Genomic DNA, 55685 nt, shown 5'->3' on the forward strand with positions numbered 1-55685 from the left:
CGATCCGGTTGTCCTCGAGGCGGTTGTCCTCGACCACGGTGCCCTCGGTGTCCGCGGCGCCTTCCTCGGCCTTGACGGTGTTGGCGAGGAAGATGCCGGCGTCGCCGTTCCCGCGGACGGTGTTGTCCCGGAAGGTGCCGTGGATCGACTGCTCCTGGGCGATGCCCCAGACGCCGTTCTTCTCCGCCGTGACGTTCCGTACGGTCAGTCCGTCGGTGGCCGTGGCGGACACCCCGGCGCGGGTGAAGCCGGTGACCGTCAGGCCGGCGACGGTGACGCCCTTGACCTTGGCGTCCTTCGTCCCGGTCACGCAGATCCCGTTGCCGTCCTTGGCGCAGGTGTCGTCCTCGGCGGCCTTCTCCGTGCTCGGCCTGATCACCGTGGCGCGGCCCACGCCGCGCAGGGTGAGGCCGGGCGTGCTCACCGTCACGCTCTCGCGGTAGGTGCCGGGCGTGACGAGCACGGTGTCGCCCGACCCGGCGGCGTCCACCGCCTTCTGGATCGACTCCCCACTGTGGACCACGTGGGTCATGTGGCCGGCGGACGCCGGAGCCGCACCGAGCCCCGTGCCGATCATCGCTGCGGTGCACACCAGGTACACGACATGGCATTTCTTCATATTCCGCACGTTATGCCCGAAAGATTTGCACGCTGGCGGGATGAGCCATCCGACGGCGTGTCACGAACCGCCGGTGAACCGGTGGTTCGCGGGCAGACGGCGTGAGTGATCTTGATGTCAGCCGCAGGGAGGAACGACACCGTGACCGTGCCCGCACGCCGCACTCGTCCGATACGTCCCGGGCGCCGCTTCGACCTCCGGGCGACGGCCATGTTCTTCGGGCTGGCCGCCCTCGTCCTGTGCGTCGTGGGCTGGGCCCTGCGCATGGCGGTCGACGTCGCGGAGCGGCGTCCCGCCTGGGCCCTCGTCCTGGTGTTCGGGCTGGTGCTGGCCGTCGTCCTGCACCGACGCGGGCGCTCCGGGTTCACCGCGCGGAGGCTGGCACGTCGCACCACGGGTGCCTTGCGGGAGGCCACCGCGACGGCCATGGAGGTGCTGGAGGAGGACCGGGCCCCGGTCGTGCCGACGGCACCGGCGCCCGGCGCCGAGGAGGCGGCGGTCACGGTGGTGGTCGTCGATCACGGGGAACTCAGTCCCGACGAGTTCGAGCACGCGATAGCCGACCTGTGCGTGCGGGACGGTTGCGCCGACGTGGAGGTGGTGGGCGGGGCGGGCGACCTCGGCGCCGACGTGACGGCGACCGCCCCGGACGGCCGGCGCGTCGTGATCCAGTGCAAGCGCTACGGCGACGACAACAAGGTCGGTTCCCAGGATCTCCAGCGCTTCGGCGGCACCTGCTACACCGTCCACGAGGCCGATGTCGCCGTCCTCGTCACCACCAGCGACTTCACCGAACCGGCCACGGACTACGCCGCCCAGTGCGGCATAGTCTGCGTGAACGAGGGGCGGCTGCGCGAGTGGAGCGAGGGCCGGGCGCCGGCGCCCTGGGCGGGGGTCCCCTTCGCGGGGGAGGACGTGGCGCCGCTCCCGGACCGGGTCGTCCGGTGACCTCCGCGCCCACTGCGCCCCGCCGCCGTCGGGAAAAAGGATTCTCCCTCGTCACAGTGGCAACCTGGATTGCATGAGCAAGACCGCGCTGATCGTCATCGACATGATCAACACCTACGACCACGAGGACGCGGAGTCGCTGATTCCGGCCGTCGAGTTCGTGCTGCCGCAGGTGACCGGCCTGCTGGAGCGGGCGCGGCGGCAGGGCGTGCCCGTGATCTACGTCAACGACAACTTCGGCGAGTGGCGTTCGCACCACGGAGAGATCCTCGACAAGGCCCTCTCGGGACCGCACGCACGGCTCGTCGAGCCCTTGCAGCCCGACGAGTCGTCCCTCTTCGTGGTCAAGGCGCGCCACTCGGTTTTCTTCGAGACGCCGCTGACGTACCTGCTGCACCAGCAGGGGATCGACCGACTGGTGATGTGCGGCCAGGTGACCGAGCAGTGCGTCCTGTACTCGGCGCTCGACGCCCACATCCGCCACCTGGACGTCATCGTGCCGCGGGACGCGGTCGCCCACATCCACGCCGACCTCGCGGACGCCGCCCTGCGCATGATGGAGCGGAACATGGGTGCCCGGGTGTGCGACAGCGGTGAACTGTGGACGTGAGGCGCCCCGCCGCGAAACGGCACCCCGCCGACCGGGGTGCGCGCGCCGCCGCCCGCCCCGTCAGCTGCGCAGGCTGCGCACCGGGAGGATGAGCTGCGCCGCGCCGGAGAGCGTGGCCTCGTCGTTGGCGAAGGCGGCGACCGCCTCGCCGTCGCCGGGCTCGCCCCCGGACCAGGGGCGGGTGGCGAAGATCAGGCAGGCGTACCCGCGCTCGTCGACCGCCTTGCGCCACTCGGGCGTGGGAACGAACTGGGCGTTGACGCCCCGCATGGTGAGCGCCGCGGCGCCCGGCACGACCAGCAGGGTGACGGGCAGGCCGGTCAGGCGGGTGGCGTCGAGGACGCCCTCGCCCACGGAGATCCCGGAGTGGCGCAGCAGCCGTTCGACGGCGTCCGGGACCGCCTCCGGGCCGCCCTCGCCGTCGCCCAGGGAGCAGGCGAGGAGGAAGGGGACGTCGCCGTCGGGGGTCTCGCGGCTCCAGGACATGATGACGAGCGTGCCGAGGTCGGCCGTCCGCAGGGGGCGTGTGTCAGGTGAGATCGAGGTCACCGCGAAACCGTAAGGGCGCGCCGGGAGGTGTCCGCGCGCCGCTCACCCGACCGGGGGACGTCCTCGCCCTTCTTCACACGAACGAGGGGGCCGGCTCGGCGCCGGGACGGCGGCCGCGCCGAGGAGGAATCGTCTGCTCCGACCGGCGTAGGGACGTGACGGACGGGGCGACGGCCCCGTGTCACGTGGTGTAACAGTCTCAGTATGATCTGTAGACGAAATGCTCATACGAGCGAGACGCGCAGTTCGTACGGCCGTGGTGCCCGGACCGCGCTGGTGGTCCTGTTCACCGCGACCGCACTGGCCACGACCGGTCAGGCGGCCGCGTCGCCCGCGGCCGGCCTGCGCACCGACTGGGACGCCATCGCGGCCTGCGAATCCGGCGGCAACTGGCAGGCGAACACCGGCAACGGCTACTACGGCGGACTGCAGTTCGCGCCGTCGAGCTGGGCCGCGGCGGGCGGCCTCGAGTACGCGGCCCGCGCGGACCTCGCCACCCGCGGGGAGCAGATCGCCGTCGCCAAGCGCCTCGCCCGGTTGCAGGGGATGTCGGCCTGGGGCTGCGCCTGATGTTCCCGCGCCCCGGACCCGGGCAGACGTAGTCATGTGAGCCGCCCGGCCGCAGTGGGCGAAGGAGGGCTCGGCAGCCATGAGACTTTTCACCGGCGATCACCGCCCCGCCCCCCGCGCCCGGATCGGCGAAATGATCTTCTCCCGGGTGGCGGGGCCCGAGGGACCGGGCAACCGGGCCCGCATCCACGACACACCGGGCCCACGCTGGTTCGGGCCGGAGCGGCCGATCAGGCGGGTGCACGGGGATGCCTCCATGTTCATCGGAGGCCTGTCCGCCCTGCTGCTCCAGTCGCTGCACCCCCTGGCCATGGCCGCGGTGGCCGCGCACTCCGGCTTCCGCGGCGACCCGTGGGGGCGGCTCCAGCGGACCAGCACCTTCCTGGCCGTCACCACCTACGGCCCCGCCGACCGCGCACAGGAGGCGTGCGAGCGGGTACGCGCCGTGCACGACACCGTGCGCGGCACCACCGCCGAGGGGCAGGCGTACGCCGCCGCCGATCCGCACCTGCTGTGCTGGGTGCACGTCGCCGAGGTCGACAGCTTCCTGCGCGCCCACCAGCGCTACGGCGCCCGCCCCCTGGACGAGGAGGGATGCGACGCCTACGTGGCCGACATGGCGCGCATCGCCACCGCACTCGGCGTTCCGGACCCTCCGGTGGACCGCGCCGGTCTCGCGGAGCGCCTCGCCGCCTACCGCGGCGAACTGCGCGCGACCGCCGAGGCGCGGAACACCGCGCGGTTCCTGCTGCTCGATCCGCCCCTGCCGCTGCTCGCCCGCCTCCCCTACGGAGCCATCGCCGCCAACGCGGTCTCGCTGTTGCCCCTCTGGGCCTCGCGGGCCCTGCGGCTGCCGCGTCTGCCTCCGGCGGAGGGCGTGTGCGTACGCCCGCTCGGGATGGCGGTGACCGCCGGGATCCGCTGGGCACTGACTCCGCCCCGCGACGCGGCCTAGGTCAGGCGCCCGGTCCGGGGTCCGGCTCCACCGGCGTACGGATGCCCGCCCGGGCCGCCTCCAGCTGGGCCGCGAACGCGATGCCGAGGAAGAGCGCCACGGCGGTCAGGTTGGCCCACAGCAGCAGGGCGATGAAGGCCGTGAGCGGACCGTACACGGCGCCGAAGGCCCCGCTCCGTCCGACGTACAGCGCGAGCAGCCAGGTCGCCGAGATCCACAGCACCAGGTGGACCGCCGAGCCGAAGGCCAGCCAGGTGTAGCCGGGCTGGTCGCGGCGGGGTGACCAGCGCAGGATCACCGCCGACGCGACCCAGGCCAGCAGCAGCCCGGCCGGTACGTCCAGCACGGCCCACCACGCGGCCCCGCCCGTCCCGTGGCCGAGGGTGCGGGCCACGGCGTCGCCGACCGTCTCACCCGCGACGAGCACGAGGAACCCCAGGACCATCGGCAGGCCGGCCGTGAAGGCGAGCGCCAGCGCCCGGCCGTACTTGCGGACGAAGGGGCGGTCGCGCTCGATGCCGTAGATGCGGTTGGCGCCCCGCTCGATCTGCGCCATGGCAGAGGAGAGGTTCAGCACCGCGAACCCGAGGCCCAGCCAGAGCGCGACGGTGCTCCACACGTCGCTGCCGGCGCTGCGCCGGGTGCCCTCGAAGGCCTTCTCCACGACGTCCGCGCTGGCGCCCGGCACGATCCGGCCGAGGGTCAGCTCGATGACCCGGCCCACGCTCTCCGTGTGCACCGACGTGGCGAGACCCACGAGCACGACGGTGAAGGGGACCAGGCCGAGCACGACCTGGAAGGCGAGGGCCCGGGCGTTGGTGAAGCCGTCCGCGTAGCGGAACCGGGTGAAGGAGTCGGCCAGCAGCCTGAGGCCCCCGTACCGCCGCAGGGCGGTGAGGGCTTCGTCGCCGGAGAGTTCGTCTCCGAGCATGTCCCGGGTCTGCGGAACGTGGACGGCGGTTCCCACGATGCGGCTGCTCCTCGTGTCGGGGCGGGCGAGGACGGAGTCCTCCACCCGTGCGCATGCCCCGTCAACGAGACCGCAGCGCGCAGGGGACGGCTTTCGGTGTGGAGACGGTGCTGTCGGCGTGCGGGGCCTGCCGGGATCCGGGTCCGAACCCGCGTGCGCCGCCGCCGTGTTGACCGGGGTAACCCGTGGGTGTGGACCTGCGCCCGGGCGTCGTTCCGCTCGTTTTCCGCGGGAGGCGGGTGGGCAGTCCCCTGGGCGGGGGAGCCGGGGGGCGGCCCCGGACGGTCCGTTCGCCGACCCGTCCGGGGCCGCCCCTCGCACCGCGTCCTCCGGGCCTACGTCGTCGCCTGTCCCCGGTCCCGGGCGGCGAGTTCGTGCAGACGGGCCAGTTCGGCGGCGTGCTCGCTGACCCGCACGCCCAGGAGTCCGTAGGTGAGGAGCGCAGCGCCCGCCACGGACACCGGGACCGAGAGACCGAGCAGGGCCAGAGCCTCGGGCCAGTCCCGTGCGTCACCGCACGGGTCCTTCGACGGGCCCTCGTTCGCGGTCCCGTCATCGGTGGACAACCGGGGCTCGCACTCCACCGCACGGGCGAAGTGCGCCCGGTCGACCTCGTAGGGGGTGGTCAGCAGGACCGCGCACCACCCCCACAGGAGGGCCGCGACGGCCAGCAGGCCGAAGCCCCAGCTCATCGTCCGGCGGCCACGCTCACGGAACCGGGTGTCGAACACGTGTGGATGCACGGGAGCCGAACCTAGCAGCAGGAGCGGGACCGGTCCCCCCGGCCGGCCGGACCGCGGCCGGCCGGGGCAGACCGTAGTGCTCGCGCAGCGTGCCGCCCTCGTACGCGGTGCGGAACAGGCCCCTGGCCCGCAGGAGGGGCACCACCTGGTCGGCGAAGAGGTCGAATCCGCCGGTCAGCCAGGGCGGCATGATGTTGAACCCGTCGGCCGCGCCGTGTTCGAACCACTCCTGGATACGGTCGGCGACCTGCTCGGGCGTGCCGGCCACGACACGGTGACCGCGGGCGCCCGCGAGACGGTGCAACAGCTCCCGGACCGTCGGCTGTTCGCGGTCGATGATGTCCAGGACGAGTCGGAAGCGGCTCCCGTTGCCGCGCTCGCCCCTGGTCTCGATGAGCCGGCGGGGCACGGGACCGTCCAGCTCGTCGGCGCTCAGCTCCAGTCCCAGCAGGCGCTGGAGCAGGTGGAGCGAGTACTCGGGCTGGGTGAGTTCGTCGAACTCTCGGTGCAGGGCGCGTGCCTCCGCCTCGGTCGAGCCGATGAAGGGGCTGATGCCCGGCAGGACGAGGAGCCGGTCCGGGTCGCGGCCCAGCGCAGCGGCCCGCGTCTTGAGGTCGGCGTAGAACTCCTGGGCGCTGCCCAGGGTCTGGTGCGCGGTGAAGACGGCCTCGGCGTACGCGGCGGCGAAGGCGCGGCCGTCCTCGGACGATCCGGCCTGGACGTGGACGGGGCGGCCCTGCGGGGAGCGCGGGAGGTTCAACGGGCCGCGCACCTTCAGGTGGCGGCCCGCGTGATGGATCTCGTGGATGCGGTCGGTGTCCGCGAACACGCCGGCCCGCTGGTCGACGACGAGTGCCTCGTCCTCCCAGCTGTCCCAGAGCTTGTTCACGACGTCGACGAACTCGTGGGCGCGGTCGTACCGCTCGGCGTGCACCGGGTGCTCGTCGAGACCGAAGTTCCCGGCCGCCTGGGGGGCGCCGGTGGTGACGATGTTCCAGCCGGCCCGGCCTCCGCTGAGGTGGTCCAGCGAGGCGAAGAGGCGGGCGAGGTTGTACGGCTCGGTGTAGGTGGTCGAGGCGGTCGCGATCAGGCCGATGCGTTCGGTGGCCGCGGCGATGGCGGACAGCCAGGTGAAGGGCTCGAGCCGGAAGCGGCTGGCGTAGCGGACGTTGTCCGCGAGGGAGGGGCCGTCGGCGAAGAACACGGCGTCGAAGGCGGCCGCCTCCGCCCGGCGGGCGAGATCCTGGTAAAAGCGGATGTCCAGGAGCCGACCGGGGTCGGTGTGGGGGTGGCGCCATGCCGCTTCGTGGTGGCCGCCCGGGTACACGAACAGGTTCAGGTGCAGTTTCCGAGTGCTCATGCCGCCTTCTCCTCGCCGGTGATCAGGGGACCCCGTTCGGTGGTGGTGGTCCCGGCGATGCCGGGGGTCCCGGGGGTCCCGGGGGTCTCCGGGGTCGCGTCGGAGTCCACCCCCAGCCGGGCGAGCAGGCGGCCGCGCAGCGCCGAGTACGCGGTGCCGCCCTGGCGGCGCGGTGCCGGCACGTCCACGGGCAGGTCGGCCGCGATCCGGCCCCGGTCCAGCACGACGACCCGGTCGGCCAGCGCGATGGCCTCGTCGACGTCGTGCGTGACCAGCAGCACGGCGGGCCGGTGCCGCTCGCAGAGCCGCCGCAGCAGGGCATGCATCCGGAGCCGGGTCAGCGCGTCCAGCGCGCCGAACGGCTCGTCCGCCAGCAGCAGTTGTGGTTCGCGTACGAGGGACCGGGCGAGCGACACGCGCTGCTGCTCGCCGCCCGACAGCTCCACCGGCCACCCCCGCTCGCGCCCCGCGAGGCCGACCTCGGCGAGCGCGGCCCGGCCCCGCTCCTCGGCGAAGGGGCCGGACAGCCCGAGGACGACATTGTCGAGCAGTCGCTTCCAGGGGAGCAGCCGTGCGTCCTGGAAGACGACGGACACGTGGTCGGGGGCGGTCAGGTCGCCGCTGCCCGCCACCTCGTGGTCGAGTCCGGCGAGCGCCCGCAGCAGCGTGCTCTTTCCCGAGCCGCTGCGCCCCAGCAGCGCCACGAACTCGCCCGGCGCGATCGACAGGTCCAGCCCGTCCAGCACCGTGCGCCCGTCGAAGGAGCGCACCAGGTTCTCGATGCGGACCGCCGTGCGGTCCTCGGTCGTGTTCAGCCCGCCAGAGTGCGTCGCCATGACAGGGCCCTCCTCTCCACGAGTCGTACCAGGGCGTCGGAGACGAGTCCGAGCAGGCCGTACACGACCAGGCCGACGATGATGACGTCGGTCTGCCCGTAGGTCCGCGCGAGCTCCATCATGTAGCCGATGCCGCTGGTGGCGTTGACCTGTTCCACGACGACCAGGGCGAGCCAGGCGCCGGTGACCGCGAAGCGCATGCCCAGCAGGAAGCCGGGAAGCGCCCCGGGGAGGACGACGTGCCGGACGAAGGCCAGCCGGCTGAGGCGTACCGTCTCGGCGAGTTCCGCGTAGCGGCTGTCGATGGCGCGCAGTCCGTTGTGCGTGTGGATGTAGACCGGCACGAAGACCCCGAGCGCGATCGTGATGACCTTCATGGTCTCGCCGATGCCGAACCAGAGGATCAGCAGCGGGATCAACGCCAGCGAGGGAATGGCCCGTTTGATCTGCACCGGACCGTCGATCACCGCCTCGCCGACGCGGCTCAGCCCGGCGACGAGCGCGAGGAGCAGTCCGCCCGCGACGCCGAACAGCAGGCCGAGCGCCGCGCGTTGGGCGGAGGTGGCCAGATGGGACGGGAGCTTGCCGTTGTCGATCAGTCCGCCCGCGGTGTCGGCGATGGTCCACGGTGCGGGCAGACTGCGGACGTCGATCAGGCCGAGCCCGGTGCCCGCCGTCCAGAGCACGAGGAGCAGCACCGGGCCGATCGCCCAGCCGTAGGGGACGGGCTGGCCGGGACCCAGGCGCCTGCGGCGCGGCCGGGTGGGGCGGGCCGTGACGGGCCGGGGCTTCGCCGCTGTCGCCGCGGACGTCTGTTCGTCGAAGACGGTGGTGCTCATGAGGACGTCCCTTCGCCGGCCACGGCCTCGGCGGCCACGGTCTCGTAGCGGCGGTCGAAGAGCAGATCCGCCTCGAACGGCTCCCGGTCCTGCTCCCGGGCAAGCAGGTCGATGGTGGCCTGCTGGCGGCGGATGGCGTCGGTCCAGTCCGCCGGCAGGTCCGGGTGGCCCGTGCGCCGGACGAGGTACTCGCCGTCCGCCCGGCTGAGTCCCTGGTCCTTGACGTAATAGCCCGCGACCCATTCCTTCGGGTGTTGGTCGATCCATATCTGGGCCCGCGCCCAGAACTTCACGAGCTCCCGGAGAGCGGACGACTTTCCCGCGTCGGCGACGCTTTCCGTCAGCGCCCACAGATGCGCGGGATCGTCCCGGAGACCGTGTTTGACGGTGGCGCCGCCCTCCTTTCCGTAACGCGCGAGATAACGCTTGATGTTGACGTCCGCGATGGGGGCGGCGTCGACCTGCCGATTCCCGAGCGCCGTGGGATAGACGTCTCCGGTGCTCGCGAGTTCCACGAGTTCGACGTCCTGCTGGGTGAGGCCGGCCTTCTCGAGGATGCGCAGGACCAGCGCGCCCTGGGCCTGGCCCGGGCTGTAGGCGATCTTCTTGCCCCGCAGGTCGGCCAGCGTACGGATGCCGGAGCCGGGGGCGGTGCCCAGCTCGTAGATGGGGTTGCCGAGGGGGTTCGAGCGGAACTTCACCGCCACGAGCTTCGTGTCCAGCCCCGTCCAGTGCGCGTTGATCGACGGGATGTCGGCGGCCGAGCAGACGTCGAGGGCGTCGGCACGGAAGGCCTCGGAGCACTGCGGGCCGCCGCTGATGTTGGCCCACTTCACCTTGAAGGGCAGGTCGTCAATCTGCCCCGAGAGCTCCAGGGCGACCTTGAGGTCCGGTGCGCCGACGGTGAGCGTCGTGTCGGCGGAGACGGCGGCCGGGATCTTCTCGCCGGAGACGTCCTTGCTGCTCGCGGTGGACTGCGGTGGGGCCACGCAGGCGGTGAGGAGGAGGGGGAGGGCCATGACGGCCGACACGGCCGACAGGGAAATGCTGCGGAGTCCGGACATGCGTGTGCGAGGGGTCATTGCGACCTTCACGGGAAGGGGGAGGAAAGGGCAGTGGGGCGGTGGAGTCTTAGCTACACACCGCGGTGGCGACGCGCATCAGATCGATGGCCCGCCTCTTGGTGAACTGCCGGAATTTCCGCATGCCGTGGACGCTATCCAGGGGTCAAATGGAGGGTCAAGGCCCGTCGGTGGGCAGCGACGGTGCTGCAACGGCGCATTCGTCGGGTGTCACGTTGCGGAAACACGTCCGGTTCCGCAACGGACGGCCCCGGGCGCGTCCCGGCCGGGCTAGCCGCGGCCGCGGAGTCCCGAGTAGGCCGACCAGCGGCCGTCGCGCCGTACCACCGTGATGTCCCTGCCGAAGCAGGCGGTCAGGAGGGGGTCGGTGAGGACGCCGTCCACGGCACCGCGGGACAGGACCCGGCCCTTGCGCAGCAGCAGGGCGTGGCTGACGGCGGGGAACAACTCCTCCAGGTGATGGGTGACCGTCACCGTGGCCAACCGCGGCCGGTTGCCGGCCAGGTGGTTCATGGCCTCGAGGAGGTCCTCGCGGGACGGCAGGTCCAGGGCGTTGAACGGCTCGTCCAGGAGCAGCAGGGCCGGATCGGCCATCAGCGCCCTGGCGATGAGCACGCGGGCCCGCTGTCCGCCCGAGCAGACGCCGTAGGGCCGGTCGGCCAGTTCCTTGACGCCGAGTTCCGTCAGGAGGTCGCGGGCCCGGAGCCGGACCTCGGCGCCGTACGTCCGCCACAGGGGCTGCAAGGTGCCGCTGTGGCCGGTGAGCACGACCGCGTGGGCCGTCAGTTCCGGCGGTACGCGCTGGGCGGAGGTGACGTGGCCGATGCGCGCCCTCAGCTCGCGCACGTCCACCCGGCCGAGCCGGCTGCCGAGGATCTCCACCGTGCCGCTCGTGGGGTGCATGAGGGCGCCGAGCAGCCGCAGCACGGTCGTCTTCCCCGCGCCGTTGGCCCCCAGCAGGGCCCAGTGCTCGCCCGGTCGGACCGTCCAGTCGATCCCGTCGAGGATCAGCTGGTCCGTCGTGTGGCGGCGGACGGTCGCGTCCCGGAGCCGGAGAACGGCCGTCTCGCATCCGTTCTCCGGTTGCTCGGCTGTCTGCCCGGTCATACCGGACCTCCTTCGCGTGGGTCGCCGTCCGTTTCCGGTGAACGGTAGATGCATGCACCACGCGCTTGCCGGACGGTCCGGGTCGTGGACGGTGGCCCGCCCTGTCCCCGAGGCCCGCGTACGTCCGGTCCCGCGTACGTCCGTCTCCGCGGGGAAGTGACGGACGCGCGCGGGACCGGTGCGCGGGGCGGTCGCGGGGAAGAGGGATCAGACGCCCGCGACCGACTGGATCCAGGAGCGATAGGCGGTCACGTTCGTGTAAGCCGTGGTGGTCTGGCGGTCGCTGGTGGAGGCCACGCCCACCTGGACGCCGCCGGCCATCATCGGGCCGCCGGAGTCGCCGCCCGCCGTGATGCCGTCCACGGCGCGGGCACAGATCGCCGAGCCGTTGTAGGCGTCGCGGCACCCCTGGGTCACGCTGACGTTCGCGACCTTCAGGTAGCGGGACTGGCAGTTGATCTCCGAACCGCACCGGGAGGTGGCGCCCCAGCCGTAGACCTGCACGGTCTGGCCGACCCGTACCGTGCCCGGTTGTCCGAGGGGTGCGTAGGTGGCGGAGACGGAGCGGTCGAGCCGGACCAGCGCGAGGTCCGAGGACGAGTGGGTGACGGTCTGGACGCCGCTCGCCACGGTGCCGCCGGACTGCTGGTCGAGACTGCCGACGCGGAAGGACAGCCCTCCTCCGGTCACGCAGTGCTTCGCGGTCAGGATCCAGGTGGGGGAGATGATGGTCGAGCTGCAGGTCTGGGTGCCGTTGGAGAACAGTCGTGCGGCCCAGGGGGCGTTCTGCGCGTAGCCGCCGCCGATGATCGGCTGGGGGCCGCCGCCACCGGGCCGGGGTTCAGCCGCGGAGGCGCTCGGTGCCAGCGCGAGGGCGGACAGCAGGGCGGCCATGAGGGCGGCCGCCAGGGTGGGGACGAGTCTGGATATGCGCAAGGCTCCTCGATTCCGACGACGCGCGTCGCGGCGCGTGCGGGTGTGGGGGCGCTCAGCATGTCCGGCGGCGGGACGCCGCCACCAGTCCCGCTCGGGCATAACACGCCGTTATGCCCGACGGCCCGGGCCGGCCGTACGGTCCACCGCCGGCCCGGCACGTCGGCTCAACCGGTGGACGGGTTCCGCGGCTCGGTCCTGTCGCGCACGGTCATCCGCAGGGTCCGGGGGCGGACCGTGGCCGCGGCGACGGGACGCACCGTCCGGCCGGGGGCGAGCTCCAGTCGCACCCGCCGGGTGATCGTGGCGATGGCGGTGAGGAGTTCGGTGAGGGCGTACCGGTCACCGATGCACTTGTGCTTGCCCGCGCCGAAGGGCAGGAAGGCGTGGGTGGGCCGGGGCCGGTCGCCGTCCAGCCAGCGGTCGGGGTCGAAGGCCAGGGGGTCGGGGAACAGCGCGGGGTCGCGGTGCAGAGCGTGCTGGCAGTAGGCGAGTTCAGTGCCGGCGGGCACGGTCCAGGGGCCCAGCCGGGTCTCGGTGACGGTACGGCGGGTGACGAGCCACCCGGTGTGGTGCAGCCGCAGCGTCTCGTCGATCACCCGCCTCAGGTACGGGAGCCGGCCGAGGTCGTCGAACGTCACCGGACGGTCGCCGAGGGCCTCGTCGAGCTCGGCCAGCATCCGGGCCCGGACCTCCGGGTTCCGGGCGAGTTCGTAGAGCACCCAGGACAGTACCGAGGCGGTGGTCTCGGTGCCGGCCACGGCCAGGGTGAGGATCTCGGAGGAGATCTGGTGCCCGGTCAGCGGCCGGCCGGTCTCCTCGTCGGTGGTGCGCAGGAGCAGGGACAGCATGTCGCCGGTGTCGTGGCCGGAGACCCGCAGGTCGGTCACGGCCCGGTCGATGGTCGCCCGTACGGCGTCGCGTGCCGCGGTGAAGCGGCGGTTGACGGGCAGCGGCAGCCGCTCGACCCAGTCGGGCAGCATGACACGGGCGCCGACGCCGTTCATCACCACCGACAGGTCCGCGCGCAGCCGGCGGAAGGTGGCCTCGTCGAGGCTGCCGGAGAACACGGTCTTGGCCAGCATGTTCAGACTGAGCCCCACCATGGCCTCGCGGACGTCGATCTCCCGGCCCCGGGTCCAGCCGTCGACGGCCGTCTCGGTCTCGCCGCGCATGGTGTCGACGTAGCGGGCGATCTCCTCGCGGCCGAAGGCCGGCTGGAGCTGGCGGCGCTTGCGGACGTGGGTCTGGCCGGCGGCGGTGACGACGGAGTCGCCCAGCAACTGGCCCATCTTCTCGAAGAACCGGCCCTTGTCGAGGCTCGGCCCCAGTTCGGTCAGCATGGTGCGGATGAGGTCCGGGTCCTGCACGACGAGGGTGCGGGTGCCGGGCTGGAGGGTGATCTCGACGAGCGGTCCGTAGTGGGCGCGGAGCGAGGCGATGAAGCCGAGGTTGTCGCGCAGGAGCTGTACCGCGTGACCCAGCAGCGGCAGCGAGCCCGCTGCCCTGGGTATGGGGGGAGGCGCTACGAGCGTCACGAGGGCGGTTCCCTTCGATTCGATCTTGGGCGCCTCCATGGCTTCCCTGATCACGCCCGCCGACAATCCGGGCGGGAGCGTGGCGTATCCCACGTGCGCCCTCGGCACGGACCGGTGTGGAAGAAGGAGCGGCGGGGCAGATTCCGCTTCCGTCGCGCCTTGAACCCGGGCTCAGCGCAGCAGCAGTTGCACCAGGGCGACCGTCCCCACGGCCACCACCAGTGTCCGCAGCACCGCGGGGCTGAAGCGGCGGCCCACCTTGGCCCCCGCGTAACCGCCGAGCGCCGAACCGGCCGCGATGAGGGCGACGGCCGTCCAGTCGAAGTCCGCGGCGAAGAGGAAGAAGAGCGCGGCGACGGTGTTGACGAGGGCGGAGAGGACGTTCTTCACGGCGTTCAGGCGTTGCAGCGGTTCGTCGAGCAGCATGCCCATGAGGGAGAGGTAGATGATGCCCTGCGCGGCGGCGAAGTAGCCGCCGTAGACGCTGGCGAGGGTGAGGCCGGTGAACAGCAGCGGGCCGCCGTCGTGACGCGGGGAGGTGCCGGTGCGTTCGCGGCGCCGCTGCACCAGCCGGTTGATGCGGGGCTGGAAGGCGACCAGGACCAGGGCGAGGCCCACCAGGACGGGCACGATCGTCTCGAAGGCGTCGGCCGGCAGGGACAGCAGCAGGGTGGCGCCCGTGAGGCCGCCCAGCAGCGCGCCGACGCTCAGCCTGAGCACCCGCCGGCGCTGGCCGCGCAGTTCCTTCCGGTAGCCGACGGCCCCGCTGACGGACCCGGGAATGAGCCCGAGCGCGTTGGAGACGGTGGCGGTGACGGGGGGCAGCCCGGTCGCCAGCAGCACCGGGAAGGTGATCAGCGTCCCGGAGCCGACGACGCTGTTGATGGCACCGGCCCCGAACCCCGCGGTGAACACCGCCGCCATGGCCTCGGGCGTCACACCGAGCCGTCCCGGGCCGGCCGCGCACCCGGCGGGAAGGTGTCTTGTGCATCGTTCACGGGGCCGACTGTACCCACCGGCGTAGCGTGTCCCGACTCCGGTCTCAACCGGTCCTGTATGAACGCTTCTTGACGTCAATTCACCTGATCATGCGGTGATACGATCACCGCGTTTGCGGAGCGGGCGGATGGGCGAAAGACGGCATCCCCGACTTCAGGGACAGCCCGGGCAGCAACCCCGGTGCGGGCGGTCCACCGGACCGCCCGCGTAGACGGACATGCGGCACGCCGGCCGTCAGTCGCCTGAAGAGAGTCTTATGACGGAATACTTGGGGAACCCACTGCTCTGGGTCCTTGTCGTCGCCCTGGTCGCCGCCGCCGCGCTCATCGGGCGCCAGCGCCGGGCGGCACGATCCCTGCGGCAGGAGATCAAGGGGCTCAGGGACCACTACACGGAGCTGGAGAACGACTACGGGAAGTCCGTGCTGGCCGCTCAGGAACGGGCCGAGGACGAGACGAAGACCGTTCTGAAGTCCGCCATGCGAACCCTGCAGGGCCTCGCCGCCGAACAGCAGCTGGTGCTGACCCGGCTGCAGACCAAGTACGGCGACTCCGCCCTCCTGCAGGACCTGCTGGAGATCGACCACACCAACTCGCAGTTCGGGCGCCGGGCCCAGTCCATCGCGGTGCTGTGCGACGGCTGGCTGGGCGGCCGGCGCGACACCGCCTCGGTGTACGACGTGGTCCGCAGCGCCCAGGGCCGCATCCGGCACTTCCGCCGGGTGGAGATCCTCTCCCAGGTCGACTTCGGCATCACCAGCCGCGCCGTCGAACCCGTCGCCCTGGCCCTCGCCGAACTCCTCGACAACGCCACCAGCTACTCCAGCCCGGACACCGTCGTCGAGATCAACATCCGGACCGTGCCGAAGGGCATCTGCGTCGTCGTCGACGACGCCGGTGTCGGCATGAGCGACGAGGAGCGCGCCCGCGCCGACCGGCTGCTCGCCACCGAGCGCGCCTCGGGCGTGGCGGGTCTCGGCAACCCACCGCAGTTCGGCTTCGCGGTCATCGGGCTGCTGTGCGAGCGCTTCGGCTTCGAGGTGTCGGTGGACTCCTCCTCCCCCTACGGAGGTGTGCGCGCGGTGGTCCTCCTTCCGCACGAACTGCTCACCGCCATGCCGGAGCGGAAGGCACCCTCCCCGGCCGGCCACACCGCGGCCCGCCCGGCCCCGGACGGAGGGCCGGAGGCGTCGCCCGCCCCGTCCCGGACCGGCGACGGCCTGCCCCGGCGGCGCCGCAAGCGGCCGATGGCCATCGTGCCCGGCAGTGCCTCCGTCCCGCGCTCCGCCGGCCGCTCCGACTCCGAGCAGGCCCAGATCATGGCCGCCTTCCAACGGGGCACGCAGACCGGCCGCGTCACCCGGCCGGAGGACTCGGACCGGACGAGCAGAACACCCGGTGCAAGCAGAGAAGGACATGAGGACTCGTGAACGACGATCTGTCATGGATGCTCGACAGCGCCCTGGAGATTCCCGGGGCCCTGCACGCGGTCCTGATTTCGGCCGACGGACTGCTGATGGCCCGGACGCAGGACTTCGACAAGGACGACGCGGACCGCGTCGCGGCCGCGATGAGCGGCGTGCAGTCACTCAGCCGCACCCTCGCCTTCTTCTGTGAGGACCCGCACCAGGCGTGGCGGCAGACCCTGGTCGAGTTCGACGGCGGCTGGGTCTTCCTGATCTCCGCCGGCGAGGGCGCCTACCTCGGTGTCTCCGCCTCCCCGGAGGTCGACATGGCGGACATCACCTTCCGGATGCAGCAGCTCGTCGCCCAGCTCGGCAAGCGGCTGACGACGCCGCCGCGCGAGAACCTCGGCACCCGCTCATGACCGGCCACGACGGCTGGGAGCCGGAGACCGCCGAGTTAGTACGGCCGTACGTCATCACCAAGGGCCGCGGCCTGCCCGACGAGGAGCACCTGTCCCTCATCACCCTGGTCACCGCGGCCGCCGGGCACACGCAGCGGCCGCCCCGGCTGTCCCCCGAGGAACAGAGCCTGCTGGACCTCTGCTCCGCCGGCTACCTCTCGGTCGCCGAGATCGCCGGACACACCCACTTCCCGCTGGGCGTGGTGCGGATCCTGCTGGCCTCCCTCATGGAAGGCGGGCACCTCATGACCCGCCCGCCGGTGGCCCGCGCCCGCCTCGCGGACAAGGAGATCCTGGAGGAGGTGCTCAATGGTCTCCGCGCCAAGTTTGGATGAGCAGGACTACGTACGCGGTGGAGCGACCCAGACCGCGGTGAAGATCCTCGTCGTCGGGCACTTCGCGGTGGGCAAGACCACCCTCATCGGCTCCATCTCGGAGATCGAGCCGCTGTCCACCGAGGAGACGATGACGCAGGCCGCCGAGTCGGTCGACGACCTCAAGGGGGTCCAGGGCAAGACCACCACCACGGTCGCCATGGACTTCGGGCGCCTGACCATCAGCGACCGCGTCGTGCTCTACCTGTTCGGGACTCCCGGTCAGCAGCGCTTCGTCCAGATGTGGGAGGACATGGCCCGCGGCGCGCTCGGCGCCCTGGTACTGGTCGACCCCGAGCGGCTGGCCGACTCCTTCCCCGTCATCGACCTCATCGAGCAGTACGGCCTCGACTACGCCATCGCGGTCAACCACTTCGACGGGGCACCGCTGCGCGACGCGCGGGCGCTGCGCGAGGCACTGGACCTGCTCGACGACACGCCCGTCGTCACCTGCGACGCCCGCGACGAGAAGTCGTCGGCCGCCGCACTGACCACCCTCGTCCGCTACTTGCTGGACCGCACCCGCTAGGAGCTGGGAGCAGACATGAACCCCCACGACACCTTCCCGGTGCCGCCACCCGGGTGCCCCGCCCACGGCTCCGGCGCCCGAGTGCCCCTGCACGGACCGGAGTTCGCCGCCGACCCGCAGGCCTACTACGAGTACCTGCGCCACTACGGGGCGGCCGCCCCGGTCGAGCTGGCCCCGGGCGTCGAGGCGACGCTGGTGACGGACTACTCGGCGGCCCTCCAACTGCTCCAGGACTCCGGTACGTTCCGCAAGGACGCGCGTCGGTGGCGGGCCTTCAACGAGGGCAAGGTGGGGCCGGACAGCCCGGTCGCACCGCTGCTGGCCTACCGGCCCAACTGCATGTTCGCCGACGGCGCCGACCACCTCAGGCTGCGGCAGGCGGTCACCGACAGCATGGCGCGGGTGGACACCCGCCGGCTGACCCGGAGCACCGAGCAGATCTCCGGCTACCTCATCTCGCAGTTCAGCGGACGGGGTTCGGCCGACCTGCTGAGCGACTACGCACGGCAGTTGCCGCTGTTCGTGTTCAACGAGCTCTTCGGCTGCCCCGCCGACATCGGCGACCGGGTGCTCTTCGGGATCTCCGGGATGTTCGACGGGATCAACGCCGACAAGGCCACCGCCGTGCTGTTCCAGGCGGTGGGGGAGCTGGTCGCGCTCAAGCGCAGCAAGCCCGGCGACGACGTCACCTCCTGGCTGATGCGGCACGAGGCGGACCTCAGCGACGAGGAGATGGTCCACCAGCTGGCCCTGCTGCTGGGCGCGGGCGCCGAACCGCTGCGCAACCTCATCGGCAACACCCTGCACCGGCTCCTCACCCACGAGCGGTACGCCCGGGAGGGCGGCCTGATCGACGAGGCGCTCGACGACACGCTGTGGGAGAACCCGCCCATGGCCAACTACGCGCCGCACTACCCGGCCGCCGACACCGAACTCGCCGGGCAGCAGCTGCACTCCGGTGACCTGGTCCTGGTCAGCTTCGCCGCCGCCAACACCGGGCCGGCCCTCAAGGCCTCCCGCCAGGCCGGCAGCAACCGCGCGCACCTCGCCTGGAGCGCGGGCCCGCACGCCTGCCCCTCCAAGGAACCGGCCCGGCACATCACCGTCACCGCCATCGAGCACCTGTTCAACGAACTGCCCGACGTCGCGTTGGCCGTCCCCGAGGACAGCCTGACCTGGCGGCCCGGCCCCTTCAACCGGGCCCTGGCCACGCTGCCCGCCCGCTTCACGCCCGCGCGCACCGGACGCCGCTCCACGGCTCAGCCGGACGCCGCGGCACCCGAGCGGGAACAGGCGCCGAACCCGGCCCGCCCGGCCGAACGAGGAGGCATGTGGAGCCAGTTCCTCAACTGGCTCACACGGTGACCTGCGCAACATCCGCCCAACCTGCCCCTTTCGCATGAAGGATCAACGGCACGGGTAGTGAGCAACGCGGCATCCAAGTTGCTCACGAGGAGAAGGAGGTGTCGTGGACCACATATCCACGAACGCCGCTCTGCCGCCGCCGATCCCGCCGATACCCGCCTCCCCAGGCGGGTATCTCTCTGTGCGGCCCGGGCGAGGGACCGGCCGGTGACCGCAGTACGGATCGGCGCGGAACCGGGGGGCACACCGACCCTCGGCGCCCATACCGGCGGTCAGTTGCGAAGACTCGGCGCGGTCGCCGGTCTCCGCGAAGCCGACATCGAGACCTACGCCCGTGTCCTGACCGACGCACTGGGCCCGGTGGCCGCGCGCCCGCTGCACCTGCCGCCCCCCAGCCGGTCCTTCCTGTCCGACGACCACACCCCCGTCGAGTTCTCGTTCTCCTTTCAGGCCGACGCGGCCCCCGCCCTGCGGGTGCTCCTGGAACCGGGCTGCGGCGCAGACAGCCTGGCTCTCGACGGGCGTGCGGGACTCGAGACGATCCGGGAGATGGCGCGTCGCTGGGACTTCACCACCGGTGCGCTCGACGCGGTCGAGGACCTCTTCCTGCCGCCCGCTCCGCAGGGCCCCCTGGCCCTGTGGTGCGCCCTGGAGCTGAGGCCCGGCGGCGTGCCCAAGGTCAAGGTCTACCTGAACCCGGCCGCGAACGGGGCGGAACGTTCCGCCGCGACCGTACGCGAGGCCCTGCACCGGCTGGGCCACCGGCGGGCCTACGACAGCCTGCCGCGCGGCAGCGGTCATCCGTTCCTCGCCCTGGACCTGGGGGACTGGGAGACCCCCCGGGCGAAGGTCTACGTGCGCCACGACGACCTCACGGCCCGCCAGGCGGGTCTGCTGCCGCGTACGGGGGAGGGGCCCGGAGCCGCGGCGGTCGAGGACTTCTTCCGGGCGGCGGTGGGCGTCGGCCCGGACCGGGCGGTGCTCGGCAGACGGCCCGGCCTGAGCTGCCACTCCTTCACCGACACCGGGTCCGGGCGGCCCAGCGGCTTCACCCTGCACATCCCGGTCCGGGACTACGCCCGGCACGACGGTGAGGCGCTGGAGCGCGCCGCGAGCGTGCTGCGCCACCACGGAATGGACGCGGACGTGCTGCCCCGGGCCTTCGCCGCCCTCACCCGGCGGCGGCCCGAGGACGGCGTCGGGCTGGTCGCCTACCTCGCGCTGGCCCATCAGCCGGGCCGCCCGCCGCGGGTGACGGCGTACCTCTCCTCGGAGGCGTACGCGGTCAGGCCGCCGGCCGTCGCGACCGTACGCCACCCGGTGGCGGCGCGCTGAGCGGACCGTCCCGACACCGCGGGGCTCCCGGCGCATGCCACCGGGAGCCCTGGGCGGGGAAGCGGCCCGGCGCCGGCCGGGGCCGCCGGGCGGCGCGCCCTACACAGCCAGCGACTCCCGGAACTCCGCCAGGTACGGGCCCACGTCCACCTGGATGGAGGCGCCCTGGGTGCGCCCGTAACGCTCGGCCACGCCGGCGAGGTACGTGCCGATCTCCTCGCGCATCTCCTCGGCCGGAGGCAGCGCGGCCGCGCCGTCGATGATCCGCGCCACCCACTGCGCCTGGGCCTCCACCAGCCGGGTGATGGCGCCCACGGGCCGGACCAGCCCGACGAAGTACAGGCCCGGCCGGTCCGCGGGGACCACCCGCCGGTACAGCTCGACCGAACCGTCCGCCGCCACCGGGCACCCGGCGGGCAGGAACGGGAAGGTCATGTGGAAGCCGGTGCAGTAGACGACCGCGTCCGCGGCCGTGGAGGTGCCGTCGGTGAAGACGACGCGGTCGCCGTCGAACGCGGTGATCGCCGGCTTGGGGGTGACCGCGCCGTGGCGTATCCGGCTGAGGATCTCGTCCGAGAGGGTCACCGCCGAGGAGAAGACCGGATGGTCCGGCTCGGGCAGGCCGTAGTCGGCCAGTCTGCCGCGCGCGACGAGCAGCGCCTGTTCCACCCACGCGCGCCGCTCGGCGAAGGACATCTCGTTCCACCAGGGGGCTTCGGCGATCTCGTCGACCGACATGCCGAACAGCTGCTTGGGCACGATGTGCAGCCCCCGGCGCACCGACAGCACGGTCCGCGCGGCGTGCCGGGAGAGGTCCGCGGCGATGTCCACCGCCGAGGCGCCCAGGCCGACCACGACGACGCGCCGGCCCGCGAAGTCGCCCCCGTCGTGGTAGTCGAGGGAGTGCAGGATCCGCCCGGTGAAGGAGTCGGCGCCCGTCGGAAGCGGGTCGGGCAGTGCGGGCTCGGTGTGGTGCCCCGAGGCGACGATCACCTGCTCGAACCGCCGGGCCGACACGGCGCCGTGCGCGTCCCGGCTGACGACCGACCACATCCCGTCCGCCTCGCGCCGCACCGACACCACCTCGGTCCGCAGCTCGACGTGGTCCAGCACACCGGACCGCTCGGCGAAGGACCGCAGGTAGGCGGCGACCTGGTCGTGCCGGGGGTAGAGCGGGTAGGACTCCGGCATCGGCCAGCCGGTGTATCCCGTCAGCTGCTTGGCGGTGTTGAGGTGCAGGGACAGGTATCCCGGGCCCCGCTCGCCCGCCCCCGGCCCGCGCCAGATCCCGCCGACGTCGGGCGCCTTCTCCAGGCAGACGAAGTCGATGCCGCGCTCCCCGAGGGCGTGGGCCACCGCCAGTCCGGACAGCCCTGCACCGATCACGCACACACGCACGGGAACCCCCCAGGACGTACTCGACCTCCCCCGATCACGCATTCCCTGCCCACCCGTGTCACCGCGCACACCAGCACGAGGGGCGAACGGACGTGTCCGTGCTCACGTTTCGCCCCGTGCGGCGCTCAGGTACCGCGCAGGTCCCTGACCCGGCGGAGCTTGCCGAGGGAGCGCTCCAGCGTCTCCGGCTCGACGATCTCCACCTCCACCGTGACTCCCACACCGTCCTTGACGCCCTGGCCGATCGCCCTGGCGGCGGCCTCCCGCCGCTCCGGCCCCGCGTCGGGGCGGGCCTCGACCCGCACCACCATGTGGTCCATGCGGCCCTGCGCGGTGAGCCGGATCTGGAAATGCGGGGAGACGCCGGGCGTGCGCAGCACGATCTCCTCGATCTGGGTGGGGAAGACGTTGACCCCGCGCAGGATGATCATGTCGTCGCAGCGGCCGGTCACCTTCTGCATCCGGCGGAAGGCGGGCCGGGCGGTGCCCGGCAGCAGCCGGGACAGGTCGCGCGTGCGGTAGCGGACGACCGGCAGCGCCTCCTTGGTGAGGGAGGTGAAGACGACCTCGCCCTCCTCGCCCTCGCCCAGCACGGCGTCCGTGAGCGGGTCGACCACCTCCGGATAGAAGTGGTCCTCCCACACGTGCAGCCCGTCCTTGGTCTCCACGCACTCCTGCGCCACGCCCGGGCCGATCACCTCCGACAGGCCGTATATGTCCACGGCGTGGATGCCCGTGCGCTCCTCGATCTCCCGGCGCATCTCCTCGGTCCACGGCTCGGCGCCGAAGACGCCGACCTCCAGGGAGGTGGAGCGCGGGTCGACGCCCTGCCGTTCGAACTCGTCGAGCAGGGTGAGCATGTAGGACGGGGTGACCATGATGATCTCGGGCCGGAAGTCCTGGATGATCTGCACCTGCCGCGCCGTCATGCCGCCGGAGGCCGGGATCACGGTGCACCCGGCGCGTTCGGCGCCGTAGTGGGCGCCGAGGCCGCCGGTGAACAGGCCGTAGCCGTAGGAGACGTGCACCTTGTGGCCGGGCCGGGCGCCCGCCGCGCGCAGGGAGCGGGCGACGACGTCCGCCCACATGGACAGGTCGCGGTCGGTGTACCCGACGACGGTGGGGCGGCCGGTGGTGCCGCTGGAGGCGTGGACGCGCCGCACGTCGGCCATCGGGACGGCGAACATGCCGAAGGGGTAGGTGTCCCGCAGGTCGGCCTTGGTGGTGAAGGGGAACCGGGACAGGTCCGCCAGGCTGCGGCAGTCGTCGGGCTTCACCCCGGCGGCGTCGAACTTCCTCCGGTACAGCTCCACGTTCTCGTACGCGTGCCGCAGCGTCGTGCGCAGCCGGTCGAGCTGGAGCTCCTGGAGCTGCTCCCGGGACAGGCGCTCGGCGTCGTCCAGCAGGTGGCGGGGGAGGGGCTCGCCCCGGCGGGGTGCCGGAGCCGCTCCGGTCGTCGGCTCGCTGCTCATCGCGACTCCTTCGTCGTCGTGTCCGGCGTCTCGCGCGCCGTGCCGTCGCGGACGCTGCGGCTGCGTCCGCGGAACTCCGCGATCACTTCGCCGTCGCGCCGTACGCTCACGTCGTACACGCCGCTGCGGCCGAACCGGGCCCGTTCCTCGGCGCGCGCCACGAGCACGTCGCCCTCGCGGGCCGGCGCGACGAACACGATGTCGGCGCCCGCCGCCACGGTCACCGGGCCGTGGCTGTTGCACGCGCACGCGAAGGCGGTGTCGGCCAGCAGGAACAGGTAGCCGCCGTGGGCGATCCCGTGTCCGTTCACCATCGCCGGGGTCACGGTCATGCGGAGCACGGCGGTGCCCGCGCCGTGCTCGACCAGTTCGATGCCCAGCCCCCGGGACGCCTCGTCCGCGGCGAACATGGTCTCCGTGGGCGCCGGCTCAGTGGTCCGCGACACCTTCCCACCACCTCGTTTCCCGACCGACCATTCGGTCCGCTCCTCGCTCGGCCCAGTAATCCAGGCGCGGGACGGCGCTGTCAAGGGTGCGCGCGCCGGGCGTGCCGGGGTCTTGCCCGGCGCCCGGAAAGGCGTCACACTGATACCGAACGAATGGTCGGTTGGGAAGCTGGTGACGATGACCACGACACACGCCGCCGAGGCGCCGCCCCCACCGGGGCTGCAGGAGCACTTCGACGCGACGATCGCGCACGACCAGCGGGTCGAGCCGCGCGACTGGATGCCGGACGGCTACCGGAAGACGCTGATCCGGCAGATCGCCCAGCACGCGCACTCGGAGATCATCGGCATGCAGCCGGAGGGCGAGTGGATCACGCGGGCGCCGTCCCTGCGCCGCAAGGCGATCCTGTTCGCCAAGGTCCAGGACGAGGCCGGCCACGGGCTCTACCTCTACTCGGCGGCCGAGACCCTCGGCGCGGACCGCGACGACCTCACCGAGCGGCTGATCGAGGGGCGCCAGAAGTACTCGTCGATCTTCAACTACCCGACGCTGAGCTTCGCGGACGTCGGCGTGATCGGCTGGTTCGTGGACGGCGCGGCGATCTGCAACCAGGTACCGCTGTGCCGCAGCTCCTACGGGCCCTACGCGCGCGCGATGGTGCGCATCTGCAAGGAGGAGTCCTTCCACCAGCGACAGGGCTACGAGCTGCTGATGACGATGATGCGCGGCACCGACGCCCAGCGCGACATGGTCCAGGACGCCGTGAACCGCTGGTGGTGGCCCTCCCTGATGATGTTCGGCCCGCCCGACGACGCCTCGCCCAACTCGGCGCGGTCGATGGCCTGGAAGATCAAACGGCACAGCAACGACGAGCTGCGCCGCCGCTTCGTCGACATGACCGTCCCGCAGGCCGAGAAGCTCGGCGTCACCCTGCCCGACCCGGAGCTGCGCTGGAACGAGGAGACCGGGCACCACGACTTCGGCACCCCGGACTGGGACGAGCTGATGCGCGTCATCAAGGGCGACGGCCCGTGCAACGAGCAGCGGATGGAGCGGCGGCGGACCGCCCACGAGGAGGGCGCCTGGGTGCGCGAGGCGGCCACCGCCCACGCCGCCAAGCAGGCCGCCCGCGCGCGGAAGGGAACGGCGGCATGACCTCCGACAAGCAGGGCTGGCCGCTCTACGAGGTGTTCGTGCGCGGCAAGCGGGGCCTCAACCACGTCCACGTCGGCTCGCTGCACGCCGCGGACGACGCGATGGCCCTCACCCACGCCCGCGACCTGTACACCCGGCGCAACGAGGGCGTGAGCATCTGGGTCGTGCGCTCCGAGCACATCGCCGCCTCCACCCGCGACGAGAAGGACCCCTTCTTCGCCCCCAGCGCGGACAAGGTGTACCGCCATCCGACCTTCTACGACATCCCCGAAGACGTCCCCCACATCTAGGAGCAGGGCATGAGTGACGACCACGTCTACCTGAGCCTGGCCGAGGGGCACGAGGACGACACCCGCTGGGCCTACGGCACCGGCTTCGAGGACCCGCTGCACGGCGTCGACACCACCGTGCCCGAGGGCGTCGACGCGGGCGAACTGGCCGCCGAGTGCGTGGCGCTCGCCGACGACGCCCTGGTCTCGGCCCAGCGGCTCGCCGAGTGGGTCGCCCGGGCGCCGGAGCTGGAGGAGGAGGTGGCGCTGGCCAACATCGGCCTCGACCTGCTCGGCCAGGCCCGCCTGCTCTACTCGCGGGCGGGTCAGGTCGACGGCACCGGCCGGGACGAGGACGCCTACGCCTACTTCCGGGACGCCACCGACTTCCGCAACGTCACCCTGGCCGAACTGCCCGGCGGCGACTTCGCCTTCGCCGTCGTGCGGCTGCTGGTCCTCTCCAGCTGGCGCCTCGCCCACTTCCAGCGGCTGGCGTCCCATCCCGACCCGGTCCTCGCGGCGGTCGCGGCCAAGGGCGTCAAGGAACTGACGTACCACCGGCAGTACGCGGCCGAGTGGGCCGTGCGCCTCGGCGACGGCACGGACGAGTCGCACCGCAGGATGCGCGAGGCGCTGGAGCGGGTCGCCCCCTACCTCGGCGAGCTGCACACGGCGTACGACGCCCGGGACGAGGTCGCCGACGTGCTGCGCCAGGTCACCGAGGCGGCCGGACTGCCCGTGCCGGTGTACCGGCCGCTGCCCGGATCGGGCCGCGCCGGTGAGCACACCGAACACCTCGCGCCGCTCCTCGCGGAGTTGCAGGGCGTCGCCCGCGCCCACCCGGAGGCGACATGGTGACCGCCCCCCTGGACGCCCGCCGGGCCCGGCGCGTCGCCGAACGGGTCCCCGACCCGGAGCTGCCCATGCTGACCCTGGCGGACCTCGGCGTGCTGCGCGCCGTCGAGGTGACCGGCGACGGCACCGTGGTGGCGAGCCTGACCCCGACCTACTCCGGGTGCCCGGCCATGGCCGAGATGCGGGCGGACGTCGCCGCGCGGCTGCGGGAGGCGGGGTACGCGCGCGTGGAGATCCGTACGGTCCTCGACCCGCCCTGGACCAGTGACTGGATCACCGAGTCCGGCCGCCGCAAGCTGACCGCACACGGCATCGCCCCACCCGGCGCCGCACCTCGCGGCCCGGTCCCCCTGGTGCTCTCGCCCACCCGGCCCGTGGTGCCCTGCCCCCGGTGCGGCTCGGCGGACACCGAGGAGACCTCCCGCTTCGCCGCCACGTCCTGCAAGGCGCTGTGGCGCTGCCGTGCCTGCCGTGAGCCGTTCGAGTACGTCAAGGAGATCTGATGGCCCCGACCGCCCCCGCCTCGGCGCCGCCGGCGCGCATCCGCCGCCGTCCGGCCTTCCACCGTCTGCGGGTCGCCGCCGTCGAGCGGCTGTGCGCCGACGCGGTGGCCGTCAGCTTCGAGATCCCGGACGAGCTGGCCGGGGAGTTCGCCTTCTCGCCCGGTCAGTCGCTCACCCTGCGGCGCGAGATCGACGGCCGGGACGAGCGCCGCTCGTACTCCATCTGCGCACCGGCCGGTGCGCTCCCGCGGATCGGTGTCCGCGTCGTGCCCGGTGGCCTGTTCTCGTCGTGGCTGGTGGACGGGGTGCGTCCGGGCGATACGGTCGAGGTGATGGCCCCCACCGGCTTCTTCACGCCCGACCTGACCACGCCGGGTCACCATGTGCTGATCGCGGCCGGCTCGGGCATCACGCCCATGGTGTCCATCGCCGAGTCGGTGCTGGCCGCCGACGACCGCTCGGCCGTCACGCTGTTCTACGGCAACCGCCGCACCGACACGGTGATGTTCGCCGACGAACTGGCCGACCTCAAGGACCTCCACCCGGCCCGCTTCCAGCTCGCCCACGTGCTCTCCCGCGAACCCCGCGAGGCCGAGGTGCTCTCCGGCCGCCTCGACGCCGAGCGGCTCGCGGCGCTCGTGGACGCGCTGGTGGACGTGGAGCGTGCGGACCACTGGTGGCTGTGCGGTCCGCAGGGCATGGTCGCCGACGCCCAGCAGGTCCTGGCAGGCCTCGGCGTCCCGGCGGAACGCGTCCACCGCGAGCTGTTCTTCGCCGAGGACGAGCCCGTGCGGGAGGTGCGCCACGAGGAGGCCGGCCCGCAGGGGCCCGTCAGCGAGGTCGTCATCACCCTGGACGGCCGTTCCACGACCTCCTCCCTGTCCCGGGAGCGGACCATCCTGGACGGGGCCCAGCAGACCAGGCCCGACCTCCCCTTCGCCTGCAAGGGCGGCGTCTGCGGCACCTGCCGGGCCCTGGTCACGGACGGCCGTGCGGACATGCGCCGCAACTTCGCCCTCGAAGCGGCCGAGGTCGACGCCGGCTACGTCCTGACCTGCCAGTCGTACCCCGTCTCCGAGAAGCTGGCCGTGGACTACGACAGCTGAGGCGGCGGCACTCCGGCGGCGGCTGGCTCAGGCCGGGTTGTCGCCGTGGGTCAGGGTCTCCCAGGCGACGAAGAGGTTGTTCGTGCCGGACGGGCGGGTGCGCTCGGTGAGCGCCTGGGTGTTGGTCATGGCGAAGCCGAGGCGGTGGTGCAGGGCGTTGTAGCCGACCTCGGTGACCGGCCCGAGGCCGAGGTGGACCGAGCCCCCGCACAGCCAGTCGGGCACGGCCGCCCCCTGTTCGTACGTCGCCTGGAAGCCGAGGGCGTGCCGCAGCCGCTCGCCCACGTCGGTGCCGTAGAGGTCCTGCCCCTGGATGCGGCTGGTCTCGGCGATGTGCGCGATGGAGGAGATGCCGTATCCGGTGTGGGTGAAGTCCCGGCAGGTCTCCTGGGTGAGGCCGGTGACGAAGGTGGTCTGGCCCTGCCAGTACTTGACGATCTTGTCCCTGGTGTCCAGGTTCTGGCTCGGCACCGTCTTCGGCAGGGCCCCGTCGGAGGCCAGGTACACGTAGGCGGCCGTACGGGTGCGGAACCTGGCCATCGCCTTGTCGTAGGAGGCCTTGTCCTCCAGGAAGACGGAGATGCCGACGGCCGCCTCCATCATCGTGAGTTCCCAGTTGCCGTTGGAGTTCGAGCCGTTGACGACCTCGGGCAGGTAGACGTCCCGGAGCATGGTGGCGAAGCGGCCGGAGCCCGCCCATGAGCCCGGGTACGCGTGCTTGATGATCTCCGCCGCCCTGGGCCAGGAGGAGCCGGCCCACCCGGTCTGCAGGGGCGCGTTGCTGTTGGTGTGGTCCCTGATCACGGCGGACCAGGCGTCCATCAGCTCGATGGCCTTGCGCGCGTACCGGTCCTCACGGGTCATGTACCAGGCCAGGGCGTTGGTGTAGGCCGCGATCGCGTCCTCGCGCTCGTCGGTGCAGCCGTTGTTCGGGTTCGAGTAGGAGCCGCACTCCACCACCGCCCGCGGCTTCGGAACGCGGTTCGGGTCGGCGTACCTGCTCGCCGTCATCCGGTCGAAGGCACCCTTCCAGGGCTGGGCGCCGACGGCGACCTTGGCGCGGACGAAGTCGAGTTGGTTCCGGGAGACGGTGACACCCGGGTGGGTGAACGCGGCGGGAGCGGCCTCGGCCCGGGGAGCGGACGCCCCGGGGCCCGCGAGGAGGGTGCCGACCAGCGCGGCGGTGAGGCTCGCGAGGACGACGGCGCGGGATCTGCGGTGGCGAGGTCGGGAAGCAGAGGACATGTGGGGGGTCCATTCGTTCGTCTATGTGAACGTTGAGTTGTGTTCTGAACGCTCGACTGCTCGGTGACGATAGGTAGAGACCAATGGGGCGTCAAGGGCCCGCGCAGCGCACGCAGCGCCTTGTCGTCGTGGGAACCCGTGGAGCGGACGCCCCGGTTGCCGAAGGGATTGCGGCCCTTCACGTTCCGCGACGGCACCGCGCGGCGTGACCTCTCCTACGACAGCGACCTCACCGGCCGGGTCTCCCTCCCCGTCCTGACCCCGCGCGCCATCGACGACCCGACGGTCCACGACCCCCACTACCGCCCCGCGCCGTACGCCTCGCGCGTACGCCCACGGCCGGGGGCCCGCGCCGGCCCGCCATGACCGCGGCGCGGGAACGGGCCCGGAGCAGGATCGACGGTGTGGGGATCGCGCTCCGGGAAGTGCCCCCGCTCAGGATGTCTCCGCGAGCACCTCCCGCACGACGTGCCGGGCGTTGCCGGCCATCGCGGGGTTGGTGTCCCGGTAGTACGGGAGGGCGATGACGGCCTGGGAGAGGGTCCGGGCCCGGCCGCGCCGCCAGGTCGCCTCGTCCACGCCGAGGGACTCGCGGAAGACCTCGCGCGCCCCGGCCGGCAGCAGGTTCCAGGCCGGGAAGAGGTCGCAGGCCGGGTCGCCCACGCCCATGCAGCCGAAGTCGATCACCGCGGACAGCCTGCCGCCGGTCACCAGCAGATTGCCCGGCATCAGGTCGGCGTGCAGCCAGACCGGCGGTCCGGCCCACTCCGGGGCCCGCAGCGCGTCCTCCCACACGGCGAGCAGGGCGTCGCAGTCGACGCCCTCCTCCGGGAGGCCGCGCAGTCCCTCGATCCCGGCCCGGGTCTCCTCGTCGAGCGTGGCGAGCGGGCCGCCGCGATGGGCGCCGGGCGCGCCCGGCAGGGTGAGGGCCCGCATCGCCCGTACGAAGGCGGCCAGATCCCCGGCCAGCAGGGCGGGGTCGGTGAGCGCTCCGGCCTCGGGGAGCTCACCGGGCAGCCAGCGGTACACGGACCACGGCCACGGGTACCCCTCGCCGGGCTCACCCGCTCCGAGCACCTCGGGAACGGCGGCGGGCAGCAGGGGCGACAGCCGGGGCAGCCACTCCCGCTCCGCCGCCACGTCCCCGGCACCGCCCTCGACCAGCGGCAGCCGCACGACCATGTCGTGGCCCAGCCGGTACATCGTGTTGACCGTGCCGCCCGACGGGAAGCGCTCGATCGGCAGGTCAGACCATCGCGGGAACTGCCGTGCGAGCAGGCGCCGTACGAGACGGCCGTCCACGAGGAGCGAACCAGGACGGAGCTGCCCAGAAGTCATGGGCGCCATCCGATCCCCCGACGCCGACGGCCGTCAAACGCTTTCCCGTCCGCGGACGGCGAGGCCGTCCGGGCTCAGACGCCGAACTCCGAGGGCGACACGCCCAGGGCCGTGCAGGCCTCGCGGATCACGTACTGCTCGGACGGCTCGAAGACCCCGTCGGCGCCGGCGATGACCATGCCGGTCTGGATGACCGCGCGGGCCTCCGCGGGCTTCTTGGCGGCCTTGGCGATGACCTGCAGCGCCTCGGTCTTGCCCAGCTCGAAGTTGGCGACGAGCCGGTCCACGTGCTGGTTGAACCGCTGGCGGAGCTGGTCCGCGGGGAAGTTCTGCAACACCTCGTTGGAGACGATCAGCTCTTCCACGCGCTGCCGCTCGGCCGGCTCCACCTGACCGTCGGCCGCGGCGACCAGCGCGCACATGGCCATGCTGGCGTCCCGGTAGGCGCCGCTCTTGAGCTCGGTCTTGACCGAGGCCAGCTGGGTCTTGAACAGCCCGATCAACTGGGCCTTGGAGCCGCCGGAGGACGAGCCCGACCGGCCGGGCACCTGCTGCCCCTGGTGCCCCTGCGGTCCGTGCCCGGGCCCGCTCGCTCCCCGAGTGCCCTGGGACTGCTGGAAGGTCTTGGCCTGGTCCTTGATCTTGTCCCACATCGCCACTCGTGCCACCTCGGCTTCTGTTGCTGCTGCGTATCCGACTTGATCCCGGCCGCCGTACTCTCGCGGCCACCAGCTTGAACGCCCCCGGAAGCCACAGGGTTCCCGAAAGGCAAAGGCAGGGCAAAGTGTCTCACGGTGGCGGCGTAGTAGGCTGCGGGACCAGGATGGACGGTCGGTGAGCTGGGCGGGGGCGGGACGTGTGGCTCGGCTGAAGGAGTCGTCGCCCGCCGAGCCGGACGGTGCTCCGGGCGTCCGGCGCACCGGGGTGTGGTCCCGGGAGGTCGGCTGGTTCGTCGCGATCGGTGTCGCGTCGACGGCCGGGCAGGCGCTTCTGTACTGGGTGCTGCGTCAGTGGTGGCCCCCGGTCGCCGCCAACCTGGTCTCCCTGCTGGTCCTCACGGTGCTCAACACCGAGGCCAACCGGCGCCTGACGTTCCGGCACGCCGCCGCCGGCCCGGTCCGCGCCCACCTGGGAGCGGGCGGGCTGTTCCTGCTCGGCTACACCGCCACGTCCGGCGCCGTCCTGTGGTTCACACACGCCGAGCCCGGTGCCTCACCCGCCGCCGAGACCGCGGTCCTCACCGCCACCTCGGTCGCCGTCACGGTGGTGCGCTTCGTCGTCCTGCGGCTCGCCGTCTTCCGGACCCCGGCCCGAACGGAGCGCTGAGTCCCGGGACGTGCCCGTGCCCCGCCCGCACCGCCCGGCGACCTCGCCGCCGGGCGGACCCGCGCCGACCCGAAGCCCGCCCGGCCGTCCCTCAGTCGCGGGTCGCCCGGTCGATCAGGCCCTGCAGGTACAGGCCGCGCCGTGCGTCGACCGCCGTGGGCGTGCCGGTGCGGACGGCCGTCGCGAAGTCGTGGCGCAGGACGGGCCAGCACTCCTCGTGGTCGATGCCGGCCGTGTCGTAGACCAGCGGGTGCTCCGGGCCGAAGAGTTCGACCCGGGTGAGCGCGCGCGGGACGGCAACGGAGCCCGACAGGGAGGCCTGGCTGACGGCTCCGTTCTCGTGCTCGCAGGTCAGCTCCACCCAGCGGCGCGGGTCGCCGGTGGCGCGGATGCCGGTGATGGGGCCCACCGAGGCGTCCAGCAGGTCGAGCAGGTGGGGTCCGAGGTCCAGCAGGGCTCCGTGTTCGAGGCGCCAGCCGGTGGCGAAGTCCCCGCCCAGGAAGGCGCCGTGGAGGTAGCAGGAGCGGGCGCCGGCCGCCTCGAAGGTGCGCGCCGCCGCCAGGAAGGCCCGGGTGGAGGGGTGGTAGCGCTTGGTCAGCACGAGTTGGGAGACCACACCGGCCTCGGTGACCGCGTCGGCCACCCTGCGGGCCGCGCACAGGTCGGGGCCGAGCGGCTTCTCCAGCAGCAGCGCCTTGCCCCGCTTCGCCGCCAGCGGCGCCAGCTCGGCCTGGACGGCGGGCGGCACGGCGAAGGCCACGGCCTCGCAGTGGTCCAGCAGCTCCTCGAACCCGGCGGCGACATGGGCGGCGTAGGGTGCGGCGGTCTCGCGGGCGGCCTCCGTGCGGCGGGCCCAGACCGCGGTGAGCCGGGTCTCGGGTCCGGCGGCCAGCACCCGGGCGTGCATGGCCCGGGCCCAGGGGCCGGCGCCCACGAGCCCGACCTCGACGGGCCGGTCGGTCCAAGGGGCGGGGGCAGCGGTCACGGTGTTCCTGTTCTGGTGCGTCATCGGGTGGGACTCGGTGCTTACGTGCGGCGTCGGCGTCGTCACGGCGCGAGGCGTTCGAGCCGGGCGTCGGCGCCCGCGGGGGAGTAGAGGTGTTCCACGACCATGGCGGCGGCCCCGATGAGCCCGGCGTGGTCGCCGAGTCGCGAGGTGACCACCTGGAGGTTGGCCGTGGCCCGGGGCATCGCGCGCTGGTAGACCAACTCGCGGACCCCGGTGAGGAAGGGCACGCCGGACAGCTCACCGGCGATCATGAGCACACCGGGGTTCAGCAGGGTCACGACGGTGACCAGGACCTCGCCCACCCGTCGTCCGGCCTCCCGGGCCAGTCGGACGGCGTCGGGGTGGCCCTCGTTGAGCAGGCGCCGGACGTCCCGTCCCGAGGCGGTGTCCAGGCCCAGCGCGGACAGCTCCTTGGCGATCGCCCGTCCACTGGCCACGGCCGCGAGGCAGCCGTGGGAACCGCACATGCACAGCGCGTCGGACCGGTCGTGCAGCCGGATGTGCCCGATGTCGCCCGCGCCGCCGTCGATGCCCCGGTAGAGGCTGCCGCCGATGACGACGCCCGCGCCGATGCCGGTGGAGACCTTCAGCAGGACGAACGACGAGCAGTCGCGGTGGTCCGCCTGGTGCTCCGCCAGCGCCATGAGGTTCGCGTCGTTGTCCACGAGCACCGGGACGGCGTCGGCCTGCGGCCCCAGCCCCATCCGTGCCGCGTACGCCTTCTGGAGCCGCTCCCGGATGGGGTAGCGGTCCCAGCCCGGCATGATGGGCGGCTCGATCACCCGCCCCGACTCCCAGTCGACGGGGCCGGGCACGGACAGCCCGACGCCCGCCACGTGGGACGCCGGGACCCCGGCCGCCGCGATCAGGTCCGGGAACCACTCGGCCAGCCCGTCCAGCACGTGCTCGGGTCCCGCGCTGATGTCCATCGGGCCGGTGTGCTCGGCCAGGATGGCGCCCGACAGGTCGACGACGGCGGCGCGGGCGTGCCGGGTCTCCAGGTCGAAGGCGACGACCGAGGCGTGGGTCGGGTCGAAGGCGATCCGGTGGGACGGGCGCCCACCGGTGGACTCACCCGTGCTGTGCCGCAGCCACCCGGCGCGGTTGAGCAGGTCGAGACGCTGTCCGACCGTCGACCTGGAGAGCCCGGTGGCGTGCTGGAGGTCGGCGCGGGTGTTGGCGCGCCCGCTGCGGATCAGCTGCAGCAGCGCGCCCGCGCTGGCCTGACCTGACGTCATCATGGAATCCCCCCACGGCTCAACTCTTGTCGGCACCGCTGGTCAGACCCTCGGTGAGGAGCCGTTCGGCGGCGAAGAACAGAAGTACCACGGGGATCGTCAGCACCACGGAACCGGCCATCAGGACGGTCTTCGGCACCTCGATGCCGTTGGAGAGCTGCGCGAGGCCCAGGGAGACCGTCCACTTGTCGGGGTCGGCGGCCAGGAAGAGCAGCGCGAAGAGGAACTCGTTCCAGGCGATCATGAACACGTACAGGCCGGTCGCCATCAGGGAGGGCAGCGCCAGCGGCAGGATCACCTTGCGCACGGTCTGCAGCCGGGAGGCCCCGTCGAGCGCCGCCGCCTCCTCGATGGAGGCCGGGATGGTGACCAGGTAGTTCTTCAGCATGTAGATCGACACCGGCACCGTCTGCGCCACGTAGACGATGGCCAGACCGACCAGGCTGGAGGAGAGACCGATCTTCGCGAAGATGACGAAGAGGGGCACGGCCAGCAGCGTCGCCGGGAACATGTACACGGCCAGGAAGAGCGCGCTGACCTGCCGGTGGCCGAAGAACTTCAGCCGACTGACGGCGTACGCGCCGGGCACGGCGGCCACCAGGGTCAGCACCACCGTGCCGAGGGAGACCAGTGCGGAGTTGAGCAGGAACTTCAGGAAGCCCTGGCCGCCCGCGTCGGTCGAGCGGAGCACGTCCTGGTAGGTGGAGAAGGTGAAGTCCTTGGCCGAGATCCACAGGGAGCCCGGGTCGAGCAGGAGCGCGTCGATGGGCTTCAGCGACAGCAGCACCATGTAGTAGAAGGGGATCACGGTGATCACTGCGAGGAACGCGATGACGAACCAGCGCAGCACGCCGAAGAACCGCTCCTCGAACTGGGCCCGGCTCAGGGCCACCTTGCGCGTCACGCTTCCTCCTGGACCTTGTTGCCGAAGAACTTGAAGTAGAGGCCGAGCAGGATCATCAGCACGACGGCCAGGGTGAGTGCCTGGGCGGCCGCGGCGCCCACGTCGTAGCGCGCGGTCAGGAAGTCGTAGACGCGCACGGCGGCGACGTCGGTGCCCGCGCCGCCCCCGGTGAGCAGGTACACGTCGTCGAACTTGTTGAAGGTCATGATGAACCGCAGCACGCACAGCAGCGCGATCACCGGCATCAACTGGGGCAGCAGGACGTGCCGGAACCGCTGGGTCAGGGTCGCGCCGTCGACCAGCGCGGCCTCCTCCAGGGTGTCCGGGACCGCCTGGAGCCGCGCCAGGATGAAGAGGAAGGCGAAGGGGAAGTACCGCCAGCACTCGAAGACGATGACCGTCAGCAGGGCCAGCGGGATGTCGAAGTGCAGGCCCAGCAGATGGACCTCGTACTCACGCGTCGACAGGAAGGCGACGGGGTCGTCCCAGCCGAACAGGCGCCGGCCCCAGTCGTTGACCACGCCGTACTGCGGGCTGAGCGCGACCTCCCACACGAAGGCCACGGCCACGACGGGCGCTACGTACGGCAGCAGCATCGCCGCGCGCAGCAGGCCGCGCCCCTTGAAGGGTTTGCGCAGCGCCAGCGCCGCGACCAGGCCGAGGGCGACGGAGCCGAGCGTGGAGCCCGCCGTGTACAGCAGCGTGGTCCACAGGCTGGACCAGAAGCCGGCCGAGTCGAAGACCTGCGCGAAGTTGTCCAGGGACCAGTTGCCGAACAGGCCCATGTCCTGGATGTCGACGAGCTTGGCCTTCTGGAAGGCGAGCAGCACGGTCCACGCGATGGGCAGGACGACCACCACGAGGACCACGACGAAGGTGGGGGAGACGAACGCGAGGCCTGCGCGGTTGGCGCGCCGGCTGGCGGTCAGCGGACGGCGGCCCGGGGAGGCGGACCGGTCCGTGGACCGGGGGTCGGTGTCCCGGCGCTGCGGCGCGCCGGCTGGGGCTGTTGTCATGAGGGACCTTAGTGACGTGCAGGCGGGCGGCTACTGCAGGGACTTCTTCAGGGCGGCGACCTCTTCGTCGGCCTCGCGTGCCGCTTCGGACGGCGAGCTCTGGCCGCTGGTCATGGCGCCGATGGCCTTCGGCACGGGCAGTTCGCCGTTGGTGGCGCCGACCAGGGCGCCCTCGCCCTGGGTGATGCCCCAGCGGCGCATGTTGCTGACGCCGTCGGCGAGCTGGTCGAGCAGGCTCTCGGGGAAGACCTCGTCGAGGGGCTTGCGGGTGTCGACCCCGATGTCGCTGGAGCGCCAGGCGTCGAGGTAGCGGTCGGGATCGGCGGCGGTGCCCTTGCGCACCGGGATCTTGCCCTCGGGTGCCATGCCGAACCAGGACTCGTAGCCGGTGCCCATCATGTACTCGATGAACTCGCGGGAGGCGGCGGTCTCGGCCGTCTTGGTGGTGACCCAGGACGTGATCTCGCCGAACTGCGCCGCGTCCTTCGCGTCGGGGCCCTGCATCGCGGTGACGATGCCGCTGTTGTCCGACAGGTACTGCGGGTCCTTCGCGCACTGGGGGCAACTGGGCAGGGCGTCCTTGCGCAGGCCGGCGAGTTCGTCCAGCAGGAAGGAGGACCAGATGACCATGGAGGACTGCCCGGCGAAGTAGGTGGCGCGGGTGGAGTCCACGGTCTGGGTGCCCGGCGCGCCGTACTCCCGGGCCAGGCGGTCGTACGTGCGGAAGGCGGTCTCGCACCGCGGCGAGTCGAGGGCGACCTCGTGCCCCTCGTCCACGAGTTGGCAGTCGTTGGCGAGGGCGACGCTCTCGAAGCTCTGCGAGGTGAAGACGTCGCTCGGGTCGGTGGCCGCCGAGATGCCGTCGTGGCCCTTGGTGGTCAGCGCCTCGGCGGCGGCGAGCGTCTTCGCGTACGTGTCGGGGGCGGCCAGCGCCTTCTTCCCGAACTCGTCCTTGCGGTAGACCAGCAGCTGGAGCCACGCGTCGGAGGGCACCCCCAGACTGGTGGAGCCGTCGGAGGTCAGCTCCAGCGCGTTGGCGTTGAAGGTGTCCCGGCCCAGCTCGCCGACGATCTGCCGGGGGATGTCGGTGTTCAGCAGCCCGTTGCTGTACATCTGCCACACCTGGCCCATGGGGGCCGCGCCGATGACGTCGGGCAGCGTGCCCGAGGCCGCGGCCGACATGATCAGCTGAGGCATCTGCCCCTCGTCGACCCCGACGAGATGGACCTCGATCCCGGTCTTCTTCTCGAACGCGTCCACGACCTTCTGCGTCGCGGCGACGCGGTCGGGGAGGTTCTCCTGGGTCCAGACCGTGATCTCACGGTCCGGCTTGCCGGGCCCGGTGCTGCCCGCGCAGCCCGAGAGCAGCCCGACCCCCAGGGTTGCCGTGACGCCGACTGCGGTCGTCCTCGACCGCAGGGTCCTGATGCGCATTGAGTGTCCTCGTTCCGGCTTTCGTCTGCTCGTCACGCATCACAGCATCACTTTTGCTTGTTGACAAGACATAAGTTGCGGATATTGTCGACGCAACCGCAATCAGCAACCCTTCCGGAGCCACCCGTGTCATCCGTGTCGCCCGCGTCCTCCCCGGAGCGCGTCGTCCAGTTCACCGGCCCCCGACAGGTGGAGGTGGCCGAGCACGTCCGGGCCGACCTGCCGCCCGGCCACCTGCGGGTGCGCACCCGCTACTCGGGCATCTCGGCCGGAACCGAACTCACCGCCTACCGCGGCACCAACCCGTACCTGACCCGTACCTGGGACCCCGAGGCGCGGCTCTTCCGCGACGGCGCGCCCGGCATCGAGTACCCGGTGGCCGGCTGGGGCTACTCCGAGGTCGGCGAGGTCGTCGAGGTCTCCCCGGAGCTGGTCGGCACCGCGGGCATGCCGGTCGCCGGCGACCTGGTCTGGGGCATCTGGGGGCACCGCAGCGAGGGCATCGTCCCCGCCGAGCGGATGATCGGCCACACCCTGCCGTCCGGGCTGGAGCCGCTGGCCGGGGCCTTCGCCCGGGTCGGCGCCATCGCGTACAACGCCGTGCTGGCCGGGGACATCCACCTCGGCGAGGACGTCACCGTGTTCGGCCAGGGCGTCATCGGCCTGCTCACGACCCGGCTGGCGCAGCTCAGCGGCGCCCGCGTCACCGCGGTGGACGCCCTCGACGGCCGGCTGGAGACCGCACGGCACTTCGGCGCCCACGACACGCTCAACGCCCGCACGGACGCGGTCGCCGAACGCGTCCGCGAGGCCACCGGCGGGCTCGGCGCCGACCTCGCCATCGAGATCAGCGGCGCCTATCCGGCCCTGCATGAGGCGCTGCGCTCGGTCGCCGCCGGCGGGCGGGTGGTGGCCTCCGGCTTCTACCAGGGCGACGGCATCGGCCTGCGCCTCGGCGACGAGTTCCACCACAACCGGGTCCAGCTGATCTGCTCCCAGATCGGCGGTGTACCCCCGCAGCTGTCGAACCGCTGGACGGTCGAGCGGCTCCAGCGGACCTTCCTGCGCCTGGTCGCCGAGGGCCAGGTGGACGTCGACGCGCTGGTCAGCCACGTGGTCCCCGTCGCCGACGCCGCCGACGCCTACGTACTGCTGGACGAGCGGCCCGCCGAGGCGCTGCAGGTCGTCCTGGAGTTCTGAGCCCGACCCCGGGGACCGGGTCCCCGGGACCGGCCGTCACCGACACTTCCGAAAGGCCCCTCATGCTCAAGACCGCCGTCCAGGAACAGCTCCTGCCCGGAGACACCCTGCAGGCCAAATGGGACTTCGCCCAGCAGGCCGGTTACGACGCGATCGAACTGCGCGGCAAGGGCGACCTCAGGTTCGCCGCCCGCCGCGACGAACTCCGGCAGGCCCGCAAGGACGGCGTGGTCATGCCCACCGTCTGCGTCGACATGCTGCACTTCCTCGGCGCCTTCGACGAGGACCTGCGCCGCGACGCCGTCGCCCAGATGAAGTCCCAGCTCACCGTCATCGCCGAGATCGGCGGCGTCGGCGCCCAGACCCCCGCCTCGTACGGCATGTTCTCCCGCCGGCTGCCCCCCTTCGAGCCGCCGCGCACCGAGATGGAGGACCGCGAGGTGCTCCTGGACGGACTGGCCGAACTCGGCGAGCACGCCCGCAAGGAAGGCGTCACGCTCTTCCTGGAGCCGCTCAACCGCTACGAGGACCACATGGTCAACCGGCTCGACCAGGCCGCCGACCTGATCCGCGCCATCGGCCTGGATTCGGTCCGGATCGGCATCGACAGCTACCACATGAACATCGAGGAGACCGACCCCGCGGCCGCGATCCTCGCCCACGCCGACGTCATCGGCCACGCCCAGGTCTCCGACTCCAACCGCTTCCAGCCCGGCGCCGGACACCTCGACTGGCCCGCCTGGCTCGGCGCCCTGCACACCATCGGCTACGACGGACACCTCGCCCTGGAATGCCGGCTGACCGGCGACCCGGCCGAGGCCGTGCGCTCCGTCCCCGCCTTCCTCAAGAGGTCCGGCGCGTGAGGACCGCCCCGAACCTCCTGGACCGGCCCGCGCCCGCCGCGCCCGCAGACCTGACCCTGCGGCGCGGCGCGGCGCGGGTCCTCATCGACAACTGGACCGGCGCCTCCACCGTCCCCTCCCGCACGCTCTACCCGCACCAGTGGAGCTGGGACAGCGCCTTCATCGCGATCGGACTGCGCCACCTCTCGGTGCGCCGCGCCCAGCGCGAGCTGGAGTCCCTGCTGGCCGCGCAGTGGGCCGACGGACGCATCCCGCACATCGTCTTCAACCCCGCGGTGGCCGCCGACGCCTACTTCCCGAGCCCCGACTTCTGGCAGTCCGGCCGGACCGCCGACGCCCCCACGGCGGTCGAGACCTCCGGCATCGTCCAGCCGCCCGTGCACGCCCTGGCGGCCTGGCTCGTGCACCGGGCCGACCCGGCGGAGTCACGGCGCCGCGGCTTCCTCGCCCGCGTCCAGCCCCGGCTCGCCGCCTGGCACGACTACCTCCTCACCCGCCGCGACCTGGGCGGCGGGGGACTGGCGGCCGTCGTGCATCCCTGGGAACCCGGCATGGACAACAGCCCCTGCTGGGACCGGGCCCTCCAGCGGATCGAACCCAGCCCGCCCGACAGCTTCCGGCGTGCCGACCTCGACCACGGCCACCCCGCCGACCGGCCCACCGACCTCGACTACGGCCGGTACGTCCGGCTGGCCACCGAGTACCGCGAGGCCGGCTACGACGACCGCGTCGTACGGCACCGCTTCGCGGTGGAGGACCCGTGCTTCAACGCGCTGCTGGTCGTGAGCGAACTGGCCCTGGCCGCCATGGCCCGCGAACTGGACCTGCCCGCCCGGCGCCACACCGAGCGGGCCGCGCAGCTGACCGGGGCGCTCGTGGACCGCCTCTGGGACGAGGAGGCCGGGCTGTTCCGGGTGCGCGACCTGCACACCGGCACCCCGGTCGACGAAGGGAGCGTCAGCGGCCTGATCCCGCTCCTCGTCCCGCACCTGCCCGCGGACGTCGTCCGGCGCCTGCACACCACGCTCACCGGCCCGCGCTTCAGTGCCCCGGCCACCCGGCTGGTCCCCAGCTACGACCTGACCGGCCACGCCTTCGACCCCACCCGGTACTGGCGCGGCCCGGCCTGGTTCAACACCGCCTGGCTGGTCGAGCGGGGACTGCGCACCCACGGCCTCCAGCAGGACGCCGAACGCCTGCGCGCCGACTTCCTGGCCCGGGCCGGACAGTCCGGCTTCGCCGAGTACGTCGACCCCTCCACCGGAGCGGCCCGCGGCACCCGGAACTTCTCCTGGACCGCCGCCCTCACCCTCGACCTGCTGAGCGCCGACCCGAAGGAATGCACGCCATGACCGCGGCCGACCACCGTGTCCAACTGGTACGCGACGCCACGTTCGTCCGGCTCGGCGCCGGCGGTGAGATCAGCGGTACCCGCGGGTCGACACCCGACGGGCTGTTCTTCCAGGACGCCCGCCACCTCAGCAGCTGGCGGCTGACCGTCGACGGCACCACCCCCGTCGCCCTGGTACCGGCCACGGCGGAGTCCGACGACACCGCCGCCTGCGTGCTGACCCCCGAAGGCACCCGGGACCACCCGCCCGCGTACACCGTCTTCCGGCGGCAGAGCGTCACCGCCGGCACGCTCACCGAGCACCTGAGCCTGGTCAGCAACCGGCCCGACCCGGTGACCGCCCACCTGGCCCTCACCGTCGACACCGACTTCGCCGACCTCTTCGAACTCCGCGCCGACGACCGCGACTACGCCAAGCCGGGCGCGGCGTACGAGACCCGCGACACCGCCGACGGGCTGCTCTTCGGCTATCGGCGCGACGACTGGCACGCCCGGACGGAACTGACCTGCCGTCCCACGCCGGACACCACCGGACCCCCGCGTCCGGAGACGTCCGCCACCGCCCGGACGCTGACCTGGCACCTGCCGCTCGACGGACACGGCCGGGCGGATCTGCACCTGACCGTCCGCGCACGTCCGCACGGACGTCCCCGGCCCGCCTCCACCCCCTCCGCCTCAGCCGCCGAACGGCGTCCGTCCCGGCACGCAAGCCCGGCGGCGGCCGCCCCGGACGACCTGGCACGCACCGTCGAGCGCGGCCTCGCCGACATCGACCTGCTGACCGTGCCGGTCACCGGCGTCGAGGGCGACGAGGTCCACGTCCCCGCCGCCGGCATCCCGTGGTTCCTCACCCTCTTCGGCCGGGACTCCCTCCTGACCTCGTACTTCCTGCTGCCGTACCGGCCCGCGACGGCGGCGGCCGTCCTGAGCGCGCTGGCCGCCACCCAGGGGCAGCGCCACGACACGTTCAGCGGTGAGCAGCCCGGCCGGATCGTCCACGAGACCCGGCACGGCGAACTCGCCCACTTCCGGCAGGTGCCCTACGGCCGGTACTACGGCGCCGTGGACGCCACCCCGCTCTTCCTCGTCCTGCTCCGCGCCCACCACGAGGCGACCGGCGACCCCGCACTGGCCGTACGCCTGGAACGGCACGCCCGGCGGGCCGTCGACTGGATGTTTACCGACGGCGGCCTGGAGAAGCACGGCTACCTCGTGTACACCCCCGACCCGGGCGGACTGGTCAACCAGAACTGGAAGGACTCCGAGGGCGCCGTCTGCTTCCGCGACGGCACCCAGGCCGAAGGCCCCATCGCCGTCTGCGAGGCGCAGGGCTACGCCTACGACGCACTCCTGCGCACGGCCGAGCTCGCCCTGCACGTCTGGGGGGACGAGCCGTACGCGCACCGGCTCCGCGAGGAGGCCGCCCGGCTGCGGGACCGCTTCGCGAGGGACTTCTGGATGCCCGGGGCGGACTTCCCGGCCCTCGCCCTGGACGGCCACGGCCGCCAGGTGGACGCGCTGGCCTCGGACGCCGGGCACCTGCTGTGGTCCGGCATCCTCGACGCGGACCGCTCCCGCCGGGTGGGGCGCCGGCTGCTGGAGCCGGACTTCTTCTCCGGCTGGGCGATCCGCACCCTCGCCGCCGGGCAGCGGCCCTACCACCCGCTCTCCTACCACCGGGGCAGCGCCTGGCCGCACGACAACGCGGTCATCGCCCTGGGACTGGCCCGCCAGGGCATGACGGCCGAGGTGCGCACCGTCGCCGAGGGCCTCGTCGCTGCGGCGGCCCACCACGGGCACCGGCTGCCCGAGGTCCTCGCCGGCTACGACCGCTCCGCGACCGCCGCACCGGTCCCGTACCCGCACTCCTGCTCGCCCCAGGCGTGGGCGGCCGCCACCCCGCTGGCCCTGTGGACGGCGCTGGGCCGCGAACCTGCCGACCCGGAGGATTGGCATCGATAACATTCTCTGCCATAGTCGGTCGGGTCAGCACCGGCTCCCCGTGGGAGATCGATAACAGCGGTAGCCGGGCCGGGCACGACCACCGGAGCCCCTGAGTGACCCTCCCCAGCACCCCGCACCCGGCCGGCCGTGCCGCACGCCCGGCGGCCACCCTGACGTACGCCCGCGGCCGGCTGCTGCGCCGGGGCCGGCCGCACCGCGTCCTGTCCGGCTCCCTGCACTACTTCCGGGTCCACCCCGAGCAGTGGGCGGACCGCCTGGAACGGCTGGCGGCCCTCGGGCTGAACACCGTGGACACCTACGTCCCGTGGAACTTCCACGAACGCCGCCCCGGGGAAGCGCGCTTCGACGGCTGGCGCGACCTGGCGCGCTTCGCCCGGCTGGCGCAGGAGGCCGGTCTCGACGTGATGGTGCGGCCGGGTCCGTACATCTGCGCCGAGTGGGACAACGGCGGACTGCCGGCCTGGCTCACCGGCACCCCGGGCATGCGGCTGCGCACCGGCCACCCGCCGTACCTCGACGCGGTCGGCCGCTGGTTCGACGCACTCGTCCCCCGGGTCGCCGCACTGCAGGCCGTGCACGGCGGTCCGGTGGTGGCCGTACAGATCGAGAACGAGTACGGCAGCTACGGCGACGACCACGCTTACGTCCGCTGGGTGCGCGACGCCCTCGTCGACCGGGGCGTCACCGAACTGCTGTACACGGCCGACGGGCCCACCGAGCTGATGCTCGACGGCGGCACCCTGCCCGGCGAGCTGGCCGCCGCGACCTTCGGCTCCAAAGCCGCCGAGGCGGCGGCACTGCTGCGCTCGCGCCGGCCCGAGGAGCCCTTCCTCTGCGCGGAGTTCTGGAACGGCTGGTTCGACCACTGGGGCGAGAAGCACCACGTCCGCTCGCCGGAGGGCGCCGCCCGGGAGGTGGGGGAGATCCTCGACGCCGGCGGCTCGGTCAGCCTCTACATGGCCCACGGCGGCACGAACTTCGGGCTGTGGGCCGGCGCCAACCACGACGGGGGCGTCCTGCGCCCGACCGTCACCAGTTACGACTCGGACGCCCCGGTCGCCGAACACGGCGCGCTCACCCCGAAGTTCCACGCCCTGCGCGAGAGGTTCGCCGCGCTCACCGGCCGGACGGCGCCCCGCGCGCCCGCCGACCCGCCCCTGCTCCCGCCGCGGACGCTTCCGGTGACCCGGCGGGCGGCCCTGCTGGACGCGCTGCGGGCCGTCACCGAGCCGGTGCGCGCTCCCGTACCGCTCAGCTTCGAGGAACTCGGGCAGTCCGCCGGTCTGGTGCTCTACACCGCCCTGCCGCTCCTGCCCCGGGGCCTGCAGGAGGTGACCGTGACCGGCCTGCACGACCGCGCCCAGGTGTTCGTGGACGGCGTTCCGCTGACCGTGCTCGACCGCGAGACCTCCTCGTTCACCGTGACCGGCACCGGGGCCCCGATCCGGCTGGAGCTGCTGGTGGAGAACCAGGGGCGGATCAACTACGGGCCGCTGCTGGGCCAGGGCAAGGGCATCCTCGGCGGGGTACGGGTGGAGCGCCGCCTGGTGCACGGCTGGACCATGCACCGGCTCCCGCTGGACGAGTGGACCCCGCACGACACCGCACGTGCCGCCTCGGCGGCGGGACCCGGCGGCACGGCCGGCTTCGCGCATGCGCGCCTGGACGTCACCGAACCGGCCGACACCTTCCTCGCCCTGCCGGGCTTCGCCAAGGGCTTCGTCTGGGTCGACGACGTGCTCCTCGGACGCTACTGGGAGGTCGGCCCCCAGACCACGCTGTACCTGCCCCGGCCCCTCCTGCGCGCCGGAGCCAACACCCTCACCGTCCTGGAGCTGGAACGCTTCGGAGACCACCTCGCCCTCCTGGACCGGCCCGAGCTGGGGCCGGTCCAGGAGCACGTGGAGACGTTCGACTGACGCCGAGCCCGTACGGCGCTACTGCGGCGTCGAGCGGGTCCGGCCGGGTCCGCCCGTGCGGGCGTGCCGGCGGCACCCGGCGTCGTGCTCCGCGCCCAACGAGGTCCACCACCGCTCGCAGCAGCCGGCGCCCGCGGGGACGAGGGCGGCGGCGGGGCGGGTGCACTCCGGACCGTGCACCATGCCGTCGGAGTGCCGCCAGAACGCGCAGCACGGCCGGAGCACGGCACCGAGCGGCCGCGGCGAGCGGGGGCGTGCCAGCCGCTCGGCCCGCTGCGCCCGTACGAGGCGGCGCCGGTGCTCCGTCCGGGCGCGGGCGGCGCACCAGGCGAACACGGCGGCGGCGTACAGGCCGGGCAGGGCGAGCCAGGGGTGGTGGGTGGCCGCGTACCCGGCGGCGACGAGGAGCAGGGCGGTGGCGGCACGGCAGGCACGGGCGGTGCGCAGGCTCGGGGTCACGGGTGCTCCCGCTGGTCGGCGACGGACAGGGCCTCGGGACATCCGTATGCCCGCTGTTCGCCGTCCTACGTGCGCGGCTGCCGGGACGGATCCGGTTCCGGGGCCTGCCCCGGGGCCTGCCCTTCGTGGTCCCGGTGCTGCTCCCGCGCCTGGTGCCCCAGGGCCGCGCTGCGGCTCGTCGACAGATGGTGGAGCACGAGTTCCTGGACGCGCTCGACGTCGCGTTCCGCGATCGCCCGGTACAGGGCCTCGTGTTCCTGCGCCACGCCCAGCAGGTCGTCGTGCTGGCCCATGAGCCACCTCAGCCGGCTGCGCAGGACGCGCTCGAGTTCGTTGAGCAGTTCGTTGGCGGCCAGGGAGATCACCGTCTGGTGGAAGTCGGCGGCCGCCCGGCGGGCCCGCACCGCGTCGCCCGCGCGGGCCGCCTCCAGTTCGGCGTCCACCGTGGCGCGCAGCCGCTCCAGCCCGGCCCGGGTGTGCCGTTGGGCGGCGAGCCGGAAGCCGAGGGTCTCCAGGCCCGAGCGCACCTCGTCGAGATCGGCGATGTCGCTCGCGGTGAACTCCCGTACCACCGCCCAGCTCCGTGGTCGCGGCGTCACCAGCCCTTCGGACACCAGGGTCTTGAGCGCCTCCCGCACGGGCAGCCGGCTCACGCCGAGGGACTCGGCCAGCTCCCGTTCCACCAGGCGGCTGCCCGGCCGTCGCGCACCGTCGACGATCTCGTCGCGCAACCGCCGGGTGACCCGCTCGGACTCGGGCACGAAGCCCTCTGACGCAGTCATCGCCGTCCTTCGTCCGTCGTCCTGTACCGAGACTCCCCGACGGCGCTGGTGCGGAGCGGAGTCGGCGGCCCGTCAGGATACCCGGCGACCGGCGGCGACCGGCGGCGACCGGCGGCGACCGGCAGCGACCGGGGTCGGCCGGGGGCGACCGGGATCGGCCGCCTGCCGGGAGCGGGGCGACACGGGCGACGACGTGCGCGGGTCAGCCGGTCTGCGGGGGCCAGTTGACGAATTGCTTGGCGCGCGGGCGTGCGTAGGTGCGCACCTTGGACGTCGACAGGCCGAGGCGGACCAGCGACTCGGCGATCGTCACCGCGGCGGCGACACCGTCGACCACGGGGACGCCGGTGCGCTCCACCACCCGCTCGGCGAGACCGGCCATGCCTCCGCAGCCCAGGCAGACGACCTCGGCCCGGTCGTCCTCGACCGCACGGGCGGCCTGTTCCGTGATGGCCTCGACGGCGGCCTGCTCGTCCCGTTCCAGTTCCAGTACGGCGAGCCCGCTGGCGCGCACGGAGGCGCACCGGGCGCTCAGGCCCGCGACCGCCAGGCGTTCCTCGATCAGCGGGACCGTGCGGTCCAGGGTGGTGACGACGGAGTACCGGCGGCCCAGGAACTGGGCGGTGCTGGCCGCGGCCTCGGTGATGTCGACGACGGGGACGTCCAGCAGTTCCTGCAGCCCCTCCCTGCCGTGCTCGCCGTATCCCGCCTGGATCACCGCGTCGTACGGCCCCGGGTGGGCGCGGACGGCCTCCATCACGGCGACCGCGGCGAGGTAGCTCTCGTAGTTGCCCTCGACGGACTCCGCGCCGAAGGCGGGCGTGAGGGGGACGATCTCGGTGCCCGGGGAGGCCGCGCCGGCCGCCTGCTTGCCGATCGCGTCGGTGATGGACTGCGTGGTGTTGACGTTGACCACGAGGATGCGCATGGGGTGGGCCTTCTGCTCGGACGGAGGGGGCGCGGGGGCCGGGCTATTCCGCGGCGACGGCGATGGCCTCGCCGTCCACGTCGCGGATCGGGGAGGCGCGGTCGGCGATGGCCGCGTACAGGACGGCGGCGATGATCGCGCCGACGAACCAGGAGAACCCGGCCGCGGCGTGGAAGAAGGGCACCAGGGCGACGACGACGGCGATCGCCGCGGCGGGGACGAAGGCGGCGACGGCCCGCGGGTTGTAGCCGCGGCGGTAGTGGTACTCGGCGCCCGCGTCCTCCGTGTAGAGGGCGGGCACGTTCACCCGGGACTTCCGCAGCAGCCAGTAGTCGGCCATGATCACGCCGAACAGGGGCCCGAGCAGGGCGCCGAGCCCGCCGAGGAAGTAGTTCACGACGACCGGGCTGTTGTAGAGGTTCCAGGGCGTGATGACCAGGCCGAGGACCGCGCTGACCAGGCCCGCCCGGCGGAAGTCGAGCCGGTGCGGGAAGAGGTCGACCAGGGCGTAGATCGGCGCGACGAAGTTGGCCAGCAGGTTCACCGCCACCGTCAGGGCGATGAGGGCGAGCGAGGCGACGGCCAGCAGGAACATGTTGGGGACGGTCCGGACGATGTCCGTCGGACTGGTGATGACGTGCCCGTCGAGGGAGAACTGGGCGCCGCTGAGCACGGCCACGATGCCGGCGAAGAAGAGCATGTTGACCGGGATGCCGATCACGTTCCCCCGCACGATGGAGCTCCGGCTCCTCGCGGACCGGGTGAAGTCGCAGAAGTTCAGCACGAACGTCCCGTAGATCACGACCCAGAGGGCAGCGGCCTGGAGCACCTGGAGCCACATGGCGCCGCCGGTGAGCGGGTCGCCGTCGGACAGGGAGATCGAGCCGTCCGCGCGGACGAACATCCACACCGCGAGGGCGCACATGGTGAGCAGTGTGGTGGGCGCCGCGACGGCCATGTAGCGGCGGATCATCTGCATCCCGTAGCTGACGATGAGTACCTGGAGCGCCCACAGGACCAGGAAGGTGATCCAGCCCAGCGTCGACTGCCCGAGCAGGGAGTTCGTGTCGAGGCGGGCCAGACCCGGGAACAGGGCGATCAGCAGGGTGCTCAGCACCGCCGAGGCGAGGTAGGTCTGGATACCAAACCAGGCGATGGCCACGGCGCCCCGCACGGCGGCCGGAAGTTTCGCGCCTTTGATGCCGAAGGCGATGCGGCTCATGACCGGGAACGGCACGCCGGTCTTGTGGCCCATGAAGCCGGACAGCGTCAGCAGCAGGAAGAGCAGGACCGAGGCGAGCGCGAAGGCGGCGAGGATGCCCCACACGTTCAGCCCGAGGGCGAACAGGCCGATGGCGAAGGCGTAGTTGCCCAGGCTGTGGACGTCGTTGGCCCAGAGGGTGAAGACGTTGTAGGCACCCCACCGGCGTCCTTCCCTCTTCGTGGGGGCCAGGTCGTACGTGTAGAGGCCGGAGCTGGTGACGGTGTCGCTGGTCTCCGTGGACGAGCGGCGGTCTTCCAGGGCAGTCATACGGGACTCCTGGGATCAGGTGCGGGGGAGGTGGAGATTTCCACAAAGCGGAAGTGGCGTTCCGATGAACTGAACGTAGTTTTCGCCGAACGGCACCGTCAAGAGGTGCACCCCAAAATGGAATACCATTTTTCCGTCCGTTGACAGAGGGATGGTCCGTCCCTAGCCTGACGCCCCGTCATTACATCGATGTAATGAGGCATCGGTGTGAAGCGCCGCGGAAAGGACTTCCCGTGCTTCCCAGCCCCCCGCACCTCCCCCGGACCCGTGTCGGCCCGCTCCTCGCCGCCCTCCTCGGGCTCGTCCTGGGCCTGCTGCCCGCGCTCACCTCACCGGCCGACGCGGCGGCGCCCCCACCCGCACCGCGTACCGCCGACGCGGCGGCATCCCCACCCGCACCACGGGCCGTCGAAGCGGCTGCCGGCACCTTCCGCAACCCGCTCAACACCGGGCCCGACCCCTTCCTGACGCGCTGGAAGGGGAACTACCACCTCACGACGACCCAGGGCGACAGCATCCGGATGTGGCGCTCCCCGTCGCTCGGCACCCTGGCGACCGCCGACCCGATCACGGTCTGGACGGACACCGACCCGTCCCGCAACCGGAACATCTGGGCCCCGGAGTTCTACCGCTTCGGTGACCGCTGGTACCTGTACTACACGGCCGACGACGGCGTCGACGAGCACCACCGGCTGTACGTCCTGGAGTCGGAGCGCGACGACCCGGCCGGCCCTTACCGCTTCAAGGCCAAGCTCGCCCCGCCCAACCACGCGGACGACTTCGCCATCGACGCGGGCATCCTCCAGCTCGGCGGCCGCCTCTACCTGGCGTACAGCGGCATCAACCGGTACCAGCACAACGGGCTCAACATCGCCCCGATGTCGAACCCCTACACCGTCTCCGGGAACGCGGTCGCCCTCGACGCGGCCGGCGGCTGCCCCGAGGTGCGCGAGGGCCCGGAGTTCCTGTACCGGGGCGGCCGGGTCTGGATGACGTACTCGGCCTGCGACACCGGGAAGCCGGACTACCAGGTCTGGATGATGTCGATGCCGCTGGGCGCCGACCCGCTCGTGCCGGGCAACTGGCGGCAGCACCAGGGCGCGGTGTTCTCGCGGGCCGACGACCGGGGGGTGTTCGGGCCGGGCCACCACGCCTTCTTCACCTCTCCGGACGGTACCGAGGACTGGATCGTCTACCACGCCAAGACCACGTCGGTGAACACGTACAGCAACCGCACGACCCGGGCGCAGAAGTTCACCTGGCGGGCCGACGGCAGCCCCGACTTCGGCCGCCCGCTCGCCCTGGGGGCCACCCAGGACCTGCCCTCCGGCGACCCCGGCTCCGGCACCTACTGGATCAACGACGACGGCCGGTCGAGCGGCCCCGGCGGCGTCGCCCACACCGGCGCGTGGAACTCCGGCACGGGCTGCGCCACCCAGTGCTTCTGGGGCGACGACCACTGGAGCGACCGGGCCGGTGCCACGGCGGTCTTCACCTTCACGGGCACCCGCATCGCCCTGCTCTCCGTCAAGGACACCGGCAACGGCTACGCGGGCGTCAGCGTCGACGGCGGCCCCGAGCAACGGGTGGACTTCCACGGCCCGATCCGTGTCGGGGAGGCGGTGCAGTACGTCAGCCCACGGCTCCCGTACGGCAACCACACCTTGCGGGTGCGGGTGACCGGGGAGCGCAACCCACAGTCCGGGGCCTCGTTCGTGAGCGTCGACCGCGCCGAGGTCTACGTGAACTGACCACCGACCCGCACGTCAGCGCCGCCGGCCCTCCGTGCTCTCCCTCAGGACGAGCCGGTGGGCCACGACGCGGTCCTGGGGTGAGAGCACCCCGGACCCGGAGCCGTCCGGCACGCCGTCCGGGTCCGACGCCTCCTCGATGCGGAGCTGGAGCAACTGCACGGCGACCTTGGCCACCGCCGCCTTGTCGGGCGCCACCGTGCTCAGCGTCGGCACGGAGTACCGCCCGCCCTCCACGTCGTCGAAGCCGATGACGGCGACGTCCTCGGGCACCCTGACCCCGTGCTCGTGCAGGGCGCGCAAAGCGCCCAGCGCCAGCTGGTCGTTGAGACAGAGCAGCGCGTCGGGCCGGGCACCGCTCGCCAGCGCCCGCGCCACGGCCTCGGCGCCGTCGGGCATCCTGAACGAGCCGACCGGCAGCAGGGCGGCCGGATCGAAGGCCAGGCCCGCTTCCCCGAGGGCGGCGCGATAGCCGCGGGTGCGGGCCTGGGCCGTCCCGAGGCCCGGGTCGTCCCGCCCGCCGACGGCGAGGACGGTGCGGCGGCCGAGACCGATCAGGTGCGCGGTCGCCTCACGAGCGGCCCGCTCGTTGTCGATGGCCACGTGGTCGGCGCCCTCCTCCAGCAGCTCGCCGAGGAGCACGGTGGGCGGGGCGCCCGCGCGGTCACGCAGGTCGTCGGCCGTCAGCGCGAGCGGGCTCAGGATGATCCCGTCCACGAAGGTGGAGCCGAACCCGGCGAGCGCCGCCAGTTCGTGGGCGCGGTCCGCCCCCGACTGGTGGATGAGCACGGTCAGGGAGCGCTGCTCCGCCTCGCGGATCACGTGCCGGGCCAGCTCGGCGAAGTACGGGACGTCCAGCTCGGGAACGACGAGGGCGATGATGCCGGTGCGGCCCTTGCGCAGATGACGGCCGGCCAGGTTCACCCGGTAGCCGAGCTGTTCGATGGACTCCCGTACGACCCGTCTGGTCCGGTCGGAGACATGGGCGTAGTCGTTGATGACGTTGGACACCGTCTTCTCCGACACCCCCGCGTGACGTGCGACGTCCTTGATCCTGGGCCGTGCCACCGAGACCTCCCTGCCTCATCCGCGCCGCCCGAGTCTATGTCCCGTCCTTCCGCGGGCCCGAGCGGAGGTCGACGGGGCGCCGGTCCCACCGGCCGCCGCGGCACTTCCCCGGCCCAGCTCTTTACAGCCAATGTACATCGATGTAAAAACTAGCCACCGCATCAGCGTCCGGCCGTCGAAAGGTCCGCGATGAGTTCCCGTCTGCCTGCCCGCGAGGTGGGGGCGGCGTCCGATCCCGTACGCCGTCTCAGCCGCCGTCGGCTTCTGCGACACACCATGGCCACAGCGGGAGCCCTGCTCGCCGCGGCTCCCCTGTCCGGCTGCTCCTCGCCGGCCTCCGCCTCCGGGGCGTCCTCACTGAGCGTCTGGGACCTGTTCCAGGGCGGCGACGGCATGCTCATGGACGACATGATCGAGGCCGTGTCCCGGGGGGCCGAGGGGTTCGACGTGGACCGCACGATCCTGGACTGGGGCCCGTCCTACTACACGAAACTCGCCATGTCCGCCGCGGGCGGCCGCGCCTCCGACGTCGCCGCCATGCACCTGTCCCGGCTGGCGGGCTACGCGCCCGGCGGCCTGGTGGACCCCTTCGACCTGGACCTGCTCGCCGAGTTCGGCGTCACGCCGAAGGACTTCGCGCCGGCGGTCTGGGGACGGACGCAGCACGAGGGGACGGTCTACGCCGTGCCGCTCGACGTCCACCCGTTCATCGTGTTCTACGACAAGGAGGCCGCGGACACCGCCGGCCTGCTGGACCCGTCGGGCGAACTGGCCCCGATGGGGTCGCCCGAAGCCTTCCTGGACGCAGGCAAGGCCCTCGCCGAGGCGACCGGGCAGGCGGGCGTCCTGTTCGGTCACGTCACCGACACGGCACAGAGCTGGCGCCTGTTCGCCGCCCTCTACGCGCAGACCGGAGCCGCGTTCACCCTGCCCGAGGGCGGCCCCCCGGAGATCGACGTGGACGCCGCCGTACGCGTCGTGACGTTCATGAAGCAGCTCTTCGACGGCCGTACCAACCCCAACAACCTGGACTACAACGGTGCGCTGGCCGCCTTCACCAGCGGCCGCGGCGGCATGGCCATGCTGGGGGAGTGGGAGCTGCCGACGCTGAAGAAGGCCGGTATCCCGCTGGGTGCCGCCGCCTTCCCCCAGGTCTTCGACGAACCGGCGGTCTACACCGACAGCCACAGCTTCGTCCTGCCGCACCAGAAGGACCCCGACCCGGCACGGCGCCGCGAGGCCCACCGGTACGTGGCCGAGATGCTCAAACAGAGCCTCACCTGGGCGAGCGCCGGTCACATCCCCGCCTACCAGCCCGTACTCGCCGAGCCCCAGTACGCCGCCCTCGACCCGCAGGCCTCCTACGCGGGCGCCGCGAAGGTGGCGGTCCTCGACCCGCCCAACTGGTTCGTCGGCGCCGGGTCGAACTTCCAGAACCGCATGTGCCAGCCGCTCCAGTCGGCGCTGCTCGGCAACACGTCCGCCGAGAAGGCGGTGCGCCAGATGGTCCGCGAGGCGGACGCGCTGCTGCGGCAGCCCAACCCGGTTGCCTGACACGGCCGAAGGAGTGACCGACGTGACCACCACCGCACCCCCCGGCGCCGAGGCACCGGCCGACCCGCCCGCCGCCTCCGCCGGCGGCCGCGACCGAACCGTCCCGCGCCGGATGCGCACCACCCCGAACACCGGGTTCCTCTTCGTCCTGCCCTTCCTGCTCGTCTTCGGCCTCTTCATGGTGTGGCCCGTCGTGCAGGGGCTCTGGATGAGCTTCACCGACACCTCGCTCGCCCTGCGCGACACCGCCTTCGTCGGCTTCGACAACTACACCGAGGCCCTCGGCGACCCGGACGTGTGGAGCAGCCTCGGCAACACGGTCTTCTTCACCGCCGTCTCCAGCGTGCCGCTGGTGCTGGTCGCGCTGGCGATGGCGCTGCTGGTGCACAGCGGACTGGCCGGACAGTGGGCGTGGCGACTGACCTTCTTCGCCCCCTACCTGCTGCCGGTGACGGTGGTGACCCTCATCTGGACCTGGCTGTACCAGCCCGACCTCGGCCTCGGCAACCAACTCCTCACCACGCTCGGCCTCGACTCCGTCGGCTGGCTCTCCGACGAGTCCGTCGCCATGTGGTCGATCGCCGCCCTCACCGTGTGGTGGACGGTCGGCTTCAACTTCCTGCTCTACCTCGCGGCGCTCCAGTCCCTCCCGTCGACCTTCGACGAGGCGGCGGCGCTCGACGGGGCCGGCGCGTGGCGGCGCCTGTGGTCCATCACCCTGCCGCAGCTGCGCAGGACGACCGCGCTGGTCGCCATGTTGCAGATCCTCGCGTCGCTCAAGGTGTTCGACCAGATCTACATCCTCACCAAGGGCGGGCCCAACGGCTCCACCCGTCCGGTCCTGGAGTACGTCTACGACGTCGGCTTCACCGGATACCGGCTCGGGTACGCCTCCGCGATCTCCTACCTCTTCTTCGCGCTCGTCATCGTCGTCTCGCTCGTGCAGCTCCGCCTCTTCCGCCAGGAGGACTGACCGTGTCCGCAACCGCACCCACCGTCCGCGCACGGCGCCGTCCACCGCGGGAAGCGGCCGGCTCCCCCCTGCTCCTCGGCCACGGCCGACTGCCCCGCGTCCTGGCCGGCACGGCACTGGCCGTCCTGGCGGCCCTGTGGCTGGTGCCCTTCGTCTGGGCGATCGCCACCTCGGTGCAGAGCGAGCAGGACGTCTCCACGCCCGGCCTGTCCCCGCTCAAGGGCGCCTTCACCCTGGACGCGTACCAGCAGATCCTGGAACGCGGGAACGTGGCCGTCTGGGCCTTCAACAGCTTCCTGATCGCCGGCCTGGTCACCCTGCTCACCGTGGTGGTCTCCACCCTCGCGGCGTACGGCTTCTCGCGCGGTACCTTCCGCGGTCGCCGTGCCCTGCTCGCCGTCACGGTCGCCGCCATCATGATCCCGCCCCAGCTCCTGGTGGTGCCGCTCTTCGAGCAGATGCTCCTCTTCGACCTGGTCGACACCTACGCGGCGGTCATCCTGCCCCAGGTCGTCGCGCCGATGATGGTGTTCATCCTGAAGCGGTTCTTCGACGGCATCCCCCGGGAGCTGGAGGAGGCGGCCCGCATCGACGGCGCCTCCGAGTTCCGGGTCTTCCGGTCGGTCGTGCTGCCGCTCTCCCGGCCGATCGTGGCCGCGGTAGCGATCTTCGTCTTCATCGGGGCGTGGAACAACTTCCTGTGGCCCTTCATCGTCACCAACGACCCCGGCCTGATGACCCTTCCGGTGGGCCTGGCCACCGTGAAGGACGCCTACGGCGTCCAGTACGCGCAGTCCATGGCCTCCGCGCTGCTGGCCGCGCTGCCGCTGATCGTGGTCTTCCTCCTCTTCCAGCGCCGCATCGTCAACTCCGTGGCCACCACCGGCCTCGGCGGTTCCTGACCCCTCGCCCGACCCGCTGTACACCCGGGACCGGCCATCCGCGCCGGCCCACCGATCGACTGGAGCATGTGTGCCCACTCACTCCGTACCGCGCCCGGAGTACCCGCGCCCGCAGTTCGTGCGCCGCGACTGGCTCAACCTGAACGGCGCCTGGCAGTTCGAGACCGACCGGGGCGACAGCGGACTCGAACGCGGCCTCCTCGACCGTGAACTGCGGGACGAGATCCTCGTCCCCTTCCCGCCCGAGTCCGAGCTGTCCGGCATCGGGGACACCGACTTCCTGGAGGCCGTCTGGTACCGGCGGACCCTCCGGCTGCCGACGGCCTGGGCCGGACGCCGGGTCCTGCTGCACTTCGGCGCCGTCGACCACGACGCCACCGTCTGGGCCGACGGCAGGGAGGTCGCCCGGCACCGCGGCGGCTTCACACCGTTCACCGCCGACCTCGGCGACATCGCGGGGGCGGGGGAGGAGGTCGTGATCACCGTCCGGGCCCGCGACCCCAGGTCCGGCCCGCAGGCCCGCGGCAAGCAGGCCGTCCAGTACGCCAACCACGACTGCAACTACACCCGGGTGACCGGCATCTGGCAGACCGTCTGGCTGGAGCCCGTCCCCGAGCTGCACCTGCGCCGCCCCCGGATCACCCCCGACCTGGCCGGCTCCGCCTTCCACCTGGAACTGCCCCTGTCCGGCAACCGGCCCGGCCACCGGGTACGCGCCGTCCTCAGTGACGCCGAGGGCGAGGTGAGCCGTGCCGAGGCGCGCGCCGACCTGGACCTCGCCCCGCGCCTCCACCTGCCCGTACCGGACGACCGACGGCGCGAGTGGGGACCGGCCGACCCGCACCTGTACGACCTGCGCCTGGAACTCCTCGACGCCGCCGGGCAGGTCGTCGACACCGCCGAGAGCTACGCCGGCCTGCGCGCCGTGGGCCTGCGCGGCAAGGCCGTCACGATCAACGGCCGCCCGCTGTTCCAGCGTCTCGTGCTCGACCAGGGCTGGTACCCGGACGGGCTCATGACGGCTCCCACCGACGCGGCCCTGATCCGGGACATCGAGCTGGGCATGGCAGCCGGCTTCAACGGAGCCCGGCTGCACCAGAAGGTGTTCGAGGAGCGCTTCCTGTACCACGCCGACCGCCTCGGCTACCTGGTCTGGGGCGAGTTCGGCGACTGGGGCTGCGAGACGGGCGGTTCCTCCGGCGACAACCAGCAACCCGACGCCTCCTACGTCGCCCAGTGGCTGGAGGCCCTCGAACGCGACTACTCGCACCCCTCGATCATCGGCTGGTGCCCGCTCAACGAGACCTACCAGAAGCTGCACGACCGCATCACCCGGCTCGACGACGTCACCCGGGCCATGTTCCTGGCCACCAAGGCCATGGACACCACCCGCCCGGTCGTCGACGCGTCCGGCTACGCCCACCGGGTCGCCGAGACCGACATCTACGACTCCCACAGCTACGAGCAGGACCCGGCCGCCTTCCGGCAGCTGATGTCCGGCCTCGCCAAGGACGCCCCCTTCGTCAACGCCTACGAGAACGGTGCCCCGTACTCCCTGCCCTACCGGGGCCAGCCGTACTTCGTCAGCGAGTTCGGC

At 72.4% G+C, this 55685-nt stretch carries 55 protein-coding genes and 1 pseudogene (2 of these 56 cut by a window edge); 27 read left to right on the forward strand and 29 right to left on the reverse strand.

The window, feature by feature from the left end; all coding sequences use genetic code 11:
- Positions 1–619, reverse strand: the 5' portion of a protein-coding gene (locus tag ACGF5T_RS26230; RefSeq protein WP_356609670.1) for a right-handed parallel beta-helix repeat-containing protein. 455 nt of this gene lie to the left of the window's left edge; the window shows 619 of its 1074 coding nt (coding positions 1–619); it begins with the start codon at positions 617–619; the stop codon falls past the left edge of the window.
- A 141-nt stretch (positions 620–760) separates the two neighbouring features.
- Here ACGF5T_RS26230 and ACGF5T_RS26235 point away from each other — a divergent pair, with 141 nt between their 5' ends.
- Together ACGF5T_RS26235 and ACGF5T_RS26240 are read left to right on the forward strand one after the other, a co-directional pair.
- Positions 761–1567 carry a restriction endonuclease gene (locus ACGF5T_RS26235; protein ID WP_356609672.1) on the forward strand — a complete coding sequence of 269 codons (807 nt, stop codon included), beginning with the start codon at positions 761–763 and terminating at the stop codon, positions 1565–1567.
- 73 nt (positions 1568–1640) lie between these two features.
- Positions 1641–2177, forward strand: a complete 537-nt coding sequence (locus ACGF5T_RS26240) for an isochorismatase family cysteine hydrolase (RefSeq protein ID WP_366767382.1) — start codon at positions 1641–1643, stop codon at positions 2175–2177.
- A gap of 60 nt (positions 2178–2237) precedes the next feature.
- Here ACGF5T_RS26240 and ACGF5T_RS26245 read toward each other — a convergent pair whose 3' ends face one another.
- Positions 2238–2726, reverse strand: a complete 489-nt coding sequence (locus ACGF5T_RS26245; protein WP_366767381.1) for a DUF5949 family protein — start codon at positions 2724–2726, stop codon at positions 2238–2240.
- Positions 2727–2930: 204 nt separating this feature from the next.
- Between ACGF5T_RS26245 and ACGF5T_RS26250 the strand changes: the two genes are divergently transcribed.
- Positions 2931–3296, forward strand: coding sequence for a transglycosylase family protein (locus tag ACGF5T_RS26250; RefSeq protein WP_366767380.1), 366 nt, complete (start codon positions 2931–2933; stop codon positions 3294–3296).
- Positions 3297–3375: 79 nt separating this feature from the next.
- Positions 3376–4251 carry an oxygenase MpaB family protein gene (locus ACGF5T_RS26255; RefSeq protein ID WP_361017241.1) on the forward strand — a complete coding sequence of 292 codons (876 nt, stop codon included), beginning with the start codon at positions 3376–3378 and terminating at the stop codon, positions 4249–4251.
- 1 nt (position 4252) lies between these two features.
- Here ACGF5T_RS26255 and ACGF5T_RS26260 read toward each other — a convergent pair whose 3' ends face one another.
- The 11 genes from ACGF5T_RS26260 to ACGF5T_RS26310 form a co-directional block, all read right to left on the reverse strand.
- Positions 4253–5218, reverse strand: coding sequence for a YihY/virulence factor BrkB family protein (locus tag ACGF5T_RS26260; RefSeq protein WP_356609682.1), 966 nt, complete (start codon positions 5216–5218; stop codon positions 4253–4255).
- A gap of 338 nt (positions 5219–5556) precedes the next feature.
- A complete protein-coding gene (locus tag ACGF5T_RS26265) occupies positions 5557–5952 on the reverse strand; it encodes a hypothetical protein (protein ID WP_361015312.1) in 396 nt (131 codons plus the stop codon).
- On the reverse strand, positions 5930–7324 hold the full coding sequence (locus ACGF5T_RS26270) for an LLM class flavin-dependent oxidoreductase (protein WP_356609686.1): 1395 nt from the start codon (positions 7322–7324) through the stop codon (positions 5930–5932). Before ACGF5T_RS26270 ends, ACGF5T_RS26265 begins: the two co-directional genes overlap by 23 nt.
- A complete protein-coding gene (locus ACGF5T_RS26275; RefSeq protein WP_366767379.1) occupies positions 7321–8160 on the reverse strand; it encodes an ABC transporter ATP-binding protein in 840 nt (279 codons plus the stop codon). The genes ACGF5T_RS26270 and ACGF5T_RS26275 overlap by 4 nt, the downstream gene beginning before the upstream one ends.
- Positions 8136–8999 (reverse strand): ABC transporter permease, encoded by an 864-nt coding sequence (locus ACGF5T_RS26280; protein ID WP_366767378.1) that lies wholly within the window; start codon positions 8997–8999, stop codon positions 8136–8138. Before ACGF5T_RS26280 ends, ACGF5T_RS26275 begins: the two co-directional genes overlap by 25 nt.
- Positions 8996–10081, reverse strand: coding sequence for an ABC transporter substrate-binding protein (locus tag ACGF5T_RS26285; RefSeq protein WP_392889382.1), 1086 nt, complete (start codon positions 10079–10081; stop codon positions 8996–8998). The genes ACGF5T_RS26280 and ACGF5T_RS26285 overlap by 4 nt, the downstream gene beginning before the upstream one ends.
- A 49-nt stretch (positions 10082–10130) precedes the next feature.
- A complete protein-coding gene (locus ACGF5T_RS26290; protein ID WP_356609822.1) occupies positions 10131–10205 on the reverse strand; it encodes a putative leader peptide in 75 nt (24 codons plus the stop codon).
- Positions 10206–10351: 146 nt separating this feature from the next.
- Positions 10352–11188 carry an ATP-binding cassette domain-containing protein gene (locus ACGF5T_RS26295; RefSeq protein ID WP_366767376.1) on the reverse strand — a complete coding sequence of 279 codons (837 nt, stop codon included), beginning with the start codon at positions 11186–11188 and terminating at the stop codon, positions 10352–10354.
- A gap of 207 nt (positions 11189–11395) precedes the next feature.
- Positions 11396–12124, reverse strand: a complete 729-nt coding sequence (locus tag ACGF5T_RS26300) for a trypsin-like serine protease (RefSeq protein WP_361015309.1) — start codon at positions 12122–12124, stop codon at positions 11396–11398.
- A 164-nt stretch (positions 12125–12288) separates the two neighbouring features.
- Positions 12289–13713, reverse strand: coding sequence for a cytochrome P450 (locus ACGF5T_RS26305; RefSeq protein ID WP_366767375.1), 1425 nt, complete (start codon positions 13711–13713; stop codon positions 12289–12291).
- Between the two features lie 117 nt (positions 13714–13830).
- Complete coding sequence (locus ACGF5T_RS26310; protein ID WP_361015320.1) at positions 13831–14583, reverse strand: sulfite exporter TauE/SafE family protein; 753 nt, start codon at positions 14581–14583, stop codon at positions 13831–13833.
- Between the two features lie 331 nt (positions 14584–14914).
- On the opposite strand from ACGF5T_RS26310, the gene ACGF5T_RS26315 reads away from it, so the two are divergent.
- From ACGF5T_RS26315 to ACGF5T_RS26340, 6 genes are all read left to right on the forward strand, one after another.
- Positions 14915–16087 carry an ATP-binding protein gene (locus ACGF5T_RS26315; protein ID WP_366767374.1) on the forward strand — a complete coding sequence of 391 codons (1173 nt, stop codon included), beginning with the start codon at positions 14915–14917 and terminating at the stop codon, positions 16085–16087.
- On the forward strand, positions 16084–16485 hold the full coding sequence (locus tag ACGF5T_RS26320) for a roadblock/LC7 domain-containing protein (protein ID WP_053126708.1): 402 nt from the start codon (positions 16084–16086) through the stop codon (positions 16483–16485). The genes ACGF5T_RS26315 and ACGF5T_RS26320 overlap by 4 nt, the downstream gene beginning before the upstream one ends.
- On the forward strand, positions 16482–16859 hold the full coding sequence (locus ACGF5T_RS26325; protein ID WP_356609702.1) for a DUF742 domain-containing protein: 378 nt from the start codon (positions 16482–16484) through the stop codon (positions 16857–16859). The genes ACGF5T_RS26320 and ACGF5T_RS26325 overlap by 4 nt, the downstream gene beginning before the upstream one ends.
- Positions 16834–17427, forward strand: coding sequence for an ATP/GTP-binding protein (locus tag ACGF5T_RS26330; RefSeq protein ID WP_366767373.1), 594 nt, complete (start codon positions 16834–16836; stop codon positions 17425–17427). The genes ACGF5T_RS26325 and ACGF5T_RS26330 overlap by 26 nt, the downstream gene beginning before the upstream one ends.
- A 15-nt stretch (positions 17428–17442) precedes the next feature.
- Positions 17443–18792: a cytochrome P450 gene (locus ACGF5T_RS26335; protein ID WP_356609706.1), complete on the forward strand. Its 1350-nt coding sequence runs from the start codon at positions 17443–17445 to the stop codon at positions 18790–18792.
- A gap of 207 nt (positions 18793–18999) precedes the next feature.
- Positions 19000–20127, forward strand: a complete 1128-nt coding sequence (locus ACGF5T_RS26340; RefSeq protein WP_366767372.1) for a tryptophan dimethylallyltransferase family protein — start codon at positions 19000–19002, stop codon at positions 20125–20127.
- A 99-nt stretch (positions 20128–20226) separates the two neighbouring features.
- Here ACGF5T_RS26340 and ACGF5T_RS26345 read toward each other — a convergent pair whose 3' ends face one another.
- The 3 genes from ACGF5T_RS26345 to paaI form a co-directional block, all read right to left on the reverse strand.
- Positions 20227–21525, reverse strand: coding sequence for an NAD(P)-binding domain-containing protein (locus ACGF5T_RS26345; protein WP_366767371.1), 1299 nt, complete (start codon positions 21523–21525; stop codon positions 20227–20229).
- A 125-nt stretch (positions 21526–21650) separates the two neighbouring features.
- On the reverse strand, positions 21651–22997 hold the full coding sequence (gene paaK / locus ACGF5T_RS26350; protein ID WP_366767370.1) for a phenylacetate--CoA ligase PaaK: 1347 nt from the start codon (positions 22995–22997) through the stop codon (positions 21651–21653).
- The gene (paaI, locus tag ACGF5T_RS26355) at positions 22994–23407 is read right to left on the reverse strand and encodes a hydroxyphenylacetyl-CoA thioesterase PaaI (RefSeq protein WP_361015318.1); all 414 of its coding nucleotides are present in this window, start codon (positions 23405–23407) and stop codon (positions 22994–22996) included. Before paaI ends, paaK begins: the two co-directional genes overlap by 4 nt.
- Positions 23408–23621: 214 nt before the next feature.
- Between paaI and paaA the strand changes: the two genes are divergently transcribed.
- Genes paaA through paaE form a run of 5 tightly spaced genes read left to right on the forward strand, consistent with a single transcriptional unit; the run spans position 23622 to position 27332 of the window.
- The gene (paaA, locus tag ACGF5T_RS26360) at positions 23622–24599 is read left to right on the forward strand and encodes a 1,2-phenylacetyl-CoA epoxidase subunit PaaA (RefSeq protein ID WP_356609714.1); all 978 of its coding nucleotides are present in this window, start codon (positions 23622–23624) and stop codon (positions 24597–24599) included.
- Positions 24596–24889 carry a 1,2-phenylacetyl-CoA epoxidase subunit PaaB gene (gene paaB / locus ACGF5T_RS26365; protein ID WP_356609716.1) on the forward strand — a complete coding sequence of 98 codons (294 nt, stop codon included), beginning with the start codon at positions 24596–24598 and terminating at the stop codon, positions 24887–24889. The genes paaA and paaB overlap by 4 nt, the downstream gene beginning before the upstream one ends.
- A gap of 9 nt (positions 24890–24898) precedes the next feature.
- Positions 24899–25726, forward strand: coding sequence for a 1,2-phenylacetyl-CoA epoxidase subunit PaaC (paaC, locus tag ACGF5T_RS26370; RefSeq protein ID WP_366767369.1), 828 nt, complete (start codon positions 24899–24901; stop codon positions 25724–25726).
- Entirely contained in the window at positions 25720–26226 is a 507-nt protein-coding gene (paaD, locus tag ACGF5T_RS26375) for a 1,2-phenylacetyl-CoA epoxidase subunit PaaD (protein ID WP_361015297.1), read from the forward strand. The genes paaC and paaD overlap by 7 nt, the downstream gene beginning before the upstream one ends.
- Complete coding sequence (gene paaE, locus ACGF5T_RS26380) at positions 26226–27332, forward strand: 1,2-phenylacetyl-CoA epoxidase subunit PaaE (protein WP_361015295.1); 1107 nt, start codon at positions 26226–26228, stop codon at positions 27330–27332. The genes paaD and paaE overlap by 1 nt, the downstream gene beginning before the upstream one ends.
- A gap of 27 nt (positions 27333–27359) precedes the next feature.
- Here the strand turns inward: paaE and ACGF5T_RS26385 are convergent, their stop codons facing one another.
- Complete coding sequence (locus ACGF5T_RS26385) at positions 27360–28577, reverse strand: alginate lyase family protein (protein ID WP_366767368.1); 1218 nt, start codon at positions 28575–28577, stop codon at positions 27360–27362.
- A 189-nt stretch (positions 28578–28766) separates the two neighbouring features.
- On the opposite strand from ACGF5T_RS26385, the pseudogene ACGF5T_RS26390 reads away from it, so the two are divergent.
- Positions 28767–28993 (forward strand): annotated as a pseudogene (locus tag ACGF5T_RS26390) (hypothetical protein); the annotation flags it as partial.
- Positions 28994–29012: 19 nt separating this feature from the next.
- On the opposite strand, the gene ACGF5T_RS26395 reads toward ACGF5T_RS26390, so the two are convergent.
- Together ACGF5T_RS26395 and ACGF5T_RS26400 are read right to left on the reverse strand one after the other, a co-directional pair.
- Entirely contained in the window at positions 29013–29915 is a 903-nt protein-coding gene (locus ACGF5T_RS26395; protein WP_366767367.1) for an aminoglycoside phosphotransferase family protein, read from the reverse strand.
- Positions 29916–29989: 74 nt separating this feature from the next.
- The gene (locus ACGF5T_RS26400; protein ID WP_356609828.1) at positions 29990–30574 is read right to left on the reverse strand and encodes a TerB family tellurite resistance protein; all 585 of its coding nucleotides are present in this window, start codon (positions 30572–30574) and stop codon (positions 29990–29992) included.
- A 199-nt stretch (positions 30575–30773) separates the two neighbouring features.
- Here ACGF5T_RS26400 and ACGF5T_RS26405 point away from each other — a divergent pair, with 199 nt between their 5' ends.
- Entirely contained in the window at positions 30774–31241 is a 468-nt protein-coding gene (locus ACGF5T_RS26405) for a GtrA family protein (protein ID WP_356609742.1), read from the forward strand.
- A 91-nt stretch (positions 31242–31332) separates the two neighbouring features.
- On the opposite strand, the gene ACGF5T_RS26410 is transcribed toward ACGF5T_RS26405, so the two are convergent.
- The 5 genes from ACGF5T_RS26410 to ACGF5T_RS26430 are packed head-to-tail and all read right to left on the reverse strand — an operon-like array spanning position 31333 to position 36842.
- Positions 31333–32250: a Gfo/Idh/MocA family protein gene (locus ACGF5T_RS26410; RefSeq protein ID WP_392889397.1), complete on the reverse strand. Its 918-nt coding sequence runs from the start codon at positions 32248–32250 to the stop codon at positions 31333–31335.
- A 38-nt stretch (positions 32251–32288) separates the two neighbouring features.
- The gene (locus ACGF5T_RS26415; protein ID WP_366767426.1) at positions 32289–33488 is read right to left on the reverse strand and encodes an ROK family protein; all 1200 of its coding nucleotides are present in this window, start codon (positions 33486–33488) and stop codon (positions 32289–32291) included.
- Between the two features lie 19 nt (positions 33489–33507).
- Complete coding sequence (locus ACGF5T_RS26420; RefSeq protein WP_356609746.1) at positions 33508–34392, reverse strand: carbohydrate ABC transporter permease; 885 nt, start codon at positions 34390–34392, stop codon at positions 33508–33510.
- The gene (locus ACGF5T_RS26425) at positions 34389–35408 is read right to left on the reverse strand and encodes a sugar ABC transporter permease (protein ID WP_356609748.1); all 1020 of its coding nucleotides are present in this window, start codon (positions 35406–35408) and stop codon (positions 34389–34391) included. The genes ACGF5T_RS26420 and ACGF5T_RS26425 overlap by 4 nt, the downstream gene beginning before the upstream one ends.
- A 30-nt stretch (positions 35409–35438) precedes the next feature.
- Positions 35439–36842, reverse strand: a complete 1404-nt coding sequence (locus ACGF5T_RS26430; RefSeq protein WP_366767365.1) for an extracellular solute-binding protein — start codon at positions 36840–36842, stop codon at positions 35439–35441.
- A gap of 126 nt (positions 36843–36968) precedes the next feature.
- Here ACGF5T_RS26430 and ACGF5T_RS26435 point away from each other — a divergent pair, with 126 nt between their 5' ends.
- The 5 genes from ACGF5T_RS26435 to ACGF5T_RS26455 all read left to right on the forward strand — a co-directional run bounded on the left by ACGF5T_RS26435 (position 36969) and on the right by ACGF5T_RS26455 (position 44140).
- Positions 36969–38042, forward strand: coding sequence for a zinc-binding alcohol dehydrogenase (locus tag ACGF5T_RS26435; RefSeq protein ID WP_361015282.1), 1074 nt, complete (start codon positions 36969–36971; stop codon positions 38040–38042).
- A gap of 62 nt (positions 38043–38104) precedes the next feature.
- A complete protein-coding gene (locus tag ACGF5T_RS26440; protein ID WP_366767364.1) occupies positions 38105–38905 on the forward strand; it encodes a sugar phosphate isomerase/epimerase family protein in 801 nt (266 codons plus the stop codon).
- Positions 38833–40257 carry a trehalase family glycosidase gene (locus ACGF5T_RS26445; protein ID WP_392889403.1) on the forward strand — a complete coding sequence of 475 codons (1425 nt, stop codon included), beginning with the start codon at positions 38833–38835 and terminating at the stop codon, positions 40255–40257. The genes ACGF5T_RS26440 and ACGF5T_RS26445 overlap by 73 nt, the downstream gene beginning before the upstream one ends.
- Positions 40254–42218: a glycogen debranching N-terminal domain-containing protein gene (locus ACGF5T_RS26450; protein WP_356609758.1), complete on the forward strand. Its 1965-nt coding sequence runs from the start codon at positions 40254–40256 to the stop codon at positions 42216–42218. Before ACGF5T_RS26445 ends, ACGF5T_RS26450 begins: the two co-directional genes overlap by 4 nt.
- A gap of 95 nt (positions 42219–42313) precedes the next feature.
- Positions 42314–44140 (forward strand): beta-galactosidase family protein, encoded by a 1827-nt coding sequence (locus tag ACGF5T_RS26455; protein WP_356609760.1) that lies wholly within the window; start codon positions 42314–42316, stop codon positions 44138–44140.
- Between the two features lie 18 nt (positions 44141–44158).
- On the opposite strand, the gene ACGF5T_RS26460 is transcribed toward ACGF5T_RS26455, so the two are convergent.
- The 4 genes from ACGF5T_RS26460 to ACGF5T_RS26475 all read right to left on the reverse strand — a co-directional run bounded on the left by ACGF5T_RS26460 (position 44159) and on the right by ACGF5T_RS26475 (position 47840).
- Positions 44159–44599: a hypothetical protein gene (locus ACGF5T_RS26460; protein WP_356609762.1), complete on the reverse strand. Its 441-nt coding sequence runs from the start codon at positions 44597–44599 to the stop codon at positions 44159–44161.
- Between the two features lie 65 nt (positions 44600–44664).
- Entirely contained in the window at positions 44665–45381 is a 717-nt protein-coding gene (locus tag ACGF5T_RS26465) for a GntR family transcriptional regulator (protein ID WP_356609764.1), read from the reverse strand.
- 202 nt (positions 45382–45583) lie between these two features.
- Complete coding sequence (locus ACGF5T_RS26470) at positions 45584–46309, reverse strand: aspartate/glutamate racemase family protein (RefSeq protein ID WP_356609766.1); 726 nt, start codon at positions 46307–46309, stop codon at positions 45584–45586.
- Between the two features lie 43 nt (positions 46310–46352).
- Complete coding sequence (locus ACGF5T_RS26475) at positions 46353–47840, reverse strand: NCS1 family nucleobase:cation symporter-1 (RefSeq protein ID WP_361015275.1); 1488 nt, start codon at positions 47838–47840, stop codon at positions 46353–46355.
- Between the two features lie 233 nt (positions 47841–48073).
- Here ACGF5T_RS26475 and ACGF5T_RS26480 point away from each other — a divergent pair, with 233 nt between their 5' ends.
- Positions 48074–49591 carry a family 43 glycosylhydrolase gene (locus ACGF5T_RS26480; protein WP_366767362.1) on the forward strand — a complete coding sequence of 506 codons (1518 nt, stop codon included), beginning with the start codon at positions 48074–48076 and terminating at the stop codon, positions 49589–49591.
- A 15-nt stretch (positions 49592–49606) separates the two neighbouring features.
- Here ACGF5T_RS26480 and ACGF5T_RS26485 read toward each other — a convergent pair whose 3' ends face one another.
- On the reverse strand, positions 49607–50659 hold the full coding sequence (locus tag ACGF5T_RS26485) for a LacI family DNA-binding transcriptional regulator (RefSeq protein ID WP_366767361.1): 1053 nt from the start codon (positions 50657–50659) through the stop codon (positions 49607–49609).
- 189 nt (positions 50660–50848) lie between these two features.
- Here ACGF5T_RS26485 and ACGF5T_RS26490 point away from each other — a divergent pair, with 189 nt between their 5' ends.
- The 4 genes from ACGF5T_RS26490 to ACGF5T_RS26505 all read left to right on the forward strand — a co-directional run.
- Complete coding sequence (locus ACGF5T_RS26490; protein WP_356609774.1) at positions 50849–52213, forward strand: extracellular solute-binding protein; 1365 nt, start codon at positions 50849–50851, stop codon at positions 52211–52213.
- A 22-nt stretch (positions 52214–52235) separates the two neighbouring features.
- The gene (locus ACGF5T_RS26495; protein ID WP_366767360.1) at positions 52236–53186 is read left to right on the forward strand and encodes a sugar ABC transporter permease; all 951 of its coding nucleotides are present in this window, start codon (positions 52236–52238) and stop codon (positions 53184–53186) included.
- Positions 53187–53188: 2 nt separating this feature from the next.
- Positions 53189–54088, forward strand: coding sequence for a carbohydrate ABC transporter permease (locus tag ACGF5T_RS26500; protein WP_356609777.1), 900 nt, complete (start codon positions 53189–53191; stop codon positions 54086–54088).
- Positions 54089–54158: 70 nt separating this feature from the next.
- A protein-coding gene (locus tag ACGF5T_RS26505; RefSeq protein ID WP_366767359.1) for a sugar-binding domain-containing protein crosses the window boundary here: on the forward strand, positions 54159–55685 show its 5' portion. The gene runs 297 nt beyond the window's last position; only the first 1527 of its 1824 coding nucleotides appear in the window; the start codon lies at positions 54159–54161; the stop codon falls past the right edge of the window.

This window comes from Streptomyces sp. NPDC047853, from assembly GCF_043204535.1.
Classification (GTDB): Bacteria; Actinomycetota; Actinomycetes; order Streptomycetales; family Streptomycetaceae; genus Streptomyces.

What these genes read in the sequence shown, in the direction of transcription:
- ACGF5T_RS26335 (WP_356609706.1), top strand. Translation starts at nt 17,443, where the DNA reads ATGAACCCCCACGACACCTTCCCGGTGCCGCCACCCGGGTGCCCCGCC.
- ACGF5T_RS26465 (WP_356609764.1), bottom strand. Translation starts at nt 45,381, where the DNA reads ATGACTGCGTCAGAGGGCTTCGTGCCCGAGTCCGAGCGGGTCACCCGG.
- paaA (WP_356609714.1), top strand. Translation starts at nt 23,622, where the DNA reads ATGACCACGACACACGCCGCCGAGGCGCCGCCCCCACCGGGGCTGCAG.
- ACGF5T_RS26445 (WP_392889403.1), top strand. Translation starts at nt 38,833, where the DNA reads ATGCCGGCTGACCGGCGACCCGGCCGAGGCCGTGCGCTCCGTCCCCGC.
- ACGF5T_RS26310 (WP_361015320.1), bottom strand. Translation starts at nt 14,583, where the DNA reads ATGGCGGCGGTGTTCACCGCGGGGTTCGGGGCCGGTGCCATCAACAGC.
- ACGF5T_RS26395 (WP_366767367.1), bottom strand. Translation starts at nt 29,915, where the DNA reads ATGACTTCTGGGCAGCTCCGTCCTGGTTCGCTCCTCGTGGACGGCCGT.
- paaE (WP_361015295.1), top strand. Translation starts at nt 26,226, where the DNA reads ATGGCCCCGACCGCCCCCGCCTCGGCGCCGCCGGCGCGCATCCGCCGC.
- ACGF5T_RS26275 (WP_366767379.1), bottom strand. Translation starts at nt 8,160, where the DNA reads ATGGCGACGCACTCTGGCGGGCTGAACACGACCGAGGACCGCACGGCG.
- ACGF5T_RS26470 (WP_356609766.1), bottom strand. Translation starts at nt 46,309, where the DNA reads ATGCGCATCCTCGTGGTCAACGTCAACACCACGCAGTCCATCACCGAC.
- ACGF5T_RS26280 (WP_366767378.1), bottom strand. Translation starts at nt 8,999, where the DNA reads ATGAGCACCACCGTCTTCGACGAACAGACGTCCGCGGCGACAGCGGCG.
- paaK (WP_366767370.1), bottom strand. Translation starts at nt 22,997, where the DNA reads ATGAGCAGCGAGCCGACGACCGGAGCGGCTCCGGCACCCCGCCGGGGC.
- ACGF5T_RS26475 (WP_361015275.1), bottom strand. Translation starts at nt 47,840, where the DNA reads ATGACTGCCCTGGAAGACCGCCGCTCGTCCACGGAGACCAGCGACACC.
- ACGF5T_RS26330 (WP_366767373.1), top strand. Translation starts at nt 16,834, where the DNA reads ATGGTCTCCGCGCCAAGTTTGGATGAGCAGGACTACGTACGCGGTGGA.
- ACGF5T_RS26255 (WP_361017241.1), top strand. Translation starts at nt 3,376, where the DNA reads ATGAGACTTTTCACCGGCGATCACCGCCCCGCCCCCCGCGCCCGGATC.
- ACGF5T_RS26325 (WP_356609702.1), top strand. Translation starts at nt 16,482, where the DNA reads ATGACCGGCCACGACGGCTGGGAGCCGGAGACCGCCGAGTTAGTACGG.
- paaD (WP_361015297.1), top strand. Translation starts at nt 25,720, where the DNA reads ATGGTGACCGCCCCCCTGGACGCCCGCCGGGCCCGGCGCGTCGCCGAA.
- ACGF5T_RS26415 (WP_366767426.1), bottom strand. Translation starts at nt 33,488, where the DNA reads ATGACGTCAGGTCAGGCCAGCGCGGGCGCGCTGCTGCAGCTGATCCGC.
- ACGF5T_RS26270 (WP_356609686.1), bottom strand. Translation starts at nt 7,324, where the DNA reads ATGAGCACTCGGAAACTGCACCTGAACCTGTTCGTGTACCCGGGCGGC.
- ACGF5T_RS26425 (WP_356609748.1), bottom strand. Translation starts at nt 35,408, where the DNA reads ATGACAACAGCCCCAGCCGGCGCGCCGCAGCGCCGGGACACCGACCCC.
- ACGF5T_RS26240 (WP_366767382.1), top strand. Translation starts at nt 1,641, where the DNA reads ATGAGCAAGACCGCGCTGATCGTCATCGACATGATCAACACCTACGAC.
- paaI (WP_361015318.1), bottom strand. Translation starts at nt 23,407, where the DNA reads ATGTTCGCCGCGGACGAGGCGTCCCGGGGGCTGGGCATCGAACTGGTC.
- ACGF5T_RS26430 (WP_366767365.1), bottom strand. Translation starts at nt 36,842, where the DNA reads ATGCGCATCAGGACCCTGCGGTCGAGGACGACCGCAGTCGGCGTCACG.
- ACGF5T_RS26440 (WP_366767364.1), top strand. Translation starts at nt 38,105, where the DNA reads ATGCTCAAGACCGCCGTCCAGGAACAGCTCCTGCCCGGAGACACCCTG.
- ACGF5T_RS26410 (WP_392889397.1), bottom strand. Translation starts at nt 32,250, where the DNA reads ATGACGCACCAGAACAGGAACACCGTGACCGCTGCCCCCGCCCCTTGG.
- ACGF5T_RS26285 (WP_392889382.1), bottom strand. Translation starts at nt 10,081, where the DNA reads ATGACCCCTCGCACACGCATGTCCGGACTCCGCAGCATTTCCCTGTCG.
- ACGF5T_RS26295 (WP_366767376.1), bottom strand. Translation starts at nt 11,188, where the DNA reads ATGACCGGGCAGACAGCCGAGCAACCGGAGAACGGATGCGAGACGGCC.
- ACGF5T_RS26450 (WP_356609758.1), top strand. Translation starts at nt 40,254, where the DNA reads ATGACCGCGGCCGACCACCGTGTCCAACTGGTACGCGACGCCACGTTC.
- ACGF5T_RS26315 (WP_366767374.1), top strand. Translation starts at nt 14,915, where the DNA reads ATGACGGAATACTTGGGGAACCCACTGCTCTGGGTCCTTGTCGTCGCC.
- paaC (WP_366767369.1), top strand. Translation starts at nt 24,899, where the DNA reads ATGAGTGACGACCACGTCTACCTGAGCCTGGCCGAGGGGCACGAGGAC.
- ACGF5T_RS26250 (WP_366767380.1), top strand. Translation starts at nt 2,931, where the DNA reads ATGATCTGTAGACGAAATGCTCATACGAGCGAGACGCGCAGTTCGTAC.
- ACGF5T_RS26385 (WP_366767368.1), bottom strand. Translation starts at nt 28,577, where the DNA reads ATGTCCTCTGCTTCCCGACCTCGCCACCGCAGATCCCGCGCCGTCGTC.
- ACGF5T_RS26490 (WP_356609774.1), top strand. Translation starts at nt 50,849, where the DNA reads ATGAGTTCCCGTCTGCCTGCCCGCGAGGTGGGGGCGGCGTCCGATCCC.
- paaB (WP_356609716.1), top strand. Translation starts at nt 24,596, where the DNA reads ATGACCTCCGACAAGCAGGGCTGGCCGCTCTACGAGGTGTTCGTGCGC.